This window comes from Clostridium estertheticum (assembly GCF_018861295.1).
In the GTDB taxonomy this organism is placed as follows: Bacteria; Bacillota; Clostridia; order Clostridiales; family Clostridiaceae; genus Clostridium_AD; species Clostridium_AD estertheticum_D.
In genome coordinates this window covers 1-57671 of the sequence record NZ_JAHLDM010000002.1, presented here as the reverse complement: position 1 = coordinate 57671, position 57671 = coordinate 1, and the positions used below count along the sequence as shown (strand labels likewise).

At 29.9% G+C, this 57671-nt stretch carries 50 protein-coding genes, 3 pseudogenes and 1 riboswitch (1 of these 54 running past the window's edge); of the genes and pseudogenes, 37 read left to right on the top strand and 16 right to left on the bottom strand.

Translation table 11 applies throughout. From position 1 onward, the window contains the following. From KPL54_RS02660 to KPL54_RS02635, 6 genes are all read left to right on the top strand, one after another. Positions 1-206, top strand: partial view of an ACT domain-containing protein gene (locus tag KPL54_RS02660; RefSeq protein ID WP_216104422.1) — the 3' portion only. It extends 187 nt beyond the left edge of the window; 206 of the gene's 393 nt are visible here — the last part of the coding sequence; the start codon falls outside the window, past its left edge; it ends in the stop codon at positions 204-206. A 674-nt stretch (positions 207-880) separates the two neighbouring features. Further along, entirely contained in the window at positions 881-1198 is a 318-nt protein-coding gene (locus KPL54_RS02655; RefSeq protein ID WP_216104420.1) for a hypothetical protein, read from the top strand. Positions 1199-1275: 77 nt separating this feature from the next. Beyond that, positions 1276-1881, top strand: coding sequence for a dienelactone hydrolase family protein (locus KPL54_RS02650; protein ID WP_216104418.1), 606 nt, complete (start codon positions 1276-1278; stop codon positions 1879-1881). Between the two features lie 216 nt (positions 1882-2097). Beyond that, positions 2098-2721, top strand: coding sequence for a class I SAM-dependent methyltransferase (locus KPL54_RS02645; protein ID WP_216104416.1), 624 nt, complete (start codon positions 2098-2100; stop codon positions 2719-2721). 34 nt (positions 2722-2755) lie between these two features. Continuing rightward, entirely contained in the window at positions 2756-3202 is a 447-nt protein-coding gene (locus KPL54_RS02640; protein ID WP_216104414.1) for a MarR family winged helix-turn-helix transcriptional regulator, read from the top strand. A gap of 67 nt (positions 3203-3269) precedes the next feature. After that, positions 3270-3803 (top strand): phosphoglycerate mutase family protein, encoded by a 534-nt coding sequence (locus KPL54_RS02635; protein ID WP_216104412.1) that lies wholly within the window; start codon positions 3270-3272, stop codon positions 3801-3803. 1 nt (position 3804) lies between these two features. On the opposite strand, the gene KPL54_RS02630 is transcribed toward KPL54_RS02635, so the two are convergent. The 5 genes and pseudogenes from KPL54_RS02630 to KPL54_RS02610 all read right to left on the bottom strand — a co-directional run bounded on the left by KPL54_RS02630 (position 3805) and on the right by KPL54_RS02610 (position 6842). Continuing rightward, positions 3805-4311, bottom strand: a complete 507-nt coding sequence (locus KPL54_RS02630; protein ID WP_216104410.1) for a dihydrofolate reductase — start codon at positions 4309-4311, stop codon at positions 3805-3807. A gap of 139 nt (positions 4312-4450) precedes the next feature. Then, a pseudogene (locus tag KPL54_RS02625) lies at positions 4451-4597 on the bottom strand (thymidylate synthase); the annotation flags it as partial. 6 nt (positions 4598-4603) lie between these two features. After that, positions 4604-5353 carry an ABC transporter permease gene (locus tag KPL54_RS25935; RefSeq protein ID WP_216104408.1) on the bottom strand — a complete coding sequence of 250 codons (750 nt, stop codon included), beginning with the start codon at positions 5351-5353 and terminating at the stop codon, positions 4604-4606. A gap of 2 nt (positions 5354-5355) precedes the next feature. Then, positions 5356-6114, bottom strand: coding sequence for an ABC transporter permease (locus KPL54_RS02615; protein WP_216104407.1), 759 nt, complete (start codon positions 6112-6114; stop codon positions 5356-5358). A gap of 2 nt (positions 6115-6116) precedes the next feature. Further along, the gene (locus KPL54_RS02610; RefSeq protein WP_216104405.1) at positions 6117-6842 is read right to left on the bottom strand and encodes an ABC transporter ATP-binding protein; all 726 of its coding nucleotides are present in this window, start codon (positions 6840-6842) and stop codon (positions 6117-6119) included. Between the two features lie 351 nt (positions 6843-7193). Between KPL54_RS02610 and KPL54_RS02605 the strand changes: the two genes are divergently transcribed. The 3 genes from KPL54_RS02605 to KPL54_RS02595 all read left to right on the top strand — a co-directional run bounded on the left by KPL54_RS02605 (position 7194) and on the right by KPL54_RS02595 (position 10902). Continuing rightward, complete coding sequence (locus tag KPL54_RS02605) at positions 7194-8939, top strand: MutS-related protein (protein ID WP_216104403.1); 1746 nt, start codon at positions 7194-7196, stop codon at positions 8937-8939. A gap of 123 nt (positions 8940-9062) precedes the next feature. Continuing rightward, positions 9063-9971: an alpha/beta fold hydrolase gene (locus KPL54_RS02600; RefSeq protein WP_216104401.1), complete on the top strand. Its 909-nt coding sequence runs from the start codon at positions 9063-9065 to the stop codon at positions 9969-9971. Between the two features lie 52 nt (positions 9972-10023). Further along, on the top strand, positions 10024-10902 hold the full coding sequence (locus KPL54_RS02595; RefSeq protein ID WP_216104399.1) for an AraC family transcriptional regulator: 879 nt from the start codon (positions 10024-10026) through the stop codon (positions 10900-10902). Between the two features lie 101 nt (positions 10903-11003). Here KPL54_RS02595 and KPL54_RS02590 read toward each other — a convergent pair whose 3' ends face one another. The 3 genes from KPL54_RS02590 to KPL54_RS02580 are packed head-to-tail and all read right to left on the bottom strand — an operon-like array spanning position 11004 to position 12869. Further along, a complete protein-coding gene (locus KPL54_RS02590; RefSeq protein ID WP_216104398.1) occupies positions 11004-11636 on the bottom strand; it encodes an ABC-2 transporter permease in 633 nt (210 codons plus the stop codon). Further along, complete coding sequence (locus KPL54_RS02585; protein WP_216104397.1) at positions 11629-12495, bottom strand: ABC transporter ATP-binding protein; 867 nt, start codon at positions 12493-12495, stop codon at positions 11629-11631. The genes KPL54_RS02590 and KPL54_RS02585 overlap by 8 nt, the downstream gene beginning before the upstream one ends. Further along, on the bottom strand, positions 12492-12869 hold the full coding sequence (locus KPL54_RS02580) for a GntR family transcriptional regulator (RefSeq protein WP_216105011.1): 378 nt from the start codon (positions 12867-12869) through the stop codon (positions 12492-12494). The genes KPL54_RS02585 and KPL54_RS02580 overlap by 4 nt, the downstream gene beginning before the upstream one ends. A 299-nt stretch (positions 12870-13168) precedes the next feature. On the opposite strand from KPL54_RS02580, the gene KPL54_RS02575 reads away from it, so the two are divergent. From KPL54_RS02575 to KPL54_RS02540, 8 genes and pseudogenes are all read left to right on the top strand, one after another. Beyond that, positions 13169-13867, top strand: coding sequence for a response regulator transcription factor (locus KPL54_RS02575; protein ID WP_071614968.1), 699 nt, complete (start codon positions 13169-13171; stop codon positions 13865-13867). Next, positions 13867-14793, top strand: coding sequence for a sensor histidine kinase (locus KPL54_RS02570; protein WP_216104395.1), 927 nt, complete (start codon positions 13867-13869; stop codon positions 14791-14793). The genes KPL54_RS02575 and KPL54_RS02570 overlap by 1 nt, the downstream gene beginning before the upstream one ends. A gap of 105 nt (positions 14794-14898) precedes the next feature. Next, positions 14899-15819: pseudogene (locus KPL54_RS02565) on the top strand (ABC transporter ATP-binding protein). Then, positions 15812-16555, top strand: a complete 744-nt coding sequence (locus KPL54_RS02560) for an ABC transporter permease (RefSeq protein WP_216104393.1) — start codon at positions 15812-15814, stop codon at positions 16553-16555. Before KPL54_RS02565 ends, KPL54_RS02560 begins: the two are co-directional and overlap by 8 nt. A 116-nt stretch (positions 16556-16671) precedes the next feature. Beyond that, entirely contained in the window at positions 16672-17415 is a 744-nt protein-coding gene (locus tag KPL54_RS02555) for an ABC transporter permease (protein ID WP_216104391.1), read from the top strand. 116 nt (positions 17416-17531) lie between these two features. Then, positions 17532-19301 (top strand): M3 family oligoendopeptidase, encoded by a 1770-nt coding sequence (locus KPL54_RS02550; RefSeq protein WP_216104389.1) that lies wholly within the window; start codon positions 17532-17534, stop codon positions 19299-19301. 199 nt (positions 19302-19500) lie between these two features. Further along, positions 19501-19588, top strand: a riboswitch (glycine riboswitch). Positions 19589-19729: 141 nt separating this feature from the next. Continuing rightward, complete coding sequence (locus KPL54_RS02545; protein WP_216104388.1) at positions 19730-21112, top strand: amino acid permease; 1383 nt, start codon at positions 19730-19732, stop codon at positions 21110-21112. 302 nt (positions 21113-21414) lie between these two features. Beyond that, positions 21415-23172 (top strand): helicase-related protein, encoded by a 1758-nt coding sequence (locus KPL54_RS02540; protein ID WP_216104386.1) that lies wholly within the window; start codon positions 21415-21417, stop codon positions 23170-23172. A gap of 735 nt (positions 23173-23907) precedes the next feature. Here KPL54_RS02540 and KPL54_RS02535 read toward each other — a convergent pair. Next, positions 23908-25401: a hypothetical protein gene (locus tag KPL54_RS02535; protein WP_216104385.1), complete on the bottom strand. Its 1494-nt coding sequence runs from the start codon at positions 25399-25401 to the stop codon at positions 23908-23910. A 177-nt stretch (positions 25402-25578) separates the two neighbouring features. On the opposite strand from KPL54_RS02535, the gene KPL54_RS02530 reads away from it, so the two are divergent. The 9 genes from KPL54_RS02530 to KPL54_RS02490 all read left to right on the top strand — a co-directional run bounded on the left by KPL54_RS02530 (position 25579) and on the right by KPL54_RS02490 (position 33888). After that, positions 25579-26043 carry a hypothetical protein gene (locus tag KPL54_RS02530; protein ID WP_216104383.1) on the top strand — a complete coding sequence of 155 codons (465 nt, stop codon included), beginning with the start codon at positions 25579-25581 and terminating at the stop codon, positions 26041-26043. 285 nt (positions 26044-26328) lie between these two features. Next, positions 26329-26754 (top strand): HTH domain-containing protein, encoded by a 426-nt coding sequence (locus KPL54_RS02525; RefSeq protein WP_216104381.1) that lies wholly within the window; start codon positions 26329-26331, stop codon positions 26752-26754. 72 nt (positions 26755-26826) lie between these two features. Then, a complete protein-coding gene (locus KPL54_RS02520) occupies positions 26827-27162 on the top strand; it encodes a hypothetical protein (protein WP_216104379.1) in 336 nt (111 codons plus the stop codon). Positions 27163-27481: 319 nt separating this feature from the next. Further along, positions 27482-28717, top strand: coding sequence for an SIR2 family protein (locus KPL54_RS02515; RefSeq protein ID WP_216104378.1), 1236 nt, complete (start codon positions 27482-27484; stop codon positions 28715-28717). 809 nt (positions 28718-29526) lie between these two features. Next, the gene (locus tag KPL54_RS02510) at positions 29527-29859 is read left to right on the top strand and encodes a hypothetical protein (RefSeq protein WP_216104377.1); all 333 of its coding nucleotides are present in this window, start codon (positions 29527-29529) and stop codon (positions 29857-29859) included. Between the two features lie 344 nt (positions 29860-30203). Then, positions 30204-31202, top strand: coding sequence for a hypothetical protein (locus tag KPL54_RS02505; RefSeq protein WP_216104376.1), 999 nt, complete (start codon positions 30204-30206; stop codon positions 31200-31202). Between the two features lie 170 nt (positions 31203-31372). Next, the gene (locus KPL54_RS02500) at positions 31373-32266 is read left to right on the top strand and encodes a DUF4261 domain-containing protein (RefSeq protein WP_216104374.1); all 894 of its coding nucleotides are present in this window, start codon (positions 31373-31375) and stop codon (positions 32264-32266) included. 118 nt (positions 32267-32384) lie between these two features. After that, a complete protein-coding gene (locus KPL54_RS02495) occupies positions 32385-33512 on the top strand; it encodes a protein kinase family protein (protein ID WP_216104372.1) in 1128 nt (375 codons plus the stop codon). Positions 33513-33741: 229 nt separating this feature from the next. After that, positions 33742-33888 carry a hypothetical protein gene (locus tag KPL54_RS02490; protein ID WP_216104371.1) on the top strand — a complete coding sequence of 49 codons (147 nt, stop codon included), beginning with the start codon at positions 33742-33744 and terminating at the stop codon, positions 33886-33888. Between the two features lie 135 nt (positions 33889-34023). On the opposite strand, the pseudogene KPL54_RS25930 reads toward KPL54_RS02490, so the two are convergent. After that, positions 34024-34907: pseudogene (locus tag KPL54_RS25930) on the bottom strand (tyrosine recombinase XerC). A 407-nt stretch (positions 34908-35314) separates the two neighbouring features. Here KPL54_RS25930 and KPL54_RS02475 point away from each other — a divergent pair. Then, on the top strand, positions 35315-36028 hold the full coding sequence (locus tag KPL54_RS02475) for a hypothetical protein (protein ID WP_216104369.1): 714 nt from the start codon (positions 35315-35317) through the stop codon (positions 36026-36028). Positions 36029-36693: 665 nt separating this feature from the next. Next, positions 36694-40479, top strand: a complete 3786-nt coding sequence (locus tag KPL54_RS02470) for a hypothetical protein (protein ID WP_216104367.1) — start codon at positions 36694-36696, stop codon at positions 40477-40479. 336 nt (positions 40480-40815) lie between these two features. On the opposite strand, the gene KPL54_RS02465 is transcribed toward KPL54_RS02470, so the two are convergent. Then, the gene (locus tag KPL54_RS02465; protein WP_253203323.1) at positions 40816-41139 is read right to left on the bottom strand and encodes a tyrosine-type recombinase/integrase; all 324 of its coding nucleotides are present in this window, start codon (positions 41137-41139) and stop codon (positions 40816-40818) included. 913 nt (positions 41140-42052) lie between these two features. Here KPL54_RS02465 and KPL54_RS02460 point away from each other — a divergent pair. The 3 genes from KPL54_RS02460 (at position 42053) to KPL54_RS02450 (ending at position 45309) form a co-directional block, all read left to right on the top strand. Continuing rightward, a complete protein-coding gene (locus KPL54_RS02460) occupies positions 42053-44011 on the top strand; it encodes an ATP-dependent DNA helicase (protein WP_253203322.1) in 1959 nt (652 codons plus the stop codon). A 329-nt stretch (positions 44012-44340) separates the two neighbouring features. Continuing rightward, positions 44341-44601 carry a hypothetical protein gene (locus tag KPL54_RS02455; protein ID WP_216104365.1) on the top strand — a complete coding sequence of 87 codons (261 nt, stop codon included), beginning with the start codon at positions 44341-44343 and terminating at the stop codon, positions 44599-44601. 216 nt (positions 44602-44817) lie between these two features. Next, on the top strand, positions 44818-45309 hold the full coding sequence (locus tag KPL54_RS02450) for a GNAT family N-acetyltransferase (protein WP_216104364.1): 492 nt from the start codon (positions 44818-44820) through the stop codon (positions 45307-45309). Positions 45310-45874: 565 nt separating this feature from the next. Here the strand turns inward: KPL54_RS02450 and KPL54_RS02445 are convergent. From KPL54_RS02445 to KPL54_RS02430, 4 genes are all read right to left on the bottom strand, one after another. Beyond that, positions 45875-46078: a hypothetical protein gene (locus tag KPL54_RS02445; protein WP_216104362.1), complete on the bottom strand. Its 204-nt coding sequence runs from the start codon at positions 46076-46078 to the stop codon at positions 45875-45877. A 107-nt stretch (positions 46079-46185) separates the two neighbouring features. Next, on the bottom strand, positions 46186-47508 hold the full coding sequence (locus KPL54_RS02440; RefSeq protein WP_216104361.1) for a hypothetical protein: 1323 nt from the start codon (positions 47506-47508) through the stop codon (positions 46186-46188). 86 nt (positions 47509-47594) lie between these two features. Further along, positions 47595-49058: a sensor histidine kinase gene (locus KPL54_RS02435; RefSeq protein WP_253203321.1), complete on the bottom strand. Its 1464-nt coding sequence runs from the start codon at positions 49056-49058 to the stop codon at positions 47595-47597. Beyond that, on the bottom strand, positions 49033-49734 hold the full coding sequence (locus KPL54_RS02430; protein ID WP_216104357.1) for a response regulator transcription factor: 702 nt from the start codon (positions 49732-49734) through the stop codon (positions 49033-49035). Before KPL54_RS02430 ends, KPL54_RS02435 begins: the two co-directional genes overlap by 26 nt. Positions 49735-50869: 1135 nt before the next feature. Between KPL54_RS02430 and KPL54_RS02425 the strand changes: the two genes are divergently transcribed. The 6 genes from KPL54_RS02425 (at position 50870) to KPL54_RS02400 (ending at position 55602) form a co-directional block, all read left to right on the top strand. After that, on the top strand, positions 50870-51385 hold the full coding sequence (locus tag KPL54_RS02425) for a GNAT family N-acetyltransferase (RefSeq protein ID WP_216105007.1): 516 nt from the start codon (positions 50870-50872) through the stop codon (positions 51383-51385). Positions 51386-51654: 269 nt separating this feature from the next. Continuing rightward, entirely contained in the window at positions 51655-52692 is a 1038-nt protein-coding gene (locus KPL54_RS26825; RefSeq protein ID WP_375372973.1) for a GNAT family N-acetyltransferase, read from the top strand. A 719-nt stretch (positions 52693-53411) separates the two neighbouring features. Then, positions 53412-53945, top strand: a complete 534-nt coding sequence (locus tag KPL54_RS02410) for a hypothetical protein (protein ID WP_216104355.1) — start codon at positions 53412-53414, stop codon at positions 53943-53945. Positions 53946-54023: 78 nt separating this feature from the next. Next, positions 54024-54362, top strand: coding sequence for a GNAT family N-acetyltransferase (locus KPL54_RS25920; protein ID WP_253203319.1), 339 nt, complete (start codon positions 54024-54026; stop codon positions 54360-54362). Further along, positions 54346-54546: a hypothetical protein gene (locus tag KPL54_RS25915; RefSeq protein WP_253203318.1), complete on the top strand. Its 201-nt coding sequence runs from the start codon at positions 54346-54348 to the stop codon at positions 54544-54546. The genes KPL54_RS25920 and KPL54_RS25915 overlap by 17 nt, the downstream gene beginning before the upstream one ends. A 141-nt stretch (positions 54547-54687) precedes the next feature. After that, positions 54688-55602, top strand: coding sequence for a class I SAM-dependent methyltransferase (locus tag KPL54_RS02400; RefSeq protein ID WP_216104353.1), 915 nt, complete (start codon positions 54688-54690; stop codon positions 55600-55602). Between the two features lie 101 nt (positions 55603-55703). Here the strand turns inward: KPL54_RS02400 and KPL54_RS02395 are convergent, their stop codons facing one another. Continuing rightward, positions 55704-56975: a pectate lyase gene (locus tag KPL54_RS02395; protein WP_216104351.1), complete on the bottom strand. Its 1272-nt coding sequence runs from the start codon at positions 56973-56975 to the stop codon at positions 55704-55706. Positions 56976-57671: the final 696 nt, after the last annotated feature.

Sequence of the window (57671 nt, the reverse complement as noted above, 5' to 3'; positions counted from 1 at the left end):
ATTGGAGAATTTTAAAAGTTGAGGGACCATTAGATTTTTCTTTAATTGGTATTATTTCGTCAATTAGTACTATATTGGCACTAAAAAGAATCAGTATTTTTGCTGTTTCCACATATGATACAGATTATATACTTGTTAAAGATAAAGATATAGATAATACCATATTAGCATTATCAAATGAAAGATATGAAATTATAAATCAATAAAATTTGTTATAGCGGTAATAAGTTCATCATCTGTACATTCACGTTTTAAGATATCTGTATGTAATTCTTCTTTTTACTGAACACCGCTTGGCATAATATAAAAAATATTGCCTTTATCATTGAAAATGTTATCCAAGCGATATTATCTGGATTAATGCATGGCAAATTATTCATATTAATGGCAGGATTATTAGGAACAACAGTAATTATTGTAATGACTACTTCTAAGGCTTATATTTAATTACCAAAAGCGAAGCTCTATATCTCTTAATGCTGGGTTTGGAGGTCCGTTGGCCCAACTCTATTGGAGGCCTATTATGAAAAAAACTAACAATCAAACTAATTACTTTTGACCTTGTTATAATATCTGTTAGTTTATATATAAATTTATATAATATTAATTATGATGATTTGTCTAATAAAATAACTTTAAAAAATAAAATGAAAATTATATATATACAGTACTTTTAATTAATAATAAAGGATTGGGTTTAAGTAAATTTAAAAAAGAAATTAATAATAGGTATAAAATAGAAGAAATTACTTGTGATAATACTTCAGCTATTAGAACAGAAATTAAGCCTATTAAAATTTCAAATAAGTATAATAGTTAACTAAATTATTAAATAAGAGTTATAATAATGGTTCTATCTAAAGAAGGATGGTGAAATATTATGATTCAATTATCAAGACAATCAACATATTATGATAAGTATAGATATTATGAGATTATTATAGATGGTATCCTTTATGGAAATATTGGGGATGGAGAGACTAAAGACATAGATATTGTGGATGGGAATCATTCAATTTATCTAAAAATTGATTGGTGCAGAAGTAATGAATTAGTTTTTGTCGAAAGCAATGATAAATTGATAGGATTTAATTGTGGTAATTCAGTTCAAGGGTTAAAAAAACTATTGGGTGTACTATACATTTCAATTTTAAAAAACAAATATTTATTTATAAAAATTAAAGATACTGTTTCATAATATTTTTTACTCATTGTAAATATGCTTTATTTTGAAATTTATGGTGTTATTAGTATAATTAATTCAGGGAGGCCCATGTGAAGATTATAAATAATTCTAATTCTGTAATTATAGTGTTACATGAAATATATGGTATTAATCAGCATATTAAGTTGGTTTGTGAGAAGTTCTCTATGGCTGGATATGATATTATTTGCCCCAATTTAATTAATCTAAATCACCCTTTTAATTATGATCAACAAGATGAAGCCTATCATCATTTCATAAAAAATATCGGTTTTGGTTTAGCATTTAATCAAGTAAAACGGCTAATAATACAAGCAAAAAAGCAATACAGGTACGTATATTTATTAGGCTATAGCATAGGTGCAACAATTGCATGGTTATGTAGCGGTGAAGATATTATGTGTGATGGTATTATAGGGTACTATGGTTCACGGATTAGAGACTATATGAGCGTTGCTCCCAAATGTCCAGTTTTATTGATTTTTGCTACTGAAGAGAAATCATTCAATGTAAAAGAACTAGTTAATTCTTTGAAAAAATGGAACGTCAATGTACATATATTAAGAGGGGCCCATGGGTTTAGTGACCCATTTTCTAAGAACTATTGTACACAGTCATTTGAAGAAACCGAAATATTGGTAAATACTTTTTTAAAGAGAATATTAGAAAACTCATAGGATGTACTTTAAATATATTATTAATTGTTACAGGGGTGAATTTTAAAGTTATAGGATTCATAATTATTTCAACTGGTATATCCCTAGCCCAAAATAGCCGATTGAAAAATTACAAGTTTTTTGTATTGACTTTTTTTGAAAAAGTAGTACCATATTAGTATAGTACGAAACAGGAACTATATTAATACATTACTATTATTTAGAGGGGGATCTTATATGAAAAATAATAAAAACATTTTTAAAGAGAATTCAAAAATGAATTTTAATAAACAAGCTGAATCTTATGATGAGAGTCATGATGGGAAATTCGTAGCTCCGATGTATAATGAAATTATTAGCAGAATAATGCTTATTAAGCCTAAAAAATTATTAGATGTTGGATGTGGCACCGGAAATGTATTGATGAAATTAGTTGAAAATAATATAGAATTATATGGATTAGATCTTTCAGAAAAAATGATTGAAGTTGCCAAAAAAAATCTTGATAATAGAGCTGAATTAAAAGTTGGTGATTCAGAATGTATGCCTTGGGGAAATAATACTTTTGATGTAATTGTATGTAATGCATCATTTCATCATTATCCAAACCCAGAAAAGACACTATTAGAGATGAAAAGAATATTAAAATTTAATGGAACATTAATTATTGGAGATCCAACTTCACCAATAGTTATTAGAAAAATATTAAATTTATATTGCAAAAGAAGTAATAGTGGCGATTATAAAATATATTGCAAGAAAGAAATTGCGAAACTTTTAATAAAGTGTGGATTTAAGCCATTTAACTTTAAAAAAATAAATTATAAAAGTTTTGCTATTAATGCTAATATAAAAAAATAAGTAATAAATATAAAACAAATTTTGGAGTGATTATATGGATCAGGAATATAAAAGGCAAGTAGATGAATTAAATAAATTATGGCATTTTATGATAGTATCATCTAATTATAAGGATATAGAATCAAAGTTTTTGAGAATACAAGGACTAAGGAATAATGAACTTACAATACTAAGAATTATTTCTGAAAAAGAAAATGTTATTATAAAAGATATATTAGAAGTATTAAATGTACCTAAAAGTACTTTAACTAGCATGATTGATAGATTAGAAAAGCGCAATCTTATTATTAGAACTCTTAGTAATAAGGATAGAAGATCCTATAAGTTAGAACTTACTAAGGAGGGTAATATGGCCCAAGAGGAACATAGTAAATTTGAGGAAGAAGTTTACGGAAAAATAATGCTTTCCTTAGATACCTATGAGGATAGAGAAAATTTATTAAAACTTATAAGAAAAATGGCATACAATATTTCTAACTAATTATTAGATATTGTAAACTATTTTAAATAGCACAAAATATATAGAATTGCGTAATATTGGAGGATAAATGAATATAGGATTGGTTAGACATTTTAAAGTTAATTGTTGTACAAAGATGTTTATGACATCTACTGACTTTAATCAATGGGTAAAACAATATGATAATAGTGATGTTATAGAAAACAAATTTAAAATAGGAGATATAAAATGGGACAAATGTTTTTCAAGTGATTTATCAAGAGCCATTAAAACTTCTCAATCTATTTTCAAAGGTGAAATAATTAAAACTCAATTATTAAGAGAAGTTCCTATAGCACCAATATTTAATACCAATATAAAAATTCCTTATATATTTTGGTGTATAAGTGGGAGATTTGCCTGGCTTTTTCAGTGCAAATCTCAAACAGAGAATAAAAAAGATACCCAAAAACGTGTGAATGAGTTTTTGGATAGTATAAAGGATGAATCAAGTAATAATATATTAATTGTTTGTCATGGTTTCTTTATGAATACATTACAAAAGGAACTTAAAAGTAGGGGCGTTACTGGACGAACTATAAGAACACCTAAAAATGGTACATTGTATTTATATAAAAAATAGATCATTTTTGTTTCACATTAATAATACGTTCCAAAGTTAAGAAAGTGTATGATGTTGTTTTATCATCATTGATGAACCCAGTTTCTTCTTCCCTACAATTCCATTCTGAATAGTCTAGTTTAGGAAAAAAAACATCAGCATTATATTCTTTATGTACTTTTGTTAAATGTATCTTATTACAATAAGGCAATAATAACTTGTAAATTTCTCCACCACCTATAACAAAGTATTCTTCACTGTCTTTCATAAATGCTAATAACTCTTCCTTAGAATTTAAAATAGTAACTCTTTCATCATTTATAACAAAATCTTTATTTTTTGTAATAACAATATGATGTCTACTAGGAAGAATACCAGGAAGGGACTCAAATGTCTTTCTTCCCATTATAATAGTGTTTCCACTTGTAATTTGCTTGAACCTTTTTAAATCTTTTGAAAAATGCCAAAGTAAATCGTTATTTTTACCTATAGCAAAATTATCTCCAATTGCAACAATAAATGTAAGCATTATAAAGCCACACTCCCCATATTTATTTTCCCAAGGTGTTTATAATCTATAAGTTTAACATATTCTGGTGTAAAGTCATAGAAGTTTTTAATATCTGGATTAATCCATAGTTTCGGAGCAGCTAAAGCTTCTGACTTTACACAGCCGTTTTAAAAGCAACAAATTTAGTTGTTAATATTGGAAATTCTTCTTCTAAATCAAATTGCATAATTTGGTGAGGGAGTTTTAAAGTTGCAATGCCAGTACGGTTTTGGTCGTAGTATCCTTTTTTTATAATTTTCTCAATCGCAAATTAAAATTCTTTTTTACTAAACAAATAATTACCTAATAAATATAGTATTATACTCAAAATGGGTACTACTAATATCAATAAATTTATATAAGGAAATGTTATAGTTGCCATCATATCAGTAGCTATAGGATAACTAGATACTCCTATGAAACTTCCACAAACTATATATGTATTAGGAATAAATATACCTAAAGAGGTATGAGATAATAGAAATCCTATAAAGGATAAGATTATTCCAACAGACACACTTCCAATAAAATTTCTATTGTACATAGATATTAAATGCTGAAGACATACCAAAGGTATAGAATATAAAAATGCTATAATTGGTGCATAAATTACATAATATCTAAAAGATTCTTTAGGTATTAATATATTAGAAAAAATTAACACTGAAATGATTAGTATAATAATGTTAAGAAAAATAATTAATAAAGTAGTCATTATCTTACTAAGATAAATCTTATTTAATTTAATGGATGAAGAACACAAATTAAGTATATTATTTTTTTTATATTCTAATCTCCATTGAATGGATATTATTATTGTTATTGCGAGTGGAAGAGTTAAAGATGCATATAAAAGGAATGTTTGATTATAAACAGCGTCCCACAAATCTGTAGTTTCAACAAGTCCTCTATATATGTTAATTAATCCTACAATGGACATAAGTAGTGGTACTATAAAAGATAAAATTATTGGTTTTAAATTTTTTATTTTAATTAACTCACATTTAATAAGGTTTAACATAATTATTCCTCCTGAATATCAATATTATTAAATATAATTAGCCCTAAAGCTATGAAAACTATAAAATTGATACAAGAGAAAAATATGGAGTTCACTATTAATTCTCCTTTTGTAACAAGAATCATAGAATTTGCTATTTGAAGATAAGGAATTAACTTATTAATTGAAGGGTAACGTAATAATAAAATAGAACAACATATAGCTGAAATATTTATTGAAGTTAAAAATGTAACTTTTCTAGTTAATGCAAAGAAAAATCCTTGTAACCCTATAATCCCAAAGCAGCAGAAAAATTGCATACACATATATCGTATAACTAAAGGTATATCTATATTATGAGATAGCGAAAAGTTATATCCTACAATCACAAGAACTATACCTTCTAATAAAATTGATATTATTGTACATGTTAATATGGAAATTAATTTAGATAAGTAGTATTTGTTTCTGCTTATTGGACTAGAAAGTATATGTGTTAATAAATTATTTTTTAAATCTATATAAAATATAGATATACTATTTAGAATGATGGAAAATAGTAGTATAATAGGCCAAATTAAAGCCAAATGATTTTCTACTAAAAGCGCTTGAAATCCATCAGTAATTACAGGAGAATATTTAGATATTATAGCTTCTTTTCTAAGTATAATATCTATAAGTATCATTCCTAATGATATAATTATTGGTAATATAAGAGTATATTTTATATAACTACTTTTTATTTTTATAAATTCTAAATTTAGATACTTTACGAAACTCATAATTAACTCCTTTCTACAAGTAGTAGAAATATATCTTCTAAACTATTAAGAGTGGGATAATTGCTTTTTAATTCTTTTAAAGAACCTTCATATAGGACGTTCCCTTTATTAATTATTCCAACATCATCTACCATAAGTTCCATTTCACTAAGTAAATGTGAACTTACCAAAACTGTTTTATTATAAACTTTTGATAACGAGATAATTAAGGCTCTTATTTCTTTTATCCCAATAGGATCCAAACCGTTGGTAGGCTCATCTAAAATTAAAAAATCAGGATTGTTAATAAGAGCTTGAGCAATTCCAAGTCTTTGTTTCATCCCTAAAGAAAATTTACCAGCTTTTTTATTTTTACTATCATAAAGATCTACAATTTTAAGTACTTCATCAATTCTTGAGTATGGTGTGTTTTTCATAATAGCCCATATTTTTAAATTTTCATATGCAGATAGATGCTCATAATAAGACGGTGATTCAACTAATGCACCTACTCTATTTAAAATTTCAATTTTATGCTTTTTAAGATCATGATCAAAAACTTTTATATCTCCCGTATATTTTTTGATTAAACCTAATATAATTCGAATTGTTGTAGATTTACCAGCTCCGTTTGGTCCTAAAAACCCATAAACAGTTCCAGCTTTAATATGCAGATTGATATTATTCAGAACTTGATTATCTTTGTAAGATTTACTTAAATTATCAATAGTTAATATTTCATTTTTCATAATTACGCTCCTCCTTTAATTTGATTGATATCTAAATGATATCCTACAAACCTTAATTGTATATAATCCCAACCTTATCTAAACCTTAAATACAAACTTCAATTATTGTAAATACACTCAATTTCTAAAAACTATTTATTGAATTTAAAAATAATTATATATATTTAAGTGTATTATTAGTATAATTAAATAAACATTTTATGCCATTGTAGTAAAATAATATATCGCAAGGAGGATTTATATTAACCGTACTTTGAGGCATGTGGAAAATATGAAACTCTAACAAATTAAAGGATTTGATAAAAGTGATGGATCTCTAATTATTATAAAGTTCGGTTAGGAGCGTTTCAAATGGATAAGGAAAAAAAATTTAATAAATTATTTATAGCAAGTATAGTTATAGCTGCAATTATAACCTATGTATCAATTGTCCTAGGTAACAATGTAAATAAAATATATTTTTGTGTAAATGTTATTTCATTAGTTTTGCTGATGTTTGGACTAGCAGCAAGAAATAAAGCAATTTTTTATAAAGATTTACAAAAGATTAAAGAGAATTACAGTAATGGAAACAACCGCGTGCGAAAATTTGAGGATATTAAATTATTATTTGACGTAATAAAATATAAAGAGCCGGAGGAACTATATATTGATGATCAAACTTATTTAGATTTAAATATGGATAGTGTTTTTGAAAAGGTAGATAGAACATTATCTTCACCGGGAGAACAATATTTATATTATATTTTAAGAAATCCAGTCCTAAAAGAAGAAAAACTAATCAATAGAAATAAGATTATAACGTTCTTTCAAGATAATAAGGAGATAAGAGAAAAAATACAAAGGAAATTTTTAAAATTAGGAAGACAGAATATTAACACTATAACATGTTTTTTATGGGATGAAATATCCTATAAAACTTTCATGAAACCACTGTTATATCTTTTAAGGATATTAGCTTATGGTTCCTTAATTTCAATAACGTTTATTGGTATAGGAAAGGCATGGATTTTTATACTTATAATATTTGCGGTTAATGGCTATCTTAGTGCTAAAATCAAAAAGGATATTGGCGGAGATCTTGCCTCAATGGGGTATTTAAGTAAGATTATTAGACGGGCAGAGGCTATTGGATCTGTAGAGGATAAGGAGTTAAAAAGATATACTTTAAAGCTTAAAGAGCAATCAAAGAAATGCAAGGCAATAACAAGGAAAGACGCCTTTATTAAAATAGGAAGAGTAGAAGGTGTAGATATGTTATACGAGTACATAAATATATTCTTTTTAAGTGAGGCTAGAGGTTTCAATAAAATAATAGATGAAGTTAAGGCACATATTGAAGATATAAGAAGTATCTATTTGATTTTAGGGGAAATCGATGCATTAATATCTGTAGCTTCTTATAGGGATGGACTTCTAGAATATGTTGAACCTAAATTAACAAAAGGACTTAAGGAAATAATGGTTAAAGATATAAAACATCCACTGATAGACACAGCTGTCGGGAATTCTTTAACTTTAGAAAAGGGTGTTATTATAACTGGTTCAAATATGTCTGGTAAGTCTACTTTTCTAAGAGCATTAGGCATAAATGCATTATTTTCACAGACTATTTTCACTTGCCTTGCGACAAGTTACGAGGGTGGATATTTCAACATAATATCGTCAATGACTGTTACTGATAATGTGACTAGTGGGAAAAGTTATTATTTAAGCGAGGCAGAGGCATTGTTTAGGATAATTAATGGTTGCAATGAGGAAGTGACAAGCTTATGTCTTATTGATGAGATTTTTAGGGGAACTAACCCTATTGAGAGGGTTAACGCATCTGCTGAGATTCTTGCCTATTTGTCTAGACATAATTCATTGGTGGCAGTAGCTACGCATGATCTTGAAATAGCTACTATGGTAGGAGATTTATATGAATGCCATTATTTCACTGAAAATGTAGGAGAACATGGTTTAGAATTTGATTATCAAATAAGAAAAGGTGTTTCTTCAACTAGAAACGCAATAAAGGTACTTGAATTTATAGGATATCCACAAGAAATTATTTATAGAACTAACGAAAGAATTATAAAACAATGTACTCTTTGATATTTTTAGAATGAATAAATTCAGACAAATTAAAGCACAACAAGACAGATATAAAATCCCGTTTTTTGATATACTTTAGTGAAGGTAGGAAATAATTAAGTTTATTATAGGGGGTATTTATAGATGGTGGAGTATTATAAAATTAGAGGCAAAGATCTTTACACTGAAATTTTAGGAGAGGACTCGTCTCCAGTACTATTATTTATTCATGGTGGACCAGGTGGAATTGGTGTTGCAGATTTTATTCAATATCAGGGGGACAGATTATCACAAAACTTTAAAGTTATAGCTCCAGATCAAAGGGGAGTATGGAGATCCGAGGCTATTTTAGATGAAGAACATATTTCACTAGAAGATATTATTGAAGATTTTGAAGAATTAAGAAAAAAATTACATATAAATAAATGGTCACTGCTTAGTCACTCATTTGGTGGGTATCTTGCTGTTCTTTATGCTAATTTATACCCTGATTCTATTGAATATATGATATATGAATGTCCGTCTTTTAGTTTTGCACTTTCAGAGCGCTCTATGTTAAATGAAGCTGCTAAGGAATTAGTTAAATTAGGAAAATCAGCATTGGCGCAAGATTATTTTAAAGCTTTAAGAGAAATTACAGATTATAGGGTTATCAATAAACTACTTATGAAGGTGTTAAATGAACTTGGAGCTAACGGCAATAACTGTATGTGGTTTGGAAGTGATAAGCAAATTATTGAACGAATAGCTATGAGTACTAACGATGCTAAGAATTTATGGAATAAATCTACCAAAACAAGAATTAAATTATTGAAGGATTGGCGAGTGTATAATGATGTGTTTACTGAATTATCAAATGTAAACAAACCTTCTTTACTAATTAAAGGTAAATATGATCCAATAACTTGTGAAGTACAAACAGCAGAATTTATGAAGCGAGTGCAAGACAAACAAGTGGTTACATTTGATTTCTCCGGTCATTATACTAGAATTGAGGAGCCTGATAAGTATTGTGAAGTTATAACAAGTTATATATATAATAAGATGAAATAATGGAGATTTACATTTTTGTAATGAATGAACTGATTTTGAAAGGATGGGAAAGTTGGGAACAATAATATTACTTAATAATACGCTTGAATACATTGAAAGGAATTTGGACACAGCACTTAATATAGATGACATATCAAAAGTCGCATGTTCATCTCGATATCACTTCCAGCGTATTTTTCATGCATTAACAGGATTTACGGTGACTCAGTACATAAAAAATCGAAGACTTACCCTTGCCGCAGAAGAGTTGGTTGCAACAGACAAAAGAGTAATTGATATAGCATTAAAATATGGTTATGAAAGTCCAGAAGCATTTACTAAGGCATTTAAAAGACTACATGGAATATCACCGTCAGCTTTAAAAAAGCTTAATGGAAAGATTAAAGCTTTTCCCAAACTCTCTTTTCAAATATCAATAAAAGGAGAATATGAAATTATTTATACAATAGTTGAAAAGGAGGCTTTTAAAGTATTTGGTGCAGAATTTGCAACAACTAGAGTTGACGATGCAGCCTATAGAGAGATACCAGAGTTTATTAGTAAGATTTTTGAGGACGGAACACATGATAGGATAAACGAAATTCTAGGAAACCCCAAGGGCACTTTGCTAAATGGATTTCATTATGGATTTGAGGAAGATGGAACAAGAAAATATATAATGGGAGCTGAACAGTTCGAAAAATATATACCAGATGAATTTACTATACTAGAGGTACCAAAACTTACATGGGCAGTATTTGAAGGTAATGGAGCTGTGCCCAATAATTTGATTATACAGGATATTTGGAGACGCATATACTCTGAATGGTTTCCCTCCTCTGAATTTGAACAAGTGAAAGGTCCATGCATTGAAAAAAACTTTTGGGATGATAAAAACCCTGGTGAATACAAATGTGAAGTATGGATTCCTGTAAAAATAAATAATTTCTAAAATACCGCAGAATTCAAATTTGAATTTTGCGGTGTTTTTACATTAGCAGTTGCCTTACACCTAGTCCATCTGGATGTTTAATTGATTTCATAAAACCATAATTACAATTCTTTATTTTTATATATTTTAATTGAAATGAAGAATGAAACTACTATAAAAATTATAGGTATGGCTGTCAGTAAGATTCTTTGCAGTAATCCAAAATCAACCCCAAAGGTTGTATTATTCTTTAATATCTCATTTGCGAAAGAGATGAGACTTGACAGTACAGCCATAATTATGAAATTAACCCACCTCGACCTGAGGTATCCTAATTTGTAATAAAATGGGAAGAAAATAGAAAAATAAATACATACAATAAAAAACTCAAGAAAAATGGTGTTTATACCGATGGTTTTACTTACTAAATTTGGAGCAACAAAATGAAATAAACTGCCCACAATAAGTGTTATTACTATAGCGCAGATAAGGAATAAAAATACTGATAAATATTTTGCAGCCACCACAACTTTTCTATTAACGGGCAAACTATTTATCATTAGTTCACTATTATATTTAAAATCATAAGCATTAGCATACACTGCCAGTAGATATATACTTAAAAAACATAACAATATAGTAGTTGCATAATTAGTTTGAAATATAAATGCGTTTACCATGTTTAAAAGAATAAACATAAATACGGTTTTATCCTTTTTCTGAATTCTAATGTCTTTCATTATTAGATTAAACATGAATATCACCCCTTATTGTATAAACCATAATATCTTCTAGTGATGCTTTTTCTATCTTACAACTATCATTAAATAAAATCCTTGCTTTCTCTTTATTATCAGTTAATGCCTCAAACCCTGAAGCAGTTTCCCTTATGCCTATAAATTCCTTCCGTATATTTAAGTCTAAAAGTCTAGAAGCACCTTTGACTATTGCGTATTTTTGTAGCACTTCGTCCTTCGACTCAGAAAACACCATACTTCCTTTGTTAATAAAAGTTATATAATCTGCAATTTTTTCAAGATCTGCTGTAATGTGTGTGGAGAAGAAAATTGACATCTCTTCATTCTGAATAACATTATATAAAATATCCATAAGTTCACTTCGAAAAGCAGGGTCAAGTCCTGAAGTAGGCTCATCCATAACAATAAGTTCAGCTCCATGGGAGAGTGCTAATGCTAAGGCGAATTTTATTTTCATTCCCTTTGAAAGCTTATCTATCACCTTATTTGGATTTAATTCAAAATGTTTAATATACTCCTTAAATTTGTTTTCATCCCACCTTCTATAAAACCCTGCTATAATGTTTTTCATTTCATTTATGGTAAGCATGCCATAAAATATATTTTCATCATAAACAAATCCTATTTTTTCTTTGATTTTTCTTTCGTCTTTAACGTTGTCCATACCAAAAACACTGATGCTTCCACTATCTTTTTTTATTAGATTCATAATTGATTTTATTGTGGTACTTTTTCCTGATCCATTTGGGCCTATAAATCCCATTACATACCCTTTTTCAAGCTTAAAGTTTAATCCATTTAAACAAAAATCACCATAAGACTTGTTGAGATTTCTAACGTCTAATACACTGCTCATTTTACGTCCTCCTTAAGAAGTTTCATTATATTTATTATTTCTTCCATAGATAAATTCAGTATTTTACTTTCCTTTAAAACTTCTTTTAATTTTTCTTCTAAAATCTTCATTTTTTTCGTGCGAAGTAAATCCTTATTTTGACCTGATACAAATGACCCTTTACCTGTAAGAGAAACAATAAACCCTTCCTTCTCTAATTCTTCATAAGCTCTTTTTGTGGTGATTACACTTACTTGAAGATCCTTTGCTAAATTTCGCATAGATGGAAGTGCATCACCTTCTTTTATTTCACCAGAAAATATTAGTCCTTTAATCTGATCAATAATTTGCAGATATATAGGATCGTTTGATAAATTTGAAATTATAATAGTAATGTCCATATTTTATCTCCTAGCAGTTTCTTTTAATAAACTCTTGTTTATTTTGAAAGAGTATAATGTATATATACTATATATACATTATTCAACTCCTTTTGTCAATACTATAGTGTATTTAAAGTATTATAAAACTATAATTGGGTAATGCTCGCAAAGCGTAAATTTACAAACTTCGGGATGCATCATGAATGGTTGCTGTGACCCATAGGGTATTGGTAGATTTTGTAGTATACTATAATTATTATTCAGAACGGCGAGATAAAAATAAATGTAAGTTATGGGAATGGGGAGTATATATGGAATATATAAGTATTTTAGTGGTTGAAGACGATAACGAAATTAACTATCTTATTACAAAATATCTAAGAAAGGAAGGATATATTGTAGATTGTTGCTTTGATGGTATAGAAGCTGTATGTAAATTTGAAAATAAGACTTATCAATTGGTTATATTAGATTTAATGTTGCCAAAACTCAATGGGGGACAAGTACTTTTAAAAATTAGGGAAAAAGGTACAATCCCAGTAATTATTTTATCGGCGAAACATGAACAAACAGATAAAATATTTGGACTTGAGTTAGGTGCTGACGACTATATTACTAAGCCTTTTGATATAGGAGAAGTTATCGCCAGAGTTAAATCTCAATTAAGAAGGTATTTACAATTTAATAATAGCGAGTTTGAGGAAGATGAAGTATTAAAACACGGAAATCTTCAATTAGATTTAAATACTTATGAACTTAAAGTTTGCAAAAAAAATATACCACTTACTTCAAAGGAATTTGAGATACTAAAACTTTTTATGACTTATCCAAACAAAGTCTTCACTAAGTCTCAACTTTTCAGTGCTGTTTGGAAAGAGGAATATATGACTGATGAGAATACTGTAATGGTACATATAAGTCGTCTAAGAAATAAAATTGAGGATAATTCTTCTAAACCTAAATATATAAAAACAGTTTGGGGAATAGGTTACAAGTTGGGGGAGATGTAATGATGAATATATACATTGTTTGTATATTAGTATGCATATGTTGTATTTTGTTGTTTAATAATATTTATTTTTCTAAGCAAATAAATGAAATTAATAGAACATTAGAGAAAATAAAAGGTGGTAATTTTAATATTAGGGTACGATTTTATTCTTCAACTAAGAGTATACAAAACTTGGGTGTTAATTTAAATTATATAATAGATGAATTTCAGAGGATCGCTGAAAAAAAACAATATCTAGAAGAATCGAGGAAAAAAATGGTGGCCAATATTTCGCATGATTTAAGGACTCCATTAACATCTATACTTGGATATCTAGAGGCTATACAGAAGGATTCAAAGTTAAACGATAAAGAAAAAAAGTATTTTTTGGATATAGTATATTCTAAGTCACAAAAATTATATTCGTTACTTGAAGAATTTTTTCGCTTTTCTAAAATAGAAGCAGAAGATGTACTAATTAAAGTAGAAAAAATCAATTTGACCAATATGATTCAAGATGTATTAGTAGGATTTTATCAAGAATTTGTTAATGAAAATATTGAACCTATCATTGAGATAGCAGAAAAAGATTTTTTTGTCTGGGGAGATAGTAAAGCAATTGATAGAATATTATCTAACCTCTTAATTAATGCACTTAGATATGGAAAAGATGAAAAAATGATTGGTATAAAAGTCAGAGGAGAAAACTCTATGGTTTGGGTAGATATATGGAATGGAGGAGCAGGTATTGCGGAGAAGGACACTCCATATATATTTGATAGATTATATATCGGAGAAACTTCAAGAAATGGAAAGTTTCATGGAAGCGGGTTGGGACTTGCAATAGTTAAAAAACTTGTAGAAAGATTAAAAGGAGAGGTTTTAGTTAACAGCATTCTAAATGAGAAAACTACTTTTTCATTTTCTTTACCTTTATATAAATAGATATTTATGATTTAAGGTATTTGTAAGGTATTTGTTAGAGTTATTTAAAACTAATATAGTATTCTATGTACATGATAATAAATTAATGTTTGGGGGAAGAAAAGTATGGAGTGCATATTAAAGACTTATAATCTAACAAAGCAGTATAAAGAACATAAAGCTGTTGATGACGTAAATATAACAATTGAAAAAGGAGATATTTATGGATTCTTAGGCTTAAATGGTGCGGGTAAAACAACTACTATGAGAATGATAATGGGGCTAATTAAGCCTACCACAGGAAATATTGAATTGTTTGGTGAAAAACTGAGTGAGGACAAAAAACATTATTTTGCAAGAGTTGGGTCAATTATAGAATTTCCAGGTTTTTATGAAAATTTAACCGCGGTGGAAAATTTAGATATTCACAGAAAACTTATGGGTGTTCCAGACAAAAATTGTATAGAACAATCACTAGAAGTAGCGGGAATACTTGATGCTGCTAATAGAAAAACAAAAGAGTTTTCGTTGGGTATGAAACAGAGACTTGGCATAGCAAGAGCTTTACTTCATAATCCTGAATTCTTAGTGCTAGATGAACCAACAAATGGGTTAGACCCTGTTGGAATAAAAGAAATACGACAACTTATACTTGATTTATCGCGAAAAAGGCATATAACTGTATTAATATCAAGTCATATTTTAAGTGAAATTCAGCAATTAGCTACTAAAGTGGGTATCATACATAAAGGGAAACTACTAGAGGAAATAGACTCTGAAGCATTAAAAAAGAAAAATAGACATTATATTGAGCTTAAAGTTAATAATGACAGGGATGCCGTATTTATGTTAGAACAAAAATTTAACATCTCAGATTATATAATATCAGAACCTGGAGTAATTAAAATTTATGAAAAGTTAACGGAAACTTCAAATATTAATAGGATGCTAATATAAAATAATGTTGAGGTTAAAGAAATATCTTTGCTTAGGGACAGTCTTGAAGATTATTTTATTAAGTTGGTAGGAAGTGATATAAATGAATAATGTTGCAAGTTTACCAACTGTTATGCATACTGAATTTCTTAAACTAAGAAAATGTAAAGTTTTGTGGTGTATGCCTCTATGCTCATTGTTTCCTAATATTTTAGTGTTTTCAATATATGCAGTTAATAAAAAGTATCCTATAGTTGTTTGGAAAGATTATTTTACAGATAATGAAATGCTTATTAACGTGATGCTTGGGATTGCCTTCTTTTCTGTATTAGCAGGATATATATTTTCAAGGGAATATCAAGAAAATACAGTAAATAGCATGTTTACTTATCCAATAAGTAGAATTCAATTTTTTATAAGTAAACTTGTTGTTGTATTAATTCTTATTTCTATTACACTTATATCCTCATTTATCTTGGCAATGCTTTTAGGACTTACCATAAAACATGAACCTTTAACTTTTAGTATTTTACTATATTACGCTAAAACTTATATTTTTATGATTATTATGCACTTTGCATTAATTCCTATAGTTGCCTTCTTAGCTATTTATTATAAAAGTATATTACCACCAATAATACTGGGGATAGGTGCTATAACTGTTTCCCTCATAATGATGAATACTCCATTTAATACAGTATTTCCTTGGAGTATTCCAGTTATATTAAGTCCTCAAGAAAATGAAGGAACTTACCCAAATTATGCTCTGGGTATTATTGTTTTATGTACAACATTTATCGTTGGAACAATATTAAGTATAAGGAGCATTAAGAAGGATGTACAATAAAAATATAAACTATAGTAGTACAATACATTTTTATTATTTGAATTTATGTACAATCATAATTCTACGCAGAGACAGTTTTGAAGATTATTTTATTAAGTTAATAGGAGGTGACATAAATGAATAATGGTGCAAGTTTAGCAACTGTGATAAAGACTGAATTCCTTAAGCTGAAAAAATGTAAAATTTTGTGGTGTATGCCTCTATGTTCATTGTTTCCTAATATTTTAGTGTTTTCAATGTATGCAGTTAATAAAAAGTTTCCTATAGTTGTTTGGAAAGATTATTTTACAACCAATGAAATGCTTGTTAATGTGATGCTTGGGATTGCTTTCTTTTCTGTATTAGCAGGATATATATATTCACGGGAATATCAAGAAAATACAGTAAATAGCATGTTTACTTATCCAATAAGTAGAATGCAATTTTTTATAAGTAAACTTGTTGTTGTATTAATTCTTATTTCTATTACACTTATATCCTCATTTATCTTCGCAATGCTTTTAGGACTTACCATAAAACATGAACCTTTAACTTTTAGTATTTTACTATATTACGCTAAAACTTATATTTTTATGATTATTATGCACTTTGCATTAATTCCTATAGTTGCCTTCTTAGCTATTTATTACAAAAGTATAGTTCCACCAATAATACTGGGGGTAGGTGCTACAACTGTTTCCCTCATAATAATGAATACACCATTTAATACGTTATTTCCGTGGACTATTCCAACTATATTAAGTCCCCATGTAAATGGAAGAACTTACACAAATTATGCTTTAGGTATTATTGTTTTATGCACAACATTTATCGGTGGAACAATATTAAGTATAAAAAGCATTAAGAAAGATGTACAATAAAAAGATAAACTATAGTAGTGCAAGAAAAATTATGAATGATTGTTGAATTGTGTAAAGATGCGATTTAAAACAATGTTGTTTAGTAATTTATAATATAGAGAGGAAGATGATTATTAATGGATTTAACATGGAATTTAGACGCACTTTACACTTCATTTAACTCTGAAAAGTTTAAAGGTGACATGGAGCTTCTTAACAAGCATATAGAAAATTTGAATGATTGGTCTACAAAAAATATGAAAGATACGAATAATGCGGCTTCTAAAATGCAAGAGGTTTTGAAGTTTTACAATGAATATAAAAGCTTATATTGCTGTTTATATTCTTATGCTGAGTTAACTTCATGCTCAGATAGTTCAAACATGGAAGCAATGAACGTTTTAGATGATATTGAGTATAAGAATTCATTGGTTACAGATTCTTTTGTAAAGTTTAACAAATGGCTTATTTCTTTAAACAATATAGATGAATTAATAGATACTTCACCAATACTTATTGAATATCGTTTTTATCTTAAAGAACTTCTTTTGCAGTCAAAATATTTATTGAATGAAAATGAAGAATTATTAATTGCAAAAATGCAGAGTACAGGATCCAAAGCATGGCAGAGACTTTATATGGAGCTCACCTCTACAATGTTAGTTGATATAGATATTGAAGGCGAATCAAAGAAAGTATCACTTTCAGAGCTCAGAAACATGGCATATAAAAAAGATGAATTTTTAAGGAAAACAGCCTATTATGCAGAAGAGGAAGTTTGTAAAAGAATATCGAAAGCGTCTGCAGCATGTTTGAATGGAATTAGTGGTGAAGCACTTACTACTTATGATATGAGAGGATATAAATCACCTTTAGAAAAAGTTCTCATGGTCTCAAGAATGGATTATGAAACTTTAAATGTTATGCTTTCTGCTATAAAAGAAAGTCTACCTATATTCCGTGAATATTATCATAAAAAGGCAGAAGGGCTAGGACATAAAGTTAGCCTTCCATTTTATGATATCTTTGCGCCAATGGGTGATGCTAATACAAAAATATCATATTTAGATGCCAGAGATTTAATTGTATCAAGTTTTAGAACATTCAGTCAAGAACTTGCTGATTTTGCAAAGAAAGTCTTTGACAGTAGATGGATTGATGCTGAGCCAAGAACTGGAAAAGGAAATTATGGACTAACTGTTGATATTTTTCCAATAGAAGAAAGCAGAATTATAGCTAATTTTACTGGGGAGTATTGTGATGTTGGTGTACTGGCTCATGAAATTGGACATGCTTATCATAGTTATTGCCTTAGGAATGAAAAGATGCTAAATACGGACTATCCTACACCTATTGCAGAAACAGCTTCGATTTTCTGTGAAACAATAGTAAATAACGCATTACTTAATATTCTACCAACAAATGAAGGTTTTTCAATTTTAGAAAAAAGCATTTCAGATGCGGGTTATTATATCGTTGATTTTTATGCTAGATATATATTTGAAAATAAATTATTTGAAAGAAGAAAATTGGGTCAGTTATCTGTTGAAGAGTTAAATGAATTAATGCTTAATTGTATGGAAGAAGCCTATGGAGATAGTATTGACCCTGAGACCATCCATCCATATATGTGGATGAATAAGGTTGGATATTATTTGTCTGGCAATGAATTTTTAAATTTTCCATATTCATTTGGAGTTTTGTTTTCGAAGGGTCTTTATGCTGAATATATAAAAAAGGGAGAAGCTTTTGTGTCACAATATAATAATTTTTTGAGTGCTACAAGTAAAAGTAATATTGTTGATAGTGCAAAGATAATTGATATAGATGTTCACTCAATAGATTTTTGGCGAAATGCATTAAATCTTATTCAAAAGGACATTGAGGTGTTTGTTAGTGGAGTGTAAATAATTCTAGTAATTGTGACAAAATAAACTTTTTATTTCCATTAAAAGTGAAAAAATCATTGCAAATTTATCGAATATGTATTACTATGAAACAATAAAATTTAATAGTTCAGATGAAGATAGCGGGAGAGCAATGGCATGCCATTCACCGAAGGGGTAAATCTTTCAGGTACCTATTTAATTAGAGATGACCGCTATTGGATGAACCCTTGGAGAGACTCATAATGAGCACCGAAGGAGAAAGCTGTAAAGGCGAAACTCTCAGGTAAAAGGACAGGGGACAGGTGACATATCTTGCGAAAGTAATATATTACCAATTACTTCATTTAGATCTTATCTATTCCCAGTTATATCTCCAATCGCAAAATATTTATATAGGAAAAGGCATTTTTTAGTACATGCCTTTTGACTGAGATGGAGGGATATATATGTCAGAAAATGAAAATTTATCAAGAGGTCTGAAAAATCGTCATGTTCAATTGCTTGCAATTGGAGGTGCAATTGGCACTGGGTTATTCCTTGGTTCAGGAAGGTCAATTCACTTGGCAGGTCCATCTATTTTATTTGCATATGCGATAACAGGAACAATCTGTTTTCTTATTATGCGTGCACTTGGGGAATTATTACTTTCTAATTCAAAATATCATTCATTTGTAGATTTTGTACAGGATTATCTAGGTAACGGAGCAGCATTTATTACTGGATGGACATACTGGTTCTGTTGGATTTCACTTGCTATGGCTGACTTAACTGCTACTGGACTTTATGTGCAATACTGGTTACCCAATGTAGCTCAATGGGTTCCAAGCCTTATAGCTCTTGTAATTTTACTAATTATGAACCTTACTACAGTAAAGTTATTCGGTGAAATGGAATTCTGGTTTGCCTTAATTAAAATTATTGCAATTTTATCACTAATTATAATTTGTACATATATGATTATTAAAGGATTCTCTACAAATGCTGGTGTATCTAGCTTTGCAAATCTTTGGAATCATGGCGGTTGGTTCCCAAATGGGGTAAGCGGTTTTATTCTTTCCTTCCAAATGGTTGTATTTGCTTTTACTGGAATAGAATTAGTTGGTTTACTAGCTGGTGAAACTGAAAACCCAGAAAAGGTTATTCCAAGTGCTATTAATAATATTCCAATTAGAATCATTATTTTTTATATTGGGGCACTTATTGTTATTATGAGTATATACCCATGGAATTCAATTAATCCTGATAAAAGCCCATTTGTACAGGTGTTTTCTGCAGTGGGAATCCCAGCGGCAGCAAGTATTATAAATTTTGTTGTACTAACATCAGCTGCATCTGCTTGTAACAGTGGTATATTCAGTACAAGCCGTATGGTTTACTCTCTTGCTAAAGAAAAGAATGCACCTGAGTCAATGAAAAAATTAACTTCTAATCAAGTACCTTCTAATGCTTTAATGTTCTCTGCAACTGTTATCTTGATTTCAGTTATTTTGAATTATATTATGCCAGAAGGTGTATTTGTACTCATTACAAGTATATCAACATTCTGCTTTATCTTCATTTGGGCAATTATAGTTGTCTGCCATCTAATATATCGCAAAACTAATCCTAAACTTGCTACTAAGAGCAAATTCAAAATGCCATTTTACCCAATTTCTAACTATATAATTCTAGCATTTATTGCTTTCATTATAGTTGTATTGGCACTTACTAAGGAAACTCGTGTAGCCTTATTTGTAACACCTGTATGGTTTATAATACTTGGTGTGATTTATAATATACTTAAATCAAGAATGAAAAATAAAGAAGAGGTCAAAAAAAATGTAGTATAGGCTAACACTAAAAGGGATTTGTACCTAAAAAGTTAGATATCCAATAAAAAGCACCCAATAATGCTTGTTTACAAAAACAAGTGTTATTGGGTGTTTTATTTAAAGTATTGCACAAGTTACTATATCTAATGTTTTTACTAATGTAATTTTCGAAGTGATTATGAAGTGAGGATTTTATATAAATGGATAATTATACAAAAATAACATAGTGAATTCAAAGAGAAGTTATAGTTTTTGTAACATTAGGAAACCATATATTTTAAAGTTAAGATTAATTATGATGTTTAGTTGGAGGAGACGAGATGAAAAAAAATGAATCTCAAAGAGAATTTAAAAAATTAAAGGGTCAAATTAGTCAAATTGAAGAGATAGTTCATCATTCAAAGCCAGGAGCTCTTATTGAACATGAAGTGGCAATAAGAAAAAAATTAAAAAAGATTAAAGAGCTGGAAAATGAAGGTTTCAAGGATTTTAAAAAGGTATATGAGAAATACGAGGAATTATTAGAAGATATATCAAAACGAATGCTTGAGGATTATAACAAGAGGAATGGTACTGATTTTGAGTTTCAGAAGGTTTTAAGAGGAAACTATAACACGTTTTTAAATTATGGGTTCATGCTATTACTTACGAAGCAACATATACCAAAATTAATTATTAAGGAGTTTGAAGAAAAATTTCCGGATAACCCTAAAGATGAGTATGTAGAAGCTAGAAGTATGGATAGAATGATTTATATTCATTTAGGTGATACGAATACAGGTAAAACATATAATGCTGTAGAACGTCTGAAAAGCGCACAAAAGGGTATATATTTATCACCACTAAGAATTCTTGCTTTAGAGAATTTTGAAAAATTGAATAATGAGGGAATAATTTGTGATCTATTAACTGGAGAGGAAGAAGTATTAAAGATAGGTTCAACTCATGTTTCGTGTACAATAGAAAAGGTTAATCTAAAGGAATATTATGATATAGCTGTTATTGATGAAATTCAAATGATTAAAGATCAACAGAGGGGAATGGCATGGAGTAAGGCCTTATTAGGATTAAGATGTAAAGAGATTCATATATGTGGAGCTGCTAATACGAAAAACATACTAGAAACAATTATAAATGACTGTGGAGATAAGTATTCTATAAAAGAATATACAAGAGATATTCCTTTAGAAGTTGAAAACATAAATTTTAATTATAATGATAGTAAAGAGGGCGATGCAATTGTAGTGTTTTCTAAAAAGGGAGTATTAGAAATAGCAGAAAGGTATTCTAGGATAGGTATTAAAAGTAGCATAATATATGGAGATTTACCACCAGAAGTTAGAAAAATTCAATATAAACAATTTACAAACAAAGAGACAAAAGTTTTAGTAACTACTGATGCAATCGGCATGGGGGTCAATTTACCTATTAGAAGAATTATTTTTATGAGTATAAAAAAATTTGACGGTGAAGAAATACGAGAACTAACATCACAAGAGGTAAAGCAGGTTAGTGGACGTGCAGGCCGGAGAGGTATCTATGACGTAGGGTATGTAGGCAGCGCTGGAGATACTCAAGATTTCATTAAATCTAGATTGGAAGTTAAAGATGAAGAGATAAAGAAAGCAGTTATTGGACCATCGGATGTTATAGTGAAAATCAAAGGTTTACCTTTAATTGATAAACTAGTTTTATGGAGTACTAGAGAAGAGAAATTAGACTATTATACTAAAATGGATATTAGTGATTATATATTAATTCTAGATAGAATAAAGAATTACAAGCTAAAACAAGAAGTTCAATGGGATTTGTTAAAAGTTCCATTTGATATCTCGAGGGAAGAATTAATGAATACATTTTTACATTATGTAGAAGAGATATTTATTTATAAACAAGAGAGTTTATTTAAACCAGAGTGTTTAAAAAATAGTTTAGATGATTTAGAAATATATTATCAAAAAATAAATATGTATTATTCATTCTCTAAAAAATTCAAATTAGAATTTGATGTGGATTGGGTTTATGAGGAAAGAGTAAAGGTCAGTAAATCTATAAATGAAATACTGATGGGGATATAAAAAAGGTAGAATATGATATATATAGTAGTCCACTGAAAGTAATTGCTATTTGATTTAATCTCAAATGTAGCTTATATTCAACTAGATTGAGGTCAAATTATTCAGTGAAAATAAATGAACAAATAAATATCAATATATTTAAATAGAATAAATTAAAAGAGTGAAGGCATTTTTCCGTTGAAATAGTAATTGGAGAAAATGCCTTGTTTTTATTTGATGATATATTTGAAAATTATAAAATATACATTAATCCGGATAATATATAAAATACTAGTGGCTTTCGTAAATTAATGTAGGCGTTTTATGGCAATTTAAGGGGTGAATATATTTTTTTGCGAAATTTAAAGGAAAATTATGAATGTTTGTTGAATTATGTAAAGAAAGCGTTTATGGTAGGGAAATGTTAACCTCACAGAATGTCTATAATCGGAAGTTGAAAAAATGAAAACTTAATTGATGAGTATTGTGAATATCAGATAACATATCTGAAAAGCCATGTTCTATAGAGAGATTTTCAAGTAAAAGAGTAATGGAGATATGTCGAACCTGTAAAAAAATGCGAATAATGAATGATTGAGTAGTCACGGAAACTAATATGTAAAACTTGATTTTGTATAGAATCATTATAGCGCTATAAATTTTATGTTCAGAGAGCAATTAGGACTAAAAATAGGCATAGCAAACAAGCCTACACGATGCAGGAACTTTTAGAAAAAATATTTAATTGTCAAACAGCTATTCTAATAAATTTAAAATACTAAAACCTGAAACTTTAAGTCTTGCATCTAGATGAATATTAATTGCGGCAATCATAGTCATAAATGAATAACGTTTTTTACCATGTATTTGTAAAGAATGAATTCTATAATCATTAAGAATACGATTATTTATACGTTCTGAGCAGGTTCTAGTTTTATAAACAATTTTCCATTGTTTTGAGCCACGAGGCACAAGAGTAAACAACCGCAAATCCCATGATGGTTTAGTATAAATTACTCGCCCATAAGGTGAAGGTGAGCACTTTTCACAACAAGAACAACTATCAACCTTTTTTAAAACTAAAGGGCAACGCCATTTAAGGCGTGAACGACTTTTTTCGTAACCATAATAGATCATTTTATGGCCACCAATGCAGATAGGAACTCCTTTTTCATTAATATCTAAAGTAGTTGGATATTTTGAATTTCCTTTATTTTTGGAGTTCAAATCAATAAAGGGATTAATGTTCCATTTGGAACATAATTCATATGTAGGGTAGTTATCATTAGCTGAGTCAAGAACATAATTTGATATATTGAACTGCGGCAACAGTTCTCTAAATTCAGCTAATGCTACTATTCCAGTGACACTGTCGTGTCTACTTGCTTCTACAAATCGAAGATAAATAGGTAAGTCTATCTTATATTTTTTATTATAGACAGATAAAGCATAGAGAGTGTAGCCGTAAAACCAACGATTTTCATGGCTATCCCAACCCCAATTAGCATTTATGTCAGAAAGTCTACGAGGGCATTTGCAATCGTAAATTCCATTTTGACGGCAGTCACAAACTTTAGAACCATAGTAAGAAGACTTACAGTGAACACAAGTACCATCACCGCCAACTGTAAGGTTATCTTTTTCTATTAAATTAAGATTAAAAGAGGGTACTACAGCAACTAATGAAAATATTTTTTGAAGCAGCCTTTCGGCTCTTAAAGAAAATGAGCGACCTGCTTCAAAAAAATCTGAAACTCTCTTAACAACACCAGTTTTTTTGTTAGGAAGCTTTTTATTTTTCCCGGGTGCCTTAATTTTAGATGGTCTCTTCTTATATGAATATATTTTTCTTAGATTTGCTCTGTCGGTAGACAGATTTGAGAGCCATAATCTAGAGATAAAACCATAATGGGCACCAAGTGATGGGACATTATTTATAGTGCAGCCTATACAGGTTGCAAGCAACTCACTAGCATGAAGTTTTTTAACCCAGTTGGTAATGCTTGTTTCCTTTTGAAAAAGCATTAAAGAAAATGAACGAAATATTTCAGGTTGAAGAGTTGCAGGTCTACCGATATTAGAATAATAAGGTTTTAATATCTCTCTAAGAATATCTAAGTCTAAGCAATACAACTTAGATATAGAAGGTTCAAGTTCTATAATTTTTTTAGAAAAAGATTTGTAGAAACATGAGAGATTTGAAATAATAAATTGCTGATAATCAGCATGAGAACTCCAATTTTTAAGCATAAAATAATCCTCCTAGTAAAACATGTCTTTAGGAGGAGGACCGCAAAATTCTACAGACTTGTCAAGTGTTTTATGCAAAAAAAGTGGGGGGATCAACGAAAAATAATGATACGAAAAATGAGTAATCATAGGAGCTAAGGAGTTTCCGTGAAAGCTCTGATTATATTAGGGGGTTATATGGAAATTTATGAATTGAAGTTTAAGAAAAAACAATCCGTTACTATTTTGGGCGTAGGCTGGGGTTTTATTAGTTTATTCTGGGTGATTTTCTTCGTTGTTTTTATTGTAGGATTTAAACCATCACTGAAGATAGGTACTGTCTGCATAACAACTTTGATGATGTTAAATATTATTTTGGGGTTTGTTTTAGGAAACTATTATATAACTTTATCTTCACGAGCTTATATTAAAATTTCTCATAAGAAATTGAAAATTCACAAAGGATTGACTCGAAGAAACCAGGTTATTAAATTTGAAGATATTGAGGAAGTTCGGTTGATTGGAGAAAAGATAGTTATAATTCTGATGGATTATTGTTCAAATAAAGAGGTTGAGATAAGGTCAGATTTAATATACTTAAAAGATTTAGATATACTGCTTAATAACTTCTCAAAAAATAATAAATTGATTAAAAGACTTTGATTTATTATCAAATTTAAAATACTACTGAAACTTAATACGCATTCTTCATAAAATCCGTCAGTAACAACTGTAAAAATTACTAAGGCAGTAAGATAAACTGGACAGGTTATGTCTATAATGTGTAGTTCAAAAATGAATGATTAATTGATGGTAGGTGGCAATATATGACTTATAAAGAGGCCCATCAATAATGGTGACATGTCGGATATGTAGAGTTATACGACACATGAATGATGTAAAACAATTTATTAAATAGTAATTTATTTTGTAAGAAAGGTGGTCAATATGGAAAATGTAAAAGTGATAACTAAAAAAGATGTGATGGAAGAGTTGCAACTATTGATTAAAAAATACAAATTTAATATAGATGTGCTTTCAAAACTATTAGATGTAAAAGAAGAAGTTATTTTAAGTCAAGATGAAAATAAATTATTTGAAAATTCTAAAGACTTTTCTAAAATGTCTAATTTAATTTCTATGATTGAACTTAGTGGAAAAGATGATGCTGATTTTAAAATTGGAGCATTTTTGCAAGTGTTATTAGAATATCATGGTATTTCGGCAGAAACAATTGCATTGATGTCTGGAGTTAGTGAAAAAGAAGTTATTGATTTAGTGGAAAATCCTAAGTTAGTATCTTTAGAAAGTAAATATAAAATATCTAAAACAGTAATGTCATTACGCTTTTTATTTAAGGAATTAGAACCATAAATTCCAGTTTAAGGTTGAGTAATATAAATAGTAATTTGTTTATGTGGTTAAGCATTTACAAGGAGGCAATATATGAAAAAAAATTTAGGGATTGATAATTTTACATCTTCACAGCGTGCAATTAAGAACTATATAGATTTTCGAAACGAAAATAGTTTCCAACATGAAGCGAGAGTTATTGTTTCATCTAAAGGAAAAACATTTTTTAATAGTATTATTCTTGTGAACATTTCAATAGATACGAATTATTCATATGCAGATTTAGTAGGAAATGAACAGTTCGATAGAGATTTTTATTCTAAGTATACAAATGAATATCAGAAGTTTAAGTTCATTAGAGGGACATTGTTAATACAATCGAAAGATAGATGGGGAAATGCTATTGAAATTGATATAACTGGGGTGTAACAGATTTGTATTTTAGGATAAGTTTGGTAAAATGTAAAAAATCAATGACGTAAGAACTATATAAATTCAAGATATCAAGTTGATTGACAAATACACAAATTCCAATTTGTAGAGCTGAATTAACATAATTTTAGACGCAATTATTTCGCATTTTTCATAAAGTTCGTCATAAATAACTACAAGAATTATTAAAGAAATCAGATAAACTGGATATATTATGTCTATAATTCGAAGATAAATATAAAGTATGTTCTATTTAAGATAAAACTAGGTAAGCCTAGTTTTATAATCACATAAAAGAAGTGAAGGAGGAATAAGTATGCCAAAATTTTGCATGAAATTATTACCTGATTTAGACTCACGAAGTGCAAGTAACTTGCTTTCATTAATAAACACATGTAAATCTACCCCATGTAGTATTGCTTTAGGTGCCGGAATGTCTGCTTCAGCAGGACTCCCTACATGGGATACACTTTTACGAAAAATATCTTATTCTTATTTTGAACATTGGATTTTCAACATCAGCAATGCTCATAAAAACTGCGATTATAGGAATCCACCTCAAAATATTTCGATAGCTTTTACAGAAGGATATGAAGCATTATTTCTCGAAGAAAAATTAAAAAAACTCATACAGGAAAAAAATTCTTTACTCGAAAAAACTAACCAAATAGCTCCTTCTGAACAGGTTAAATATTTAAATGAGGATTTTGATGAGAATCATAAGGTTGCTGAAATATATACCGACGGCGTCAAATGGAGCAATGAAAAAGTAAAAGCTTTTCTTGAAAAACAAAATCAAACATCGGCTTTGAACGCATCCCTGCGATCAAACTTTTTGAACAGCTTAATGAACAAAAACTCTTTGTTGGTTGCACAAATGATTAAAAATCGTATAAAGGAAAAAGATTGGAACTATTTATTAAGAAAGGTTTTGTATGGTTTATATGAAAACAAGCCTTTTCAATTTATTATTTCACCACTAATGGATTCTTGCATTAATTTAATCAAGAATTCTAATATTGAAAAAATTGTAAATTATAATTATGATGACACAATGTATCATGCACTATTACAAAGGGGAATAAAGTTCGATAATGTGTATTGTGGCAAGAAATCGGTGTGTAACCCATCTATTTATTATCCTCACGGATATATACCTATAAAAGGTGGAGTTAATACAGAAATTGTTCTTGTAGAACAAGAATATCAGAAGCAAAGTTCACAAGTTGATTTATGGTCTAACAACATTCAGTTAAGTACATACAGCAATACTTCTTGCATCTTTTTAGGGCTTTCATTAGAAGATCCGAATTTGAGAAGAATACTGAATATGAGCAACACAGCCTCTCAGAAAACTCATTACGCATTTCTTCCTAAAAGTAGTGGAGATGGACCAGTGCCTGAAATGATTGATTCTTTATTCGATGCTGATTTATTACGTTTTGGAATTAAGTCTATTCGGTATCCACTAGCAGGTGGATCACACGAACGCTTGACACAGTTGTTAAGTATTACTGTGAAGGTGATTCGGGGCGAACTCAGCCTTATATAAAAGTTTCCATACCATATCGCTATAATCTGAATCTTGATAGTGGTGTTAATGCGGTTTAGATTTCTTGAATTACAAAGCAAAAATTTAATATTTAGGTAGGGTTGCAGCTAAAGACATAGAAAGCATATAATAAATACAATAGTTAGCATTAGTAAGATTGTAAACCAAACTACCCATTAGGCTAATAACAAGAAGTTGAAGTATATAAAATTTTATTAACAAGTGTAGTCAATTTTAAATAACTGTGAAGTAAAGACAATTTATAATAATCTGTAGATAAATAGTAATTTGTTTATGTGAAGCTGGATAAGTGAATGGGGAAATAGATGATTATGCCTAATATGATTTACGATATTCGCACAACTGAATATGCTCAACGGACATTAACTAATCTCACTGGCATACCAATCTCAGTGTGGAAACAATATCTTAGTCACGAGCTCGAATATGAATATACAGATTATCTTGTGGCAGATGTGATCAACTCTCATGGATATCTACCACGTAGCTACAGAGATTTCGAATTCGTATACTTTCATGTGACGACAAGTGCTAATGGATGCGCATCTTTTCGGAAGTATGGAATATTAGATTTAAAACGATCTTATTCTTGCCATAACTCTGAGCTGAGATCGTTCTTGGAAAAACGCGATATCCATATCAATTTAGATGAGAGAATACTGATATATCGCGAACAAGAATTCGATATTACCTTCGGAGATTGCCCAAGACAAGACAAAGAGGCTTATAAATGTTGGTCCATAGGGAGAAAGTTTTATTTCGATTACACTACATGTGGGTTCTTATCGGTGTGGGAACGAAGCTCTTATGGTGGACAAGTTCATCGCCGACCAGAAATTTTAATGAATATCGACGATCTTCTTGGATTGAATTTATCCCGAGAATGGATGTCTACTCATGATTCTTATGAGATAGTAGCCAAGGTTAGCGGTGAAAAGGTTATCTATGATAGTTATGACGATCAAAGCGATGAGGATAAGGTTTTAAATTATTTGACTAAGGCATATTGGACTGCCTTTGGTGAACCGAGTGAAAATATACTTCTGATTAAAAATCATATACAGATACCGCCTATGGATATTCTTGAAATAAAGCCAATGGAGCATTGGAAAGGTTGTTGATGGTTTAAGTATTGAAGCCTAATACTTTCATAGAATTAAAAATAAAGCAACAAATTCCAATTTGTCTGGTTGAACAAAATTTGGATAATGTGTGGTTTAGTTAATAAGTGTTTTTATAACGTTGCGGCATTATTTGTATTGAGAATGTAGCTAATAGCTATAGTTATTAACTTCCTATTATACATATACTCATTAGGCTAATAATATGCAGTTAAACTATTACTATATTTAGTACAAGTCTTAATGTTTATAATGGGTAGTAGAAAAAATTAATACTTAATTCATGAGTTTTGGGAATAGCATAGTTAAGTAACATTAAAGTCTGATATCGAAAGAGGAAGTATATGAAAAGACGAAAGTATTTATCAGAATTTGGTTTAAATGTTTTTACTAGTTATAAGACGATTATTCCAGTTGAACATCTTAATATTATTAAGGATGGACATGATTATCATATATACAGTATTATGTCATGTCCAAAACTGAGATATGTAAAGGACTCTTTTAAGGCTAGTGAAAAATGCATAAGTTTAACTCTAGAAAAACAGATAAAAGATTCAGTTGAGACAATTGAGATTCAACACTTAGTTCTTGATGGAAATCTAGACCATACAAAGTTAGGTCTAGATTGTCCTTATCCTTACAATAAATTAAATGTTGAAATTAATGATAATGAATGGCTGAACACCTTTGGTCGTGGTCTAAGTAGTAATAAGATTTCACTTGAAGCCCAAGGAGTGTTAGATATCTCTGGTCCTACAAGGAACTTGGAATTTGAAATATTGTATATTGGACAGGCATTCGGTAAAGATGGAGAACGCATAGCTACAGATAGATTGAAATCACATTCAACGTTGCAAAAGATATTGACGGATTATTATAGTTCACATCCAGATAAGCAACTATATATATTTCTATTTGAATTTACACCACAACTACAGATGAGCTTTGATGGTTTAACTGGTATATACACTGCTACACAGGATGAAGAAGATAGTCATTTCAACGACGTAATGAGTAATCCGTTAAAGTATAATCAGATAATTAATATCACAGAGGCAGCAATGATTAATTATTTTAAACCACCATATAACGTAAACTTTGTTGACAATTTTCCTGATGAAGAACATAAAGGTTATAGTCAATACTATGATCTAGATTATAATAATTTGGTAGTAGAAATTAACTTAGAATTTGACGGAAATCTTTACGTTCAACTTTATTCAGAAACTAATCGAATTAATAGCTCTTTTGATTTTATTCAATATGATTTGTTTAATGACCCAAATAGAAAAAGTATGTGTGATATTTTCAAGAGCGATTGCAAGAGGGACGACATGTAACATCACTTAACAATATATTTCCAAAGTAAGGCAGACTATTATAAAAGCTATCTAATGCTGGACCACTTCGGAAATACGAAACAATAGTACGAGTTGAACTTCTAATTATCTATATAATGGAAAGTACAAAAATAAATTTTATAAACTTAGCGAGGAGGGTCACAAATAAAATGGGATTACTTGATAGGTTTAAAAAAGATAAAGTATTGGAACAGGAGTTAGATAAAAATGCGGATTTTCAATCTCTATTTCAAATTCATCTTTTATTTTGTGATAAGCCTAATAAACCAGACGCGAATATTATTAAGGGAGCCTTAAATATAAAGTTTGGCAATATAGATATTGTATCAGGTAATAAAAGTCTGACTTCATTTGAATTGAAAAAATATACCGTAAAATTTAAGGAGGGATCTACTCCTCCACAGGTTTTGATGATGGAAGTTCAACCATTCAAACAAGAAACCATTAGTGAATTCGATAGGACTCAGTTATGGAATGTAAAAGATAATGAAGAACTGCTTGATAGTTGTAAATATAGGCTGATTATTTCAGATATGATGGCAGCAGCTTTGGAATATAAGCAAAGATGTGAACTATTGGTTGGGTGGTTAGAGGTTGCGCTAAGCTTATTTCCTAATTGTACAGCAATTTGGGTTCCATCGGCTGGCAAATTACTAACTTCAGAGCAAGTAAATAATAGCAAGGTGAAGGATGAAGACAAGTTTATTTATCTATGTGTTAATGTGAGATTCTTTAATATCCAGAATACAGAAGATAAGTTGGTAGATACTCTAGGATTATATGCAATAGGATTACCTGATGTTCAGTATCATTTTCGTAATTTAAATTCAGATGATATAGTGGGGCATGCTTATAATATAGAATCATATATATTTACTGCAAATGCACCAATAAAGAATGGTGAGACTATAGGTGGACTTAAAGATGGAAAGATGAGCAGAACAGTTAGATGGAAATACCAATATGAGGAATCGCTAATTCAACCGGTTAGAGAAGTGATGGATATCTGCCCTGGTGAATATGCTTCAGGAACAAGACAATAGATATACTCAAGGTAAGTTTTATGAATGCTACCACAATCATCTGGCAGCATTGAAATTGAAATGTTATATGAAATCGGTAAAGAAAGTTTGATTTATATTAAAAGGGAGGAATTCACATATGCTAAAAAAAGGCGACATAGTTGAATTTGATAGAAAAAAGCAATTCAAATATATTAAACCTTTAGGTTCTGGTGGTACTGGCGATGCTCATCTTTTTGAAGATGAATTGACTGGACTTTTCTTTGTATTCAAGAAATATTCTCCGAAGAACATTAACTATCTGGATGAATTTTATGAACGATTCGTAGATGAAATTAAAATTCTATTTAACATATCTCACCCAAATATTGTTAGAGTCTATAATTACTACTTGTACCCAGAAACAAAAGTTGGTTATTTACAAATGGAGTATGTTGAAGGTACCACAATAAATAATTATGTTGATGATGGGTGGGGAAAAGATTGGAACGAAATATTCACGCAAGTGATTGATGCTTTTAAATATTTGGAAGACAATAATATACTTCATAGAGATGTAAGACCTGCAAATATTTTAATTGATTCTGTAGGAAATATTAAAATTATTGACTTTGGTTTTGGCAAAAAACTTGAACAAACTGAAAGAGATGGGAAAAGCGTTTTATTAAATTGGCCTGTAACTAACTTACCTGATGAAATATTGATGGATGGGACTTACAATCATCAAACAGAAGTATATTTTTTAGGAAAATTATTCAAAAGCTTATCAACGAATTTTGATGATAATTTTAGATTTACTCATATTATTGAGAAAATGATTCAAGAGAATCCTTTAAATCGCTATGTTTCATTTAGCGAAGTTTCACAAGATATTTCAGTTGGTGTTTTAAGTGAAATGAAATTTTCACCAGGAGAGAAAGAAATATATCAAAGATTTTCGGAAGAATTGCATTCAAAAATTAATCATTTTACTAGTTCTTTTGAACCAGAAAGCAATACTAAAACTATAATAGATTCATTAGCAAACGTGATAAGGAAGAACGCGTTAGAAACATTTATTCAGGGAAACGAAACATTTATAAATGTCTTTATTCATGGTGGTTATAGTTACAATACTGTACAAGATATTGAAGTAGAAAAGATCAAAGACTTTTACAAAATGCTAATTAATTTACATGATACGAAGAAAAAAGTGGTAATTGATAATATATATACTAAATTAAATACAATTAAATTTATGATTTATGAGGATGATATTCCTTTCTAACCCAGTTATTGCAGACCGACTGCATCTAGCGATGCACTTAAGTCCGCTTTGGCAGTAGTGGGTCAAGCCTTTGAAGAAGCAAAAGAACATTCCTTAATCGGTGCAAGAACGAAATACAAATTTTGATACAATTTGAACTGCCCATTATTATTAAACTTTACAGGCGAGGCTGCAATTGTAATTTGAAAATTATTATCATAATTTCAATGAATTTTAGGGAGGACTAATTATGACAGAGAGAAAAGGTGAAAAAATGGTGGCGGATGGGTTTAGAGAATATCTTAGTAATAGAGGACTGAAAGAAACATCTGTTGATGATGATACAGTAAGGATAAAAATGATGACCAGTCGCTATATTGATTATACAAAAGGATAAGATTATGCACGTGGATTGTTGCATAAATGCGCTCTATCAAACAGTTCTAAGGGTATGCAGATATTATAAAGAATATTTAGAGCAAAGAAATAATTAGTTTGTTTTTACAATGCGTCTTACAATTATTTATAAATATCAATTAAACATCATAGCAAGAGGATTTGAGTTTACCGCAGATTGTAATTGATGTTCATCAATATGAGTATAGATCTCAGTAGTAGCAACACTTTCGTGACCTAGAATTTGTTGAAGAGATCTTATATCTACTTTACCGTATTTATACATAAGAGTTGCTGCTGTATGCCTCAGTTTATGGTAGATATTACTGAAGGGTCAAGTCCGGATGAAATAACGTATTTCTTAACAATATTTTGTACTGCTCTTGTAGTAATGCGGCCACTATTTCTTGATATAAATAGAGCCTTAGTATTTGTACTGAGGTTATTTCTAATATAGAGCCAGGTGTTGATTGATTTTTTAGCAGCAGGTGTTAAAAAAATTTTACGTTTTTTGTTACCCTTACCAATTACAGTTAAAATATCATTGCCAACCTGCTCAATATTTAAACTGGTTAATTCCGATAATCTTAAGGTGCAATTAAGAAAAATTGTAATTATACAGTGGTCTCTTGGATATTTTTCACATTCGATTAGTAAACGGACTGATGCTTCTAAATTAAGATATTTGGGTATGCGCTTTGGTAATTTAGGCGTTTCAAATTCTTCTGCAATATTGTTATCAATAAGATGTGCCTTTGTTTTCAGATACTTCCAAAATTGACGGATAGATACTATCTTTCTCGCTTTTGTACCAGCTGAAGCCTTTTGAGTTGTTTGACAATGTGCAATAAATGCATACATATCATTCAGGGATATTGATTTAATAAACGCTAGATTAACTAAATCAAAATTAGTATCAATTATTGAATTTTTACGACTGTCTAAGATAAATTTGAAAAACATAAGTAAGTCTGTGCGGTACTCGAAAATGGTATTTTTAGATCGGCCCTTTATTACAATAAGGTAGTCTAAATATTGTTCAACTAATGGACAAGTTTTATTTGATTACATGTCTATCACTCCTTATCTTAGAGTATTGACAGAATAGCTAGAAAATATTAATAAAATGTGGTCTTATATCTACCTTTATCAAAGGTGAACCAGTATATAAGGATATCAAAGTTTGTAATATAGTTGTTGTAGTTGTGCAGTATTATTATAAATTAAAAAAGCAAAAATATAATTCATATAGTTAACGCATAAGGTATGGCGAAAGTATATTACTACATCTAACAAAAAAATCCATTTAGGTTGGTTTGAAAAAGCAGCTAAGCGAAGCCTTTCTAAGCTTCTCAGCGTTGATAATTAGAAACGTAATATGAAATGAGATCAGTAAAAGCTGTCGGATGGAAGAAAGGAGAAATTTAATGGATATTAATTTATTAATAAATCAAGAAAATGAAATAGCTTATAATTCAATAACAGAGTGTGAGGAGTTAGTACGAAATACAGAGGGATTAATTACGATATTATCTGAGATTACAGAAATCAAAAGTAAAAAAGCTGCAGTATTTTATTTTTTGATAAAACAAGTAATAAACAGTATGCACCAGTGTTTAGTATCAAGTTTAAGAAGACATGAAGTTCAAGCACAATTGATGCTAAGGCATTCAATTGAAACAGCTTGTCTTGCTGCATATAGTTTATATGATTCTAAAATGGAAAATTATATTATAAATGATGAGGTTGGTGCAAAACCTGTGAATAATGCAAAAAGCAAAGCATATGGTTGGTTAGATAAGAACTATCCAAATCAATCATTGAAACTAAAGCAAATTAAAGATCAAATTAACGAATACTATGCTCATGGTAATATGTTCAATTCACTAAGAGGTATAAGTGATAAGGATGTTAATAAAAATATTAATTATTTTGACAAAAGGGATTTATTGCTTGAGAAAACATATATATGGCAAGTTGGATACACTGCATGTATAATATTTGATTTAATTTACCAGTCATCAAAAAAGTGTGACTTTGTAATAGTATCTGAAGGGGTATTTGAAACTTTTAAAGATTTAGTGGAGGTAAATCAAAGATATCGACTTGAATTTATGCAGGAAAAACGTTTATTAAGATGAAGTAAATATATTTAAAATACATCACTTCAAATAACAATGCATTTAAGTCCACGTTGGCATATTAGGGTCAAGTCTTCGAAGAAGACAAAGAACACCCTTTTACCAAGCAATGTCTGGCTAAGGTTCAATCATGTTATTAAGAATTTTAAAAAGAATATAAATACATTCAGTAGGTTATATAAGAAAGAGATAAAACAACTTCGCCTAATATTGTATTCTCAACACTTAGAGTAGCCTATAGGAAAGGACAAGCCAAAGTATACTAGCCATCATTGGCTCTTACACTTCAGTAGCAAGTCCTTTTATTGAGGGGACCCGGTGGATAACCACTCCATTTATAAAATTTGTTCTTTTATCATAAATTAAACATTACCTTTGAAACTAGAATACTTTAATATTAAAGGATATATATACCAAAGACTGATATACTGATATTATCAGTTTTGGAGAAATTAATATGCTTTGTTATGAGCACAATAGCCCTACAGGGTTAGTGCTATTTATAAAATGAGCAAAGCAAATATCCAATATAGCTAGGCAATCATAGTCTGGCTAATAATAAGAAATTTGATATACGTAGATGTGCTTGCTTTAGCAGATTCTAAATATTTATGGTTAGAATAATTAGTTAAAGTATAATCTGATTTTACGGGGGGAGAGAATAAATGAGCAATATTTATCACATAAATAATGAACATATTGAACATTTAAATGATTTACAACTTACTAAACTATTATCTAAGCTCTTATATTTAGAAGCTGGTAACTATAATATAGCTAAATCATCTGTTAATTGTTCTCTAAAAATAACTGTTGCAGATGGAGGGGAAGATGCTTCTATAAAATGGGAAGATGGTCCTAGTAGTACTAATTGGCTAAAATGTAGATATAATTTATTTCAATGCAAAGCAACTGATATGCCACCGGGAAAATGTAAGGATGAGATAATATATAAGGGTGAGAATGATTCTATACTAGTAAAATCTATGGTAGAAAAGGTATTTATAGAAAAAGGATGTTACATATTGTTTTATAATAAGTCAGTAAACGAAAAACAAGTGCAAGATAGAATACTAAAGTTTAGAGAAGCTTTAAAAGAAGCGGGCAAAGACTACTCTGAAACAGCTAGTATTTATATTTATGATGCAAATAAGATAGCAGAGTGGGTTAATAACTACTTAGCGGCCATTGTTGATGTATTATCATTTAATAATGTACACTTACCAGCTAATTTATTAACATGGGATGAGTGGAGCAAATATAATGAACACATTAAATATAATTTCGAAACAGATGAGAATATGGAATCGCACATAAGTCAATTAAGAAAACATTTTGAGGATAATGAGAAAAGCATAGCACGAATTATAGGATTATCGGGATTGGGTAAGACAAGAATGGCATTGGAAGTCTTTAGAAAGAATAAAACTGTAGGAAGTGAATTTATAAATAATAAAGTAATCTACATAGATGCGGCTTACAGTGAAAATGAAATAATTCCATTAGTAGCTGATTTAAGAAGATATGAAATTAGTACGATTTTAGTGATTGATAATTGTAGGTTAGAATTACACAAGGCATTAGTTAAAGAAGTAAAGCATGAATCTTCTGCACTAAGTTTATTAACCTTAGATTATAATTTAGAGAAGATAACTGCTGATTATCCAATAATAGAACTAAAACAAGTATCAACAGAAGTTATTAAAAAAATTATAAAACAATCCTATAGTCAAATACCAGAAGAAGATATAAATAGAATCTCTGAATTTGCACAAGGTTTTCCACAAATGGCTGTATTAATATCTGAGGCAAGATTAAATGGTGAAGATACCATAGGGACACTAAATGATAGTGAAATAGCTAACAAATTATTGTGGGGAAGAGATAAACCAGATGACATTAAACTTGAAGTAATAAAGGCATGCGCAATATTTGAGAATTTTGGATTTTATGATAGTAAAAGTATAGAAAAGGATTATATAGCTAAAAATATTTGTGATGAAAGAATAAATAAAGAAAATTTTTATAGATATGCTCAATATTTTATAAAAAAAGGAATTTTAGATACAAGAGGAAGATATCTTGCAGTTACACCATTACCATTAGCAATTAGATTAGCTGCTGAATGGTGGAGAGAGTGTAGCCCAGAAAATGGTAGAAGGATCATGTTGTCGGAAATGCCTAATAACATGGTAGAATTTTTATGTGCTCAGATAAGTAAGTTGCACTTTGTTGAAGAAGCAAGGGATTTAACCGAGGATTTATGTGGTGGTACAGGCCCTTTTGGCCAAGCGGAAGTATTACTTACTAAAAGGGGAGGACGTATCTTCCGCGCATTAGCTGAGGTTAATCCACAAGCAGCATCCGCTGCAGTTTATGATGCATTTAAGAATTATTCAGTGAAGGAGCTAAAGGAAATCTCAATAGAAAGAAGAGAGCTAACACATGCTTTAGAGAATTTATGCTTTTGGGAAGATACATTTGATAATTCATCAAGGGTATTGCTTATGTTAGCAGCAGCTGAAAATGAAAGTTGGGCAAATAATGCTACAGGTATTATAAGTCAACTCATGCATGTTTTTCTTTCGGGTACGCAGGCAGAACTTTGTAAAAGGCTTAAGGTCATAAGAGAAGCACTTATTAATAATGAGCAATCTTATAAGATTGTCGCAATAAAATTATTAGGTGCAGCAATAGAAACACAGGGATTCTCAAGAATGACTGGCGCAGAAAAACAAGGGATAAGGGCAATTCAGGAAGAGTGGAAACCTAAGTTTTGGAAAGAGGTATTTGATTATTGGGAAGAAGCTCTGAGTATGTTAACTGTTATAGCTGAAAATGAGGACGAATTTGGCAGAATGGCCAGAGATGAAATAGTAAATCATGTTAGAGGGTTAGTTCAATATGGGCGTATGGAAGCTCTAGATAAGTGTTTAAAAACCTTAGGTACAAATTTAAATTACGGATGGATTGATATTAATAAAAAAATAAATGAATCAATTATATATGATGGTCCTAAAATTCCACAAGCCGGAAAAGAAAAGTTAAAGGACTGGCTACAATTGTTTACTCCTAGTAATTTTATTGATGAATTCAAATTAATAGTTAGTTTGCCCAATTGGGATGATGAAAAGAATGAACAAGGAGATTATATTGATGTCGCTGAAATTAAATGTAGAAAATTTGCTAAAGAATGCATTAAAAAAGTAGAACAGCTTTATGGGAACTTGCCTGTAGTATATACTGGAGAGCAGAGACAAGGGTTTGTTTTTGGCATAGAGCTAGGATTACAATGTAAATGTCCTAAAGATTTCATAGAAAAAAGTATGGTTTGTCTAAAAGGTATCGATAATGCAAATGTTATAGTTCTAGCAGGATTTTTAAGAGCCTTAAGAGAAAAAAATAATCCAATTGAGGGGGAAACTTTAGATTATATACTAAATGATAAGTTGTTAAATAAATTTTTAGTATATATAACTAGTATGATAATGCCAGATCATAGAGATATAGAAAGAATTATTCTTTTACTAAATGATCGTAATTTCAAGATATCAACTTTTAGAAGCTTAGCTTATGGGAATGCACTTGCTAAAGTAAAACCAGAGTACATAAAAAAATTATGCACAGCGTTATATAACTCTAACACGGAAGGTAAATTAATAGCACTTGATATAATTAATAGGAGTAAAGAAAAGATAAGTGAACTTAAGGATGTTTTAGCATCTATAATTTTAGATATTGATGTAATTAATAATTTAAATAAGTTTACACAGATGGATGAGTATTGTTGGGAGGAAAACTTGAAACTTTTATTAAAATCGGAAGATGGAGAAGTTTATGCTTGTAATTTATATAAAATTACAATGGATAATTTACTTTCGTATAAGTTTGATTTAGATAGGGACAAACAACATGAAAAAGCAGTAAGTATATTACTAAAGAACTTCCCTAAAAAAATATGGAATCTAATAGTTGAGAATTTGATGAAAGCAAGTAAAGAGGAACTCTGGAAGTTTGAAGATTTGTTGAGTGCTAAATGGATATATATAAATGGTGAAAATAGTTTAATTGAAATTATTGATGAAAATGATGTAATAGAAAAGGTTAATGAATATGGTGAAAGGCTAGCTCTAATAATTTCTAAAATAATAAAAAAATATGATTCGAGTAATGGTGAACTTAGATTTAATCCAATACTTAGATATATTATAGAAAACTTTGGCGAAGATAATATTAAAATCTTACACAGTATATCTTTTATGATGGGTCCATCAACTTGGTGGGGATCTTTAATTCCATCATATGAAGATAAAATCAAGGTTTTAAGTGAATATGCTAATTATCATAAAGTGAACATAAAAAATTGGGCATTAGATAATATAAAAAGTTCAAATAAAGCAATAAGTATAGAGAAAGTTAAGGATGAAGAAGAATCCAAAGGGATTTATTAGTATTGATATTAAGATGATAATGAATATACATATAATAGCTATAGTTGGTGTACATCCTGTGAACTTAACAAACAATAATAAAGATATATGGTATTCATTCTTAATTAACTAAGGTCTTTTGTCACTAATATGTACAATTATTTGAATGCGTTAGATGAAATAAATAATATTGCTTATTAATATAGATAAAGAATTGCCAATTAAAAAAATCAAGTATACTGGTGACTATTTGCAAGATGTTTTAATTATAAAAAATTGTAAACTTCTAATTATTATTAAAAGTATCAACTACCAATTATTCTTATAACTGGAACAATCTCGTGGTTGGAAATAAAGCTAATTAAACATAATAGCTAATGGATTTGAGTTTACTGCAGATTGTAATTGATGCTCATCGATATGGGTATATATTTCAGTTGTAGGAATACTTTCATGTACAAGTATTTGTTGTAGGGATATGATATCTACTCTACCATGTTTATACATAAGAGTAGCTGCCGTGTGGCGAAGTTTGTGGGTTGATATGGATTTTGGGTTAAGTCCAGAAGAGATAACATGTTTCTTTACAATATTTTGAACTGAGCTTGTAGTGATGCGGTCATTATTTCTAGATATAAATAATGCATTAGAAGTGACATTAATGGAGTTCCTGATATGCAATCAATTATTAATTGATTTTTTAGCAGCAGGGCTAGGAAAATTTTACGTTCTTTATTGCCTTTGCCAACTACAGCGAGTTCGGATAATCTTAATGCATAATTTAGAAAAATGGTGATTATACAATGATCTCGTGGAAAGTTTTTGCACCCAGTAATAGGCGTACTGATTCTTCTAAGTTAAGATATTTAGGAATTCTCTTGGGTAATTTTGGAGTTTCTAATTCCTCGGCTATATTATTATCATTGACATGTGCTTTTGTTTTGAGACATTTCCCAAATTGACGTGTTGAAACTATTTTTCTTGCATGGGTTCAAGCAGACGCGTTTAAAGTTTTCAATATAATAAAGGAATGTCGTATAATTGGGATGGCTCTGCTACAATTTAAGAGTTTACTACTGGAATTACAACTGGGAAATTTGTAAGAAATGTCCCAGATTATAGAGGTAATGGTGTTAGCAAATATTGTGTTGGTGTTGGTGTTGATTGTTCAGGATTTATTACAATTTGCTGGGGTGCTGCAAAAAGATTGTATACTAAAACTATTACTGAAATTGCATCATCTTTAAATTCAATGGATTCACTTCTACCTGGAAGTTATTTTTTTTATGCAATTTTATCTGATTGTGTATTAAATGCGCATTTCTATTATTTCAGAGTATTAGTAATAAATAATCTATTTCTTGTTTATGAAATCCTAGGAAATTGACTAGATTTTGTGTAATATAAATTAAATTATTAAAAGATGTAATTTTTTTCTCCATTGTTAATGTTATAATACTTATTGAAAAAGTTTAGAATGTAAGGGTGGTTATGTTTAGTGTATAAAGAAAAACTATGTGCATGTACATAACTGAAAGTAGATTTTCACATAATATTTTCTATGGTATTCATAGGTTAACAGGAGGATAAAATTTTGTATAAGAAAATAGGGCACACCTTTGATTATAAAACAAAAAAAGAGTTTCCAAGTAAGTTGATGGATTGGATTGGCGATGTTTTTTACGATATTCTTCCGGAACACGGATATGAGATACGTGATGAACAAATATATACTGCGTTTCAGCTTGCTGATGCAGTTTGTAATAAAAAAGTTCATCTGGCTGAGGCTGAGGTCGGTACCGGAAAGACCTTCGCTTACTTACTCACTGCAATTGCCTACGCTGGTTTTAGCGGAAAACCTGTAGTAATCGCATGTGCCTCAACAGCACTTCAGGAACAGCTGGCAGGGCCAAAGGGAGATATTCAAACACTTTCCCGAATATTGGGATTAGAAATAGATGCGCCAATGGCAAAGGATCCTCGTCAGTATGTTTGTGATGAGAGAGTTAGTGGAATGGGGGGAGTGTTTGGCGATGCAACAGCCTCTGATGAGATTAATCAATGGTTAGCCAGGACTACAAAAGGTGAACGCTCAGAAATGCCGCACATATCCGATAGTGTATGGAGACAGATTGGATGGGATGAGACTATGCCCTGTGATGCCTGTACCAGAAGAGGCTTTTGTAAGCTTGTTAAGGTAAGGAAACATTACAGATCTTCCAAGGATTTAATTATCGCTGATCATAGTATCTTTTTTCAGGACCTGTGGACAAGGGATGAAAGAATTGCAGACGGTAAAATGCCTATCCTTCCAGATTACTCGCTGGTGATTTTTGATGAAGGCCATAAAGTCATACTGCCGGCAGCCATGGGTGCTGGAAGACAAATTCACAAAGAGGATATTGATAATATTATCCTTTCGATAGAGGAAATCCAGGGAGCAAGAACTTCAATGGTTGTAAGTGTAATTGCCTTGGGCCAGGCCACTTCTAACTTTTTCGAAAAACTTAATCAAAACGTAATAGATGATGAGCAATCAGAGCGTCTGGCGGTTCGTATCGATGATATACTTCTGAAAGCAGCTGATACTTTTCATAAGGCACTAGATCGGTTGCTCTTAGAGATACAAATTGAGGAAGAGCTATACATAAACGAGTTACCGGAAAGCACGTTACATACCTTTGAAATTCAAATAGAACTATCAATTACAGCCTTAGCTAGGTTTGGTAGGAACAAAGGTAAAGAGGTTATTATTTGGATAGATAGGGCAGACGGCAGCTTTTGGGTAGTTCCTCGGAATTTGAGCAATATGCTAAATAAACATTTGTTTTTGAAAAAATTGCCTGTGGTGTTTACTTCAGGAACTTTAAGTGATGAGGGCGATTTTGGTTACCTTATGAGGACTCTGGGTTTAAAGGATCCATCAATATCGACGGTTGGAAGTCCCTTTAATATTGAGGAACAGGTGGTGGTTTATTTACAGCCGCCATCCTTTGAGGATACTGACAGTGCCAAATTTTCACGTAAAATCAAACAATTACTATGTTTGCTGAAAGAAAATGGAGGAAGAGCACTGATACTTGTTAACTCTTTGAAGGAAGTTAGGAAAATAAGAAAAGAAATTAGTGGTTATGAGCTACCTTTTGAAGTTTTATGGGAGGATAAAGGTGAGCGAGGATATCTTGTCCAAAAGTTTCGTGCGGAAGTTACATCTGTATTAGTAGGTTCTACCTTTTGGGAGGGAATTGATGTGCCCGGGGAGTCTTTATCTCTCGTTGTAGTTTGGCAACTTCCCTTTCCTTCACTAGACCCTTTGATTGAAATGAGGCGCAAAGATGCAGAAGAAGAGGGGATGAATCCACTTATAACCGTTGATTACCCTGAAATGGGATTGAAGTTAAAACAAGGTTGCGGCAGATTAATTAGAACAAAGGATGACCGTGGAGCAATAGCTGTCATGGATCAAGTAATAGGAACCCCATGGGAAAAAGTTGTTATGAGAGCTCTACCTAGAGGAGTGAAAATCAAAACTTTGGAACATAGGGAGATTTGAAATACCACACTTAAAGAAACTTTTTAATATATAAGTGATAGTAAGGTATATCTCTAAGATTGCCTCTATTACCATTCGTGCTTATATTCTTAAGAAATAAGCCAATGGCATTAAAAGTGTCATTGGTTTATGTTATAATTTTTTTGAGTTAAGGATGTGTATTAAGTGAAGTAATTACTAGATTAGAGGTCATTGAGAACCATGTGAGATTGATAAGTGAGGTTTTGCTCTGATCATTAATTAATAATGATTAAGGCTGTTATTTAGAAGCATAGTATATACTTGATTTGAAGAGAAATAGAGATTAAAAAAAGAAGGAGAGCGAAAAAATGGAACGGTTTTTTAAAGCAATAGATGAAAAGATAAGAAAGTCAGGATATCCTGGAGAAGTCAGTGGCGAAGAAATCTACGCTGAAATAAGTGATGAGGCCGAGGATCAAGAAGAAGGAAGTTACTTATTCATGAAGAAGCAAAATGATGATATCATGTTCGAATACAGAGTGGATATTTTAGAGGATAATATTAATTTAGCAACACTCACGATAAATACACCAGAGAGAAAGTACTTTATTGATTTTGATGCTGAATAGATAAACGTATTGGGGGTGAAGATGAAAATTATATGCATTGCATAATGAGATAAGATTTTATATTTATTAACTACAAATTGTTATTATGGTGAAACAACATAAAAATTTATAAAATAATATAAGGGATGGTGCTTGCACATATGGCAAAGTAGGGGAAAAGAATAAGAGATATGCCGAACATGTATTATAGCTTGAAGTAAGAGGGATGTGAGAACTATGTATTTAGAACTTATAAAATTTTCAAATGAATATATTAAACTTATTGAAAAATGGGAGAATACTAATGAATTGTCTAAATATCTATCGCATACACGACCAGAATATTTAAGAAAATTAAATATTGAATTAGAAAAACATACATTATTTTTTATGATTAAATTTGATGAACAAATAATTGGATCTACATGGATGGAAAATATAACAGAAAATGATGCAACAATAGGAATTTATATTGCTATCCCTAATTATCGTGGGAAAGGGATTGGTAGCGAAGTAATAAAAAGTTTAATTGACAGAGCTTTCAAAGAAATAAATCTTAATAAGTTATATCTAAATGTTCGTGAAAAAAATATAAACGCAATTAAATGTTATAAGAAGTTGGGTTTTAAAATAACAAAAGAGTATCCGAAAGCATATTTTATGGATTCTTCTTACCAAGGTAAGTATCAAATGACTTTAATTAATGATAAATTTATTAAGTTAAAATAGTAAAAGATTGCGATGCAATTCTATTAGAAAATACATACAGAATGGGGGGAATCATGTGGAAACATAAGGAAGATAGCAGTGAGTCAATAATTACAGCCAAAAAACATATTGATAGTTCTCATAAAAGTGAAGAAAATATGAAATGACCACCCAAAGCGGTTGTGTTTTGCATTGGGTCAGCTATGGAATGTTTGAAAACAAATTATAATAGTTGAAAACAAAAAAGATGCAAATTGGGGAAATGATGTTTCCCAACTTGTAATAGATAAACAATATGAACATGATTTAATATGGCTTTCAGTGTTTTCACATCTTATAGTAATTTATTATTTGAATAAAGCAAGTTTTAATATGGAAAAGTATTTAATAATACGGCCACAAACCCGTGAAGATATGCCAATGGTTGGAATATTACTTACATTAAAGTAACTATGATAATTATGGTATAATTAAATGCATTTTATATATTTAGGATTATAGGTCTTTTAAATGAGAATTATATGATGATGTAGCTACAAAAAAATAACATGGTAAAATTTCTTAAAGAAAGTCAAGATCGTACCAATTATTTTATACTGCAAAAAAAAATTGGTACGAGAAGTATGGACACTATAATGAGACATATGCCTGTAATACTTGTACCTTGAAGTATATATTTAATACCTTTTTTACTGTAACCATCCCTTTTAAAAGACCTCATTCCGATAATCCAAAGAAATAATGCTATTGTTATTATTAGAATATTCATTGAAAACAATATTTTAAGCATTTAAGCCTCCAAACTTTTGTAGTGTTTTACAATTAATTTATTAAGGAATTCCTTAAAGGTGTATAATATAAAAATATACACCCACTTCATGAGTAGCAAAAAAACAGCTATTTATCTAAACTAACAATATAAGTATTTATTTGACTATTACCTGCAAGAGAATCCCCATAAGTAAATGAGAAAGCGGAACTTGTACTATCCCAACAAATATTCGAAATGCCCACTCTTACCGGCACCTTCTTTTCTACTTCCTTACCATTCGTATCTATTGATTTAAATATATTATAATCAATTTTTGCACCTTTATCTTTTAAAGTAGAAGAGTTAACTATTTCTTTTACAACACCTGTCTTAACATCTATAATTTTAATAGATGGGTCAGGAGTAACTGCCTGCTTAGTACCAATATGATCAGCAAATTCTACATAAGCAACTTTATTTCCATCTGGAGATAATACGGTGGTAGTATAACATTTACCTTTAGGTAATTTTATGTCTTGTAGCTGTTTGCCAGATTCATCCATAATAATTGTTCCAAAAGTTCTATTTAAAAATACTCCATCAGATGATTGTCCACCGTTATTATCAAAATGATCAATTATAATTGTTTTGCCCTTTTTATCTGCCGTTCGAGAGTATTGATTTGAAAAAATAGTTTTTATGTCTTTAGTCCTAACATCAACAGTGCATAATTTAACCCCTTCTTTTCCATTCTTATCTTGAGTATAAAAGAATTTACCTTCTACACTAGTTCCTAAATCTTTTATATCATCAACCCCAGATATCCAGGCACTATCGAATTTATCAGCATTATAGCTACCATTTGCATATACTTTCCCAGTTGTATCAATGATTTCCCATTTGTCAAAATAGTTTGCTAAAATTTTAGTGTTGCTTACCCATATAAATTGTGCATCACTATTAAGTTTTTCTGTATTTATATTTGTAATCTCACCTGTAGATAAATTTAATAATTTTACATTTTTATGTAGAAGGTCCCCAGAATCGAGAGTTTTTTTCCATTCAGCACTTCCGATTTTAGGAATGGTTCTTGCCTCTGAATAAAGAACATACTTTTTATCAGGAGACACACCCATAAGTTCAGCTATATTTACATCTTTAAAGTCTTTAGAAATTTTTGTATTTAAATTATAGATGCTGCAGTATCTTATAGGGATGGTAGAATCCGGGTTCTTAAACTCTCCTTTTTTAGTTAATGTTAAAACCTCATTGTCATTAATCCAAGCCGTACTTTCAATTTTTTGATATCTGTCGATTTGATAGCCATTTTCATTTGTTTGAGCAGACGGCTTGTATGCCATTACCTTTATGTTCTGTATAGCTGAAGTATGATAATTTATAGCATATGCACTCATGCCACCTACAACTCCTACCGTTAAAATCAGGGATAAAATCTTTTTTCTAACCATCGAATTTTCCTCCTTGTATCTATCTAATCTTATAGTAACAAAAACTTTTCACAAAATTATAAACAAATGTCACAATTTTGTAAATTCTATATAGAAAATTCAACAAAAAAAATAGTGCCTTCATTTAGCTTAGAAGCTACATTTATAGTGCCCTGTTGCTTTTTAACCAACTTTTCCACCAAAGCTAGGCCTAGCCCAGCACCCCCTGTTTCACGACTTCTATGACTTTCAACTCTATAAAATGGTTCGAAAATTTTATACAAATCTTTTTTACAAATACCTATCCCTGTATCAGCAACTTTTATAGTTATTTTATTACCATTTTTATGACATTCTATATCTATACTTCCATTAGGCCTATTATATTTTATAGCATTATCAATTAAATTAATAATAATAATTCTCAAGCTTTCTTCATCTATTGTAACAATAATATTTTCAACATCACAGTTGAAAGTTAAGTTGTTTTTATTTATTTTCCCCATGATTCGCGCGCAAATTTCATCAAATGTTTCCTTTAAATTCACTTCTTTTTTCTGTGTTTCAAAGTCATATTTCTCTAAAGCAGACAAATTTAAAACCTTATCTACCATAGTTGCCAAACGATCACATTCTTTTGATATATTTAAGGTTCCATCATTAATTAAACTTAAGTCATTTTCATACATCCCAATTAATTCTGCATATGCTTTTATAATAGTAATTGGAGTCTTAAACTCATGAGTTACGTTGCCTATAAACTCCTTTTGTTCCTTGTCCATTTTTTGTAATTTATCTATTGCCATACTCAAAGAATCTCTCTCAACTTCAAGATCTTCAATATTTTTCTCTATAGTATTACTCATGAATACTATACCTCTGCTTAGCTCCCCTAATTCATCATTACGATTGACTAGTTGTATTTTATTAAAATCACTTTTTCGAATATTTTCTACTGAATCTTTCATTATATATATATCTCTGGTGAGATTGGAAAAGTAAAAAATTCCAAGAATTACACCAAATATCAAAGCTAGAAAACCTGTTCCGTAAAACATTTTTTTTGTATTATGATAAAATAAATTGCTTTCTTTAACTGAATATTCAAGTTCTAAAATTGCTACTATACCATTTTTATATTTAATTGGTGAATAAAAATATATTACATCATTATTTTCTATAAATGATACTTTACCTTGAATAGCATATTTAATCATAAGATTTTTATCTTTATTTTCATTTAACTTACCATCCACCTTAAATCCTGAAAGCAGATCTCCTTTCGTATCATATACACTAGCTGGTATAGTTCTAAGCCAAGGCTTGTTAAATATGCTTCCTCTAGCAAGTTGAGCCTTATCACTAGTTCCATTCTCACCTAAGTTAGAGCGTTCACTAAAATATTGCTCAAACATATCCTTTTGCTTAAACAGAGTAGCTTGATCTTGCTTATGTTGATAATTTTTTATTCCGTTAAGTACAGAAATGCTCAAAAATGATATAACAACTAATAAGAGTGAGGCTGTAAAAGCTATAAGTTTGAATTTAATCCCTATTTTCAAATAATTCATCAACCCCTTTATAGCCTACTCCATGAACAGTTTGTATTAATTTTTCATAAGTATAACCCAACTTTTTTCTTATTCTTTGAATATGTGTATCAACTGTTCGTGTACCGCCAATATATTCCATGCCCCATACTATCTCCAAAAGCCGATCCCTGGAATAGACTACATTTGGATTTAAAAGAAACAAATATAATAAATCAAATTCCATTTGTGTAAAATCTATTTTTAGGTTTTTTACACTTACGCTTCTTTGTTTTTTATTAATATTAAAATCTTTAATATTAATTAGATTATCATTACGTTTCTCATCTGTTGCTTTTTTAAACCTTCTTACTAAACACTTTACCCTTGCAATAACTTCCCTTAGATCAAAAGGTTTTGTTAAATAATCATCTGCTCCTAGTTCTAGGCCTACTAATTTATCTACAATATCATTTTTTGCTGTAAGCATAATAATGCCTATATTTTCTTTTTCTAATTTTTTGCAAACATCATATCCGTTCATTACAGGTAGCATTAAATCCAGAATTATTATATGTGGATTAAAGCTTTTTACTTTATCAAGGGCTTCTTGTCCATTATAAGCTTTTTCTACGGAATAACCCTCTCTTTTTAATGCACAATCTAATACATCTAAGATGCTTTTTTCATCATCTACTACAAGTATTTTCTCGTTCAAATTTTGCACCTCCATAGTTTGCAGTAGATAGCTTATTTGCTAAAGTACCTACTCTATAATTATATTTTAATTAAGTTTTATTTACCGCGTTTATTGATGTGTTTTAAATTCTCCATATGGTTAATAGTATATATAACATTAGTACAATTTACAACGATATCCAATATGGTTTATATATTACAATAATCGGGTGGTTCTTATGTGTTATTAATTTCTCTACATTTAACGGGTAACGAAGTCACAAATTTTATGGTTTATTGTTGTTAAAACTAAAAAAAATTGATAAACATATTACGATGGGGGATGAATTATGGTATTTAAAGAATTTGGAAATAAGAATAATAAAGCTATCATTCTTATACATGGATATGTTGTAGCATGGAAAATGTAGAAACCTCAAATAGCTGTTTTTAGATATTCACTTTCAAATTCAACAGCTAATATTAAAACAGATATACCATATTGTTATGGCTTCAAGTAGGCTTTGCTTGCGAAAAAGTATACTAAATGTATTTTAACAATAGTACCGAATATTAAAATCAAGGTTTTTAAAGGCATTGACCATGGAGAACTATGTATAGGTAATTCCGATTTATATATAAAACAAGCTACTAAATTTTTTCATTCATAGCGTAATTATAAAATTAGATGATGTAATTATTATTTTATAAGGGTTATCAAAGGATCCGTTGTTATAATTGACATCTTTTTTTGACTATGTGTATCATAAAACATATAAAACCGCATTATACACTTTTACAACAGATTAAGTAGGTTTATAGAAGTTATTATCTCTCTTTTCCAATGTCTCAGTTAATTATCGTTTATTGATAATTATTAATATTTTTGTAATTATAAGAATTTACTCTTATAAGGTTATGTATAAAACAATAATTAGCTACGTAAATTAGAAAAAAAATATTTTAGTAATCTAGGGTTAGTTTTTTTGCGAAATATAAAGGAAAATTATGAATGTTTGTTGAATTATGTAAAGAAAGCATCATAAAACAAGTAATTTGTTAACTTTACATAATGTCTATAATTGGAAGTGCAAAATGAAAATTTAACTGGGATATGTCCATATTGTATAATATGACAAATAATGAGTTCATATATTTTGAGGGGAGGAATAAAAGTGGAGTTTTATATTAGGCCAATAAATGTTGGTGATGGTAAAGGTATCAATGAATTAAGACGCATGCCGGGTGTATTTGAAAATATTTTAGGGATTCCGTCAGAAAGAATAAAACGGAGTGAAGATTTCATTGTTAATATGGATGTCAATCAACATGTGTTTGTTGCTGTCTCAAAGCTTCAAAGTGGTGAAGAAATAATTATAGGCACTGCTGGCTTAACTGTAAATGCTAATTATCGCCTCCGACATAGCGGTAGCATCGGCATAATGATTCACAAAGCCTATCAAAATAAAGGCGTTGGCACTACCCTAATGAATGCACTTATTGATGTGGCTGACAACTGGTTAATGCTTGTTAGAATTGAATTGACTGTTTTTGAGGATAATAAGCGAGCTATAAACTTGTATGAGAAGTTTGGATTTGAAAAGGAAGGGATTAAGCGGCTTGCAGTAATAAGAAATGGAAAATATGAAAACGAATATTTAATGGCGAGAATAAACTCTGCTCATATATAATGAGAAAATTGTTAATTCGAAATATTTAATTAATATATAATATTTTATATCTATAAATAGTGAGGGTCATTATGATTGAAAAAACATGTGAAATTATTAATGATGAGGATTGTTGCGATATTGATATAACTATTGAGGAATGGAAACAATTATAAACTAATCCTACAGTTTTCGATGATAAAAGCAAAGAGGCTATAAAAAAATGGTATATAGAACCTAGATATTCTGCTACTTGTGCTTATATAGGTAAAAAATATAATGAGCACAGTATGAGCGCTAATGGAATTATAAATGGTTTAGCGGGAAGGGTCCAAAAAGAACTTGGACGGTTCGTTGTGAAGGGGTATAAGTTGAACAATCCTATGGAAGAAATTCTATTCTATGCAGTCATAGAAAAAGAATCTGGTAGAATTGTAGGGAATGTAGGTGTTCACAATTTTAAGGTAAGCGAAGTAGGTGTCGCCTATTTTGTAAATGAAGATTATAAATGTAGAGGATATATTACAGAGGGCATGCAATCATTTGTGGAATATATATTTTGCAAATTTGGATATGAGTATTTAATTACGACTATACAACCAGATAATGTTGGTTCAATAGCAGTGGCCAAAAAAATCGGATCTGATTATGTAGAGACTATTAATATCGTAGATGATGGACAAATTAAAGAATTGACTCTCAATTATTATCATTTAAAAAACCAGAATAAGCAGATAAACAGTAATTTGAAAAGGAGAATAAATATGGATAGTGTATATGTAAGTTGCCCTGAATTTGAAAATAAACGATTCAATTTAAGATTTATTTCTATAGATGACTGTGATGGCTTATTAAAAGTATATTCTGATAAAAAAGCAGTTTCCTTATTTAATAGCGATAATTGTGGCGGAGATAATTTTTACTATAATACACGTGAAAGAATGAAGCAGGCTCTTGATTATTGGAAATTCGAGTATGACCGAAAAGGTTTTGTAAGATGGTCTATTGTAGATAAAAAAGATAATATTGCAATTGGAACAATAGAGTTATTTCATAGAGATTCTAAAGATTATTTTAATAATTGCGGACTTCTTCGTTTAGATTTGAGAAGTGATTATGAAACAAAAGTCAACATAATTGATATTTTAAAATTAATTATTGATAAAACTTATCAATTGTTTGAGTGTAATATGATAGCAACAAAGGCAATTCCTACTGCAAGCGAAAGAGTAAAGGCTTTAAAGGAATTAGATTTTTTACCTACTGAAAATAAGTTGATTGGTCATGATGGGACTGATTATTCATCATACTATTTTAAAAATAGATAAATTTTAATTTGTAGGGCTAATGTAACATAATTTTAAATTCAGTTCCGTCGCATCTTTCTTAAAGTTCGTCATAAACAACGGTTAGAAGTACTAAAGAAATTCGAGAAACTGGACAGCTTGTGTCTATAATGGAAAGCTTCAAAACTAATACTTAACATAGATAATGAGGGCAGTAAGATTATAAAAATAGTTAGAGTAAACTAAATTTCTAAAAAAATACAACATAGCATCTTATCATATTGCATGGCTTTTGCTAAGCGATAAACCAATTTTAAATGGCTTTTATTTAGAAAAAATGCTACGCCTAATTGACATGATCCATAGAGAGTGTAGAATGAAATTGTGTATATTGGTATTTTGTAGAATTTAATACATTTAACGACAAACAATAAAGGGGGATAAATAATGAAATCTAAAAAACATAAGATTATATTAATAACAGCAGTGGTAACACTATGTATATTAAACTCAATGGTTAATATATATGCTACTAGGAAAGTGAATCATTTCTTATCTTAATTAATTCATCTATACTAGTTTCGATATAGGTGGGTTCCTCTGTTTTAATATCTTTGAAATTTAATTCATCATTTTTGACCATATGATTATTTATTGTAAGTATAGTATAATAAACAAATGTTTTAATTTACAATAATTAGATATTATCGATTATTGTAAATCGTATAAAACAAATTTAGTTAAATGGGGATGGAATAATAATGATAGATTTATTTAGAGCGTTTTCTACAACAGAAGATTTTTTTTATGAAGGTGCATTTATTGCAAAAGTAAAATATCAGCGTTTCAAATCAAAATTAGATGAAGAAACTTATAGAAGTGAGGTTTTGAAAAGCAATGAAAAACTTTGTATAGCAAGCTGTAGCGGATATATTGAAAATGAAATTGCGGAAACATTAACTGTATATTTAATGATGAATGTAACTGTTAAAGAACCTGTTCAAACAGAAACGATTCAAGAGAAAGAGACTCTATGGCATAATTTTTCAAAAGAAGAAATTGCAGATTTTAGTCATCTAACAGGAGATACAAATTCTATTCATCTTACTGAGAATCCTGTTGTACAAGGGCTATTTATTTTAAAAGAACTTTGTAACACAACTAAAACAAATAAAATAGAAGTAAAATATATTTATCCTGTTTATGGTGATAAACCAGTTTTTTTAAAACAAGAAGGAAATCTTATCAAGGGTTTTAGTAATGGGATATTATGCTTTAAAGCAACCATATTTTAAAATATTCAATGTAATATAAATAATATTTATCCTTATATATAGCAAATTTATTAAAAGTTTTAAAAAGGGAGAAAAGAGATGGATTTTATTAAGGGGAATAAAAAAGACCTATCAGGCATTCTTGATATAATTTCTAACTGTATAAAACATATGGAGAGTCAAAGCATATATCAGTGGAATGAATTTTATCCAAATTCGGATATTATTGAAAATGATATTAAGAGTGAGCATTGTTATGTTTTAAAGGATAATGGTAAGTATATAGCATATGTTGCAATAAATGAAGAACAATCTCCAGAATACAGTGAAATGAACTGGTTTACTGATGGAATAAAGGTATTAGTTATTCATAGATTGTCTGTTCATCCGGAATCTCAGGGAAAGGGTATTGCAAAAAAAAATGTTAAAGTTTATTGAAGATGTAGCTACTAAAAATAACTATTCATGTATTAGATTAGATGCTTATAGTGGAAATGAAACAGCACTTAAATTGTATGAGAATTTTGGTTATAAAAAAGTGGGGCAGGTATATTTTCCTTGGAGAGACATTCCTTTCTATTGTTATGAGAAAAATATAAACAGTACTTTGTTATGCTATTGAATTACAAAAGTTGTCGCTATAAATATGACTATTTTGTAAACTTTTATATTTTAAGCCTCTATTATACCACAAAACAAGGAAAATTTCAAGTCTTGTACTGTTGATAATGAAGTGGTATTAATTATTAGAGGTGATAATTTTATGGAGCAAAAAAGCATGACCGCATTGATAAGCGCATTTTCAAGGGCATATCATTCACTGCAAAATACAGATAAAGTATTTGATGATTATTTGGCAAAAGACATTTTAACTGAGAACGAATACGAACAAATTTCAAGTAATATGTCAAAAGGAATCAATTTTTTTAATCCATCATTTGATGGTACACAGAAAGAAGCACTGCATTGGATTGTAGATAATCAGTTATCTCCAACACCACTTGGTAGATCAGCATTTGCGGAAAAAGCACTTCAAAATGCTGTGAGAGGTGGCGCGAAACAATATGTAATTTTCGCTGCCGGTTATGATACATTTGCATATCGTCAGCCTGATTGGGCATCAACCATTCAAATTTTTGAACTTGATCATCCGGTAACTGGTTCTGATAAACAAAAGCGTATTCAATCAGTATTATCAGAAAAACCTGCCAATCTGCACTACGTATCAGTTGATTTTACAGGAAACAACTGGGAAAGCAATTTAATTGCCTGCCTTGAATTTGATCAAAGTAAAATCAGTTTTTGCAGTTTGCTTGGGATAAGCTACTATTTGTCTAAGAGGACTTTTGCTGAAACACTCAACACTATTTCATGTATTGTGCCAAAAGGTAGTGTTATTATTTTTGATTATCCAGATGAGGATTCATATACCACGAAAGCAGGAGAACGAACAAAAAAACAAGTAGCACTGGCTGGTGGGGCTAATGAGAAAATGCTTGCAAGCTATTCTTATTCAGAACTTAAAAATTTATTAGCTGATAGTAATTTCTTGATTTATGAGCATTTGACACCAAATGAAATAACAGAGCAGTTTTTCAAAAAATATAATAGATTAAATCCAGAGCATCCTATAACAGCATTTGATAATGTGAATTATTGTTTGGCAGTGAAAAGCTAAAATAAGAATAATCTAATAATATCTAAGCATAAATGGAAGTAAAAATGAGCAGCCCTTGAGGATATTCAGAGGCTACTCATTTATCTTTTCTATTGTATTAACTATTTCCAGAAGCTAAAGTTCATTTGTGTTGGAATTTTGTTTGCAGTAAGTTCTTGTCTCATTTTTGTCATAGCACTATTAACTTCTGATCTAATAGCTGTCTGATTTGCTGTGCTTGCAATTGTGATACTTCCACCACTAGGAGCTTTTAGGTTCTTTGAGGAGGATGACTGTGCATTTATGAATGTACCAGCTTTCATAAGGTCAAGTACATAGTCGCCACTTACATTACCTAAACCCATACCATTTGTAAGGTTTATTGTGCCAGTACCATTATTTTCATCAAAACCCTTTGACATATTGTCTACTGCTAAACAGTTAGTAAGATTTTTAACACCGTTTGTCTGTGCACCATATTTTGATGAACCTGATCCCATCTTAAAGCCATTACCGTTACCTTTGCAAGTACCTACCGTCATATTTGTGTCTACTGGAAGTCCGTGTGCTTTGTCATATGCTCCACTGAATACTGTAGCATCACCACAGTGATATGCTACGCAGTATTGATAAGTTACGTCACTGCTACCTATAGCAAAGCTGTCCCAAGCGTCATCAGAGTTTTCAGCAGATACACAGTATGAGAATACAGTACCTGTTCCAAGGTAAAGTTTTGCTGCAAATCCGTCTGCATTTCCGCCGGTTGTAAGTATGTCAAAGTTTCTGTAAGATACACACCCAGTTACGTGAGTGTTGTTTGGACGTACACTAACTCCTGCTGATTCAAGTGATTCACTACCTGAAATCTGAAGACCTGCATCTCCATTGTAACGGAATACGCAGTTAACAATTGAATTGTTGTCAGGTTTTCCAGCATTTGCTACAGTTGCTTTTACTTTTGCATTATAATTAGGCTTTATGAGCATACCGTTGTCATATGCTTTTTGGATTATTAGTCCTTTTATTGTGTAGCTACCGCCAGTAATTCTAAAACCTGTATATGCATCACCTGTTGCTTTTGGGCTCAATTTCTTTGATACTTCTTTGAAAGTTGTAAAGTCAAGCACTGGAGTGTAACCGGCGGCTGCTTGAATAGTAATGCCCGAAGCTAATTTATCAAGTACAATCTGACTTGTACAGTCAAGCGTATTTGCTGCAATTTGTATTGTTTCACCACTAGTTGCTGATTTAATAGCTGCTTGTAAACTATTAAAATCCTTAACTGTAACAGGAGCTGGTGTTACTGCAAATGATTGGCTAACAGGGTAAAATGCTAAGCTACACACCATAGATAGTGATAGGAAAACTCCTGACAATGATCTCATTTTTTTCATAAATAATTCCTCCGTATTTTTTTATTTATTCTTAAGTTTAAGGTTGTACCTAAAACTCATGGAATCATGTTTGTATTTTTGTACCAAGAGAGAAAATCTTCTACCGAATAAAACGTTTTCATTGTAGCCATATCTAATTTAAGACTGCCTTTAATACTAATGCTACTTTATAATAATTTGTATCCGACATTTATACATTATAGTTTAATTTTTAATGTTATGTAATAATTTACTTATATGTATTTTATCTTATGCAATTTTGAAATTCAAAACATTTTTTCTAAAATTAAAAAAGATTCGTTAGTGTTTATTTTACATATTATCTTAATTATGGACCTCTTCTTTTAATATGATTAGAAGTAAGACATTAAGAGATATAAGGATTATTGTGCAAATGAACAATAAAAAAAGTTAAATAACCAATATCAACTGGTTTATAAAAATACTATTATTAATATAGAAGCTATGAAAACGTTATATAATTATAAAACAAATTTTTTTAAGTATCTAATTGAATTTATGGTTAACACTAGATGAGATCATTTATTAGTAAAGATACAACTACATTTATACAATAGGGAGGAAATAAAATGGCTGTAATTAATTGGAGTGGAGCAATATTTGGTTTAATAGTTGCTATAGTTTTAATATTTAGAAAGGTAAGTCCTGTATACGCACTTTTTGGAGGTGCTATTA

Coding starts and splice junctions, on each gene's coding strand:
- KPL54_RS02655 (WP_216104420.1), top strand. CDS start 881: ATGATTCAATTATCAAGACAATCAACATATTATGATAAGTATAGATAT.
- KPL54_RS02645 (WP_216104416.1), top strand. CDS start 2,098: ATGAAAAATAATAAAAACATTTTTAAAGAGAATTCAAAAATGAATTTT.
- KPL54_RS02640 (WP_216104414.1), top strand. CDS start 2,756: ATGGATCAGGAATATAAAAGGCAAGTAGATGAATTAAATAAATTATGG.
- KPL54_RS02635 (WP_216104412.1), top strand. CDS start 3,270: ATGAATATAGGATTGGTTAGACATTTTAAAGTTAATTGTTGTACAAAG.
- KPL54_RS02630 (WP_216104410.1), bottom strand. CDS start 4,311: ATGCTTACATTTATTGTTGCAATTGGAGATAATTTTGCTATAGGTAAA.
- KPL54_RS25935 (WP_216104408.1), bottom strand. CDS start 5,353: ATGTTAAACCTTATTAAATGTGAGTTAATTAAAATAAAAAATTTAAAA.
- KPL54_RS02615 (WP_216104407.1), bottom strand. CDS start 6,114: ATGAGTTTCGTAAAGTATCTAAATTTAGAATTTATAAAAATAAAAAGT.
- KPL54_RS02610 (WP_216104405.1), bottom strand. CDS start 6,842: ATGAAAAATGAAATATTAACTATTGATAATTTAAGTAAATCTTACAAA.
- KPL54_RS02605 (WP_216104403.1), top strand. CDS start 7,194: ATGGATAAGGAAAAAAAATTTAATAAATTATTTATAGCAAGTATAGTT.
- KPL54_RS02600 (WP_216104401.1), top strand. CDS start 9,063: ATGGTGGAGTATTATAAAATTAGAGGCAAAGATCTTTACACTGAAATT.
- KPL54_RS02590 (WP_216104398.1), bottom strand. CDS start 11,636: ATGTTTAATCTAATAATGAAAGACATTAGAATTCAGAAAAAGGATAAA.
- KPL54_RS02585 (WP_216104397.1), bottom strand. CDS start 12,495: ATGAGCAGTGTATTAGACGTTAGAAATCTCAACAAGTCTTATGGTGAT.
- KPL54_RS02575 (WP_071614968.1), top strand. CDS start 13,169: ATGGAATATATAAGTATTTTAGTGGTTGAAGACGATAACGAAATTAAC.
- KPL54_RS02570 (WP_216104395.1), top strand. CDS start 13,867: ATGATGAATATATACATTGTTTGTATATTAGTATGCATATGTTGTATT.
- KPL54_RS02560 (WP_216104393.1), top strand. CDS start 15,812: ATGAATAATGTTGCAAGTTTACCAACTGTTATGCATACTGAATTTCTT.
- KPL54_RS02555 (WP_216104391.1), top strand. CDS start 16,672: ATGAATAATGGTGCAAGTTTAGCAACTGTGATAAAGACTGAATTCCTT.
- KPL54_RS02550 (WP_216104389.1), top strand. CDS start 17,532: ATGGATTTAACATGGAATTTAGACGCACTTTACACTTCATTTAACTCT.
- KPL54_RS02545 (WP_216104388.1), top strand. CDS start 19,730: ATGTCAGAAAATGAAAATTTATCAAGAGGTCTGAAAAATCGTCATGTT.
- KPL54_RS02540 (WP_216104386.1), top strand. CDS start 21,415: ATGAAAAAAAATGAATCTCAAAGAGAATTTAAAAAATTAAAGGGTCAA.
- KPL54_RS02535 (WP_216104385.1), bottom strand. CDS start 25,401: ATGCTTAAAAATTGGAGTTCTCATGCTGATTATCAGCAATTTATTATT.
- KPL54_RS02530 (WP_216104383.1), top strand. CDS start 25,579: ATGGAAATTTATGAATTGAAGTTTAAGAAAAAACAATCCGTTACTATT.
- KPL54_RS02525 (WP_216104381.1), top strand. CDS start 26,329: ATGGAAAATGTAAAAGTGATAACTAAAAAAGATGTGATGGAAGAGTTG.
- KPL54_RS02520 (WP_216104379.1), top strand. CDS start 26,827: ATGAAAAAAAATTTAGGGATTGATAATTTTACATCTTCACAGCGTGCA.
- KPL54_RS02515 (WP_216104378.1), top strand. CDS start 27,482: ATGCCAAAATTTTGCATGAAATTATTACCTGATTTAGACTCACGAAGT.
- KPL54_RS02505 (WP_216104376.1), top strand. CDS start 30,204: ATGAAAAGACGAAAGTATTTATCAGAATTTGGTTTAAATGTTTTTACT.
- KPL54_RS02500 (WP_216104374.1), top strand. CDS start 31,373: ATGGGATTACTTGATAGGTTTAAAAAAGATAAAGTATTGGAACAGGAG.
- KPL54_RS02495 (WP_216104372.1), top strand. CDS start 32,385: ATGCTAAAAAAAGGCGACATAGTTGAATTTGATAGAAAAAAGCAATTC.
- KPL54_RS02490 (WP_216104371.1), top strand. CDS start 33,742: ATGACAGAGAGAAAAGGTGAAAAAATGGTGGCGGATGGGTTTAGAGAA.
- KPL54_RS02475 (WP_216104369.1), top strand. CDS start 35,315: ATGGATATTAATTTATTAATAAATCAAGAAAATGAAATAGCTTATAAT.
- KPL54_RS02470 (WP_216104367.1), top strand. CDS start 36,694: ATGAGCAATATTTATCACATAAATAATGAACATATTGAACATTTAAAT.
- KPL54_RS02455 (WP_216104365.1), top strand. CDS start 44,341: ATGGAACGGTTTTTTAAAGCAATAGATGAAAAGATAAGAAAGTCAGGA.
- KPL54_RS02450 (WP_216104364.1), top strand. CDS start 44,818: ATGTATTTAGAACTTATAAAATTTTCAAATGAATATATTAAACTTATT.
- KPL54_RS02445 (WP_216104362.1), bottom strand. CDS start 46,078: ATGCTTAAAATATTGTTTTCAATGAATATTCTAATAATAACAATAGCA.
- KPL54_RS02440 (WP_216104361.1), bottom strand. CDS start 47,508: ATGGTTAGAAAAAAGATTTTATCCCTGATTTTAACGGTAGGAGTTGTA.
- KPL54_RS02435 (WP_253203321.1), bottom strand. CDS start 49,058: ATGAATTATTTGAAAATAGGGATTAAATTCAAACTTATAGCTTTTACA.
- KPL54_RS26825 (WP_375372973.1), top strand. CDS start 51,655: ATGAGCGCTAATGGAATTATAAATGGTTTAGCGGGAAGGGTCCAAAAA.
- KPL54_RS02410 (WP_216104355.1), top strand. CDS start 53,412: ATGATAGATTTATTTAGAGCGTTTTCTACAACAGAAGATTTTTTTTAT.
- KPL54_RS25920 (WP_253203319.1), top strand. CDS start 54,024: ATGGATTTTATTAAGGGGAATAAAAAAGACCTATCAGGCATTCTTGAT.
- KPL54_RS25915 (WP_253203318.1), top strand. CDS start 54,346: ATGTTAAAGTTTATTGAAGATGTAGCTACTAAAAATAACTATTCATGT.
- KPL54_RS02400 (WP_216104353.1), top strand. CDS start 54,688: ATGGAGCAAAAAAGCATGACCGCATTGATAAGCGCATTTTCAAGGGCA.
- KPL54_RS02395 (WP_216104351.1), bottom strand. CDS start 56,975: ATGAAAAAAATGAGATCATTGTCAGGAGTTTTCCTATCACTATCTATG.